This window comes from Pseudoalteromonas rhizosphaerae (assembly GCF_902498845.1).
In the GTDB taxonomy this organism is placed as follows: Bacteria; Pseudomonadota; Gammaproteobacteria; order Enterobacterales; family Alteromonadaceae; genus Pseudoalteromonas; species Pseudoalteromonas rhizosphaerae.
Genome location: NZ_CABVLM010000001.1, coordinates 173,014 through 230,684 on the forward strand (window position 1 = coordinate 173,014; position 57,671 = coordinate 230,684).

A 57,671-nucleotide genomic window follows, 5' to 3' on the forward strand; every position below is an offset into this window, starting at 1 on the left:
ATAAAAGCCAAATATTAATTTGGCTTTTATTTGGATAGCTGCAGACTAGCGAACTTGGTTAGCCCACTTTTCACCGGCTGGTGTGCGGCGCCATTTAAAATACTGATCAAGTGTTTCTAGCGCTTGTTTGTCGGGCACTGGGCCGACTTTTGGTTGCTGTTGAAAATACATAGTGCTGGGTTTGTCATTATTAAAAGCAGGCCAATTTGGTAATGCATCGTCATTTGGATTGCCATTTTTGGCAAAGTTAGTCCAGTAGGTTGCCATTATATCTGACATTTTTAAATCATTTTTAGTTACATTCGGATCTGCTTTATTAAGGTTTTTAAACATATAGGCTATTTCATGACCGTGGCCAGAGCCATAATCTTCATCTTTGCCGCCAAGTTTACGCTCAGGATGGTGATCAAAGTAATATAAATAAACAGGGGCTCTTCCATGTTCAGTTTGTAACTTAGCCCAGCTCCAAGTATGCCAACCAAAGGCAGCATCACGCACCAGATTACGGGCGCTGCGAGGGATGCTGTTTTTTGCAACAGGGTAAGCTTCAAGTAAGCTTGGCGCAAATTGACCGAAGCGAGTCTTTACTCCATCAACAAAATTATTAACATCAGGGTCCCACACAAAGCTGACGCCTTCATCCGAGTTATAACCAATTAAAGCAGGTACATCATTAAACTTGCCTTGCTGATAGAGCTTATATTGGTCGTCTTTTATCACATAGCCGTCAACAATGGGCCAACCACCGGGAAGTGACCAGCCTTTTGGTATAAAAGTTTTTGCGCTCATTTTACGCAGCTCTGTTATCGAAGTTGTGCCAAACTGTTTTACATAGTCGACACCCTCAGTTTGCGCCTGTTGCAAGGTAGACATATTCTCACCTGGGTAGTTTTTTACCCGTGTTGGGCCAAATGAGCCACCGCTTTGCGAAATAACTTTGTTAAATAACCCTTTAGCTAAAGGTGAGGCGGCAAGCATGCTAACCGAAATGCCCCCAGCAGACTCACCCGCAATGGTAATGTTATTGGCGTCACCACCAAACTCACTAATGTTTTGTTTTAGCCACTTTAAGGCGGCTAGTTGGTCGAGCAACCCATAATTACCCGATACACCAGCAGGACTTTCTTTATTAAGTTCAGGGTGCGCTAAAAAACCGAGTTGTCCAACGCGATAAGCAATAGACACCACAATCACGCCTTTATTGGCAAGCTCAGTACCATCAAAAATAGGATCGGATGAGCTACCAAAACTAAAGCCACCGCCGTAAATCCAAACTAATACAGGGAGTTTATCTACGCTCGATTCTGCCGACGTCCAAATATTTAAATATAAGCTATCTTCACTGATCCCAGATACAGGGTTGCCTGCTTGTATTGGGGCAGGGGCATACTCTTGTGCTTTACGTACACCTTGCCATTTTTCAGCCGGTTGCGGGGCTTTCCAACGTAATTCTCCCACGGGTGGTTTAGCAAACGGCACACCTTTAAATACCGCTAAGTTATGCTCTGCCGTGCCTTGAAGTTTACCTTGTGCCACAGTGACTTGGATGAGTGGCTCGGCGTTGACAGCGGTCACTGTTGCCGTTGTTGCAGTAAAAAATGTAGCCCATAAAAGCCGCTTAAGTGTTGATGTGTTCATAATCATTCCTTTTAAAATTGTTTTGCTTTTATATCCCAATTAACAAAGTCAGCTGTTTTACCCTGCAAAAATAGCGTTGCATTGGTTTGCTTATCTTTTAATTGCCAATCCAGCCACTTAATAGCTAGCTTTGAGAACGAACCACCAAACGGCTGTTCAAATGTTCCTGAATGCCCCGCGGTTTTATGATTAGCAAAGATCACGGGCACATGACTTATGCGTTGATAATCAAGCTTGGCATTGTCAGTGGCAATATCAGTGGGTCCACCAACAAGGTAGATTACAGGAGCATGCAAGTTTTGCAGTGACTTAACATCAGCGCTTGCCATGGTCATATCACCAATACCTGAATTAAACATTAAATAACTGCTGACTCTTTTATCTGCCCCAGTGGCAAGTAGTTGCGCGCCGCCACATGACTGGCCTGCAATGGCGATTTTCTCAAGATTTGCGCTTTGGTAAAATTCACTTAATGGATTTGCAGATTGCGCTGTGATCCAATCAATCGCGTGAGGGATCATGCTATTACTGGCCTTATTTAAGGGCCTGTCATCAAGGCTGTTTTGCATTTTGCCCAGAGCAATGACTAAGTAACCGTGCGAAGCAATGTCAGAGAGCATATGCTCAAATGGATAGGAGGTATCCATACAGCCGCCGTTAGCAAATACCATAACGGGTAGTTTTGGCGACGGGTTTTGCCCAGCGCTTAACTGCTTCGGGCGGTATATAACATAGTCACTTAACGAGGTTTCAGTGGCTGCAATGGCGCTAAATGGGCCACTGCCACCTTCGTCTATCACTTTATAGTTAGCAGTTTTCGCAAAGCATAGTGAGGGTATCAAGCATATTAAGGTGATGAAAAGACGTTGCATAGCCCCCTCCTTAGTTAATATTGTATTATAAATATCACTGTATATGATGTTGTGTATGTTGAAAATGAAAAGTTAAAAAAAAGCCAGACTCTTGTCTGGCTTTTTATGACAACAAACTATTGGGTAAGGCAGCTCACCCTAAATAGCTTACTCTTGTGCAGTAGCTGCATCGTAGAGTGCTTTGATTGCGTCAGCATCGATTGCTCCGTTAAATATTTTTAACTCATCAACCGCGCCGTTGAAAGGTGTATCCCAGTAGTTTACACCTAACGCAAATTCATTAGTTTCGCCTGCAACAGTAAATACGCGAGGGAAGCCGCCTGTTTCAATTTTAAGCTCACCGTTTACATACATCTTCAAGGTGTCACCGTTGGTTCCGTCAACAGTGAAGGCAACATGAGTCCACTGTTTGGCTGGCAGTCGCATACCTAAATCACCATCATCAAAGTTTGCACCGCCAGCATCGGCCCATAAGCGGGTAGTATTTGAATTAACCATTGAGGGTACTAAACTGATCCAAGCTGATGAACTCGCTCCTGCAAAAAATGCAGTGGTGAAGTCTGTGAATGTTTCTGGTTTTAACCACATAGACACAGAATAATCGTTGGTGGTGATCAAGTTATTTGGTAAACGAACCCCTGAACCTTGTAGGAATACCGCTTGGCCTTTAATACCTTCAACAAAAGTGACGTTACCACCGGTGTTATCAATACGGTCGCCAGTAGGCTTGGCGTTTGCATAAGCTGCTTTAAGTTCAGCTAAGTCGCCTTCAAAACCATATTCTGCCGGGGCTAATGATTTAACGGTTACTTCAAAGGTTTTGGTATCGGTAAAGTCTTTATAGTTAATTGTTGCTGTTAAAGTAACAACTTGGTCACCCGCATTGGCGTTTGGCTGATTAACAACGGCAGTGCCATTAACTGGTTTTAAGAACTCCTCATTATTTGATGTCCAGCTAATACCTGACACAAATGGCCCAACACGGGGTAAGGTAAAGCTTTCTCGGATAGCCGTTGTATCACCTAAATCAAGTGCATCTTTCACAAACCCAGCAAATCGATCTTGGTCTGTTAAGTTATTGATTGCTGCTGCGTTGATATCTAAGCTATTAAGAGCGTAGTCATAGACGATAAATTCATCAATTTGACCTTGGAATGGAGTATCCCAGCCAAAATTTACACCGAGTGCAAATTTAGCTGTATCAGTACTAAACATATCTGGGCGTGGCATTGAGCCGATAAGCGTCCCATTAGAGTAGTACTTCATTGTGCCGTTAGCATAAGTGATAGTTACGTGACTCCATTGTCCAGCGTTTGCACCTTGAGTCATCTCAATTTGATTCCATTGCTCAACCTCTGGTTCAACTAGATAGCGACTCCATAAAATTGTATTTGTGGTGAAATGAGGTGCGCCCCCAGGGATATAACTTACCCAACGATCAGCATTCTCAGCTGCAAAAAAGGCAGGGCTATAGCCAGTTACAACGTCAGGCTTAGACCAAAATGAAACTGTGAAACTATCAGAGTTGATTATGTCATCAGGTAAACGAACCCCGGTTGCACCATCAAAGTTGAATGCTTGACCTGTTTGACCGGCAGTATAGGCTGGCGTACCAACACCGGTGTTGTCCAAGTTGTTATCAGTGGTCATGGCATCAGCAAGGTTGCTTAAATTATCTGTTAAGTCGTTTTCAAAGCTATAGTGCGCAATCGCATTTTTAAATACGGGACGCGCTTTTAGATTAACATTGAAGGTTTTGGTGATAGTTTCACCATTGAGTGACATATTAGCGGTTAATGTAACAGCCTGGTCGCCACGATCAGGGGTGGGAATAAATACCGAGCCATTTGCATCAATGTAGTATTCATTACTTGATTCCCAGCGAATAGTTGTACCCGCTTTCCCTTTGGTTGGTAATGAATAACCTTCATCATCAATTGTCAGCTCAGTTTTTATATCCAGTGCATCACTTACGCTTGCTAATACAGTTGACGTTTCATCAATTTCCGCTACTTTACTACCCCAAATCGTGGCATTTTCTAATGATACTGCAGAAAAGGTTACTACCAAGTCTTGCTTACCATCATCCCATTGCCATTTGGCCACACCGTAATAAGTGCCAGATTCAAGTTCGATTGTAACGTTTGAATTATCAGTCATGAACCAAATGCCGCTATCATCACCCGTCACAGAGTGATCTGCATTTAAAGCAATATACGTTGAGCGAACCGCACTAGTATTAACATCAGTTCCATGATTTATAAACTTGTAATATCCGTGTAATTGCTCAGCCACCACTTGATTATCACCATCAAGTGGAACATAGCGTTGTGGTGAGGTTACTGGCCAGCCTAACGAATTGATAAACATCTCATGCACGCGAACTTGATGTGCTTCGGAAGCGTTCGCAAAAGGGGTTGAAGTTTGTGGGAAGCGGGTATGGGTGACTAATAAATGACGTCCAGTGGCTTCATCATAATAAGCCGAGTTATGGCCTGGCGACTGATAACCCCATGCTGGTGAGGTTTCACCCAGCTCTTGAGTGTATTCAAAGCCACCTAATAGTTTCTCACCAATCTCTAAACCACCAACAGCAGCAATATCGTTGCCTGCAGTATCTAAGTATGGGCCATCTGGTGTTTTTGAACGTGCTACACGAATGTTATAGCCACCATTTACATCAAAGCCAGCTACTGAGTAAAATAAGTAGTAGTAATCATTTTCAGGGCTGTACATAACAAATGCGCCTTCAATGGCTCTAAATTCTCCCCCCACTAAATGTTTACCATAGCCTTGCTCAGCATCTGGCATACCCGTTCCTTCATCCATTGCCAGTACAAAAATACCGCCAGAATATGAACCGTAAACCATCCATAATTGCCCCTCTTTATCATAAAAAGCGGCGGGGTCAATGGCATTCGGGTCAACCGCGCCATTCCATGTTGTTTGCCCATTATCTAGAGGATACTGTGCAAACTCTTCATCGTTGCGATAACCACTGCGTAAAAATACGTCTTTATTTTTATATGGGCCTTCAATATTATCAGCTTCTGCGAGGCCTAAGTATGAGCGATTCCAGCATACTTCATCGACTACGTTTGGTGTATCTGGGTTGTCTTGTCCGCAGTGGTTATAATAAAACCAAAATTTACCATTGGGTGCTTTAACAACATCAGCAGCCCAGTTACCGGTAAAGCCGTCTGTCCACTGAATACCCTCTGCAATTTCGCTCGTGTAATTAAAGTCAAATAGTGGACTTTCATTTACAGCGCTGTTTGCTGATAAACTTGAAATCATTTCCCAGTTTAATAAGTCTGTTGATTTTGCTGCCGCTAAATGCGAACCAAAAATGTAATAAGTACCGTCAGTTTCAATGACTGATGGATCGTGCACGCCAACATAAGTAACCTCCACATTACCTTGTTCATTGTATTTAACACTATCACTGACAGTTGGTTTGGCACTTTGTGGTTGAGCTACTGCTGGCGATGAGTCAGGCATAGTGCTGTCATCTGAGCAAGCTATTGTTGCTAAAGCGCAGGTGATCACCATCGCTAATTTTGTTAGTTTCATTTTGTGTGTCCTCTTATTACTGGGATTTTTGTTATTTAATGTTGTCAATAAAATTGCTGTGCACTGAACGTAAAATAGCAACTATATAGTATTGTAATTTTATAGTACTATTAAAAATGTGCAAATGCTTTTGCAAAAGTAATTAACATGTAAATAAAAAGTGCTTTATTTACAATGCTTGCAGCGCTGTTTTAATTATTTTTAAGTAATAATTTGCGCTGATTTTTTACTTTTTTGCAACGAACAACTTAAGTATTGTGTGTAAGTGTCAGTATTTCAGACTTGAGCTGATTAATGGAAGTTACCAATATATTGATTTGAAAATGTAAATAACCAGAGATTTGTATAACAGGCTTATCGATATAGTTAATTCAACCCCAAACTAACTTTTGGAATGTTGCGATAGTTATTGTAGCAAGACGATTAATTTTCCAAATAGTAGGCTTTTTAAATCATAGTATTGTGGGCTCTAAAGTGAGAGCCCAATTGCTGACTAAGTTATTTACTTTTACTTAATCCTTCAGTGGTCATGATAATACGCTGTAAGGTACCATCATCATTGTAGATAAGTGGTTCAATCGCAACTGAGCGACGAAAACGTCCGCCACTTGGCTTGCCATCTTTTGGTGGTACTGCACCTGTATGGTAAATAAAGTAACTTTTATCTTTAAACTCGATAATTGACTGATGATTAGTCTCGCTGTTACCGGCAATCTCATTGAGAATGCCTTTGTACTGCCAAGGGCCATGGATACTTTTACTCATTGCGTAGCAGATTTTTTCTGGAAATTCACATGCATAAGAAACATAGTAATATTCATCTTTCTTATGAACCCATAAAGCTTCAGTGAAATTAGGTAAGTCGATAGTTTTGATTTCACCGTCTAGGCTTAATAAATCATCACTTAGTTTTACATATTTAGGCATTAAGTTGCCAAAAAATAGGTAGGTATCACCGTTTTCTTCTACGTAGATGGCCGGATCTATATCATCCCAATCATTCGGTGTTTGGGTAGTCATATCATTAGTAACCAATGCATGACCTATAGCGTCTTTAAATGGTCCGGTAGGAGATTTCGACGTTGCAACACCAATTGCAAAACCAGGTTTAGTTTCATCATGGCGAACAGTGGTGAAGAAATAAAAGGTGCCATCACGTTCAATCATATGCGCTGCCCATGCATCGCCCTTAGCCCATTTAAAGTCAGTGGCTTTCATTATTGGGCCATGCTTTTTCCAATTCACCATATCGGTTGATGAAAAAGCAAGCCAGTCATGCATCTCAAAGAAAATATCATTATTAGGGGCAACATCATGACCGGTATAAAGATAAACTGTGTCCTTATGAACTAATGCCGCTGGATCTGCGGTGAACACGTCGGTAAATAATGGGTTTTGTGCTGCAACCATACCGCTCGATAAGAGTAATGGTAACGCAAGGGCTGTTAATTTATTTTTCATATGTATCCTTATAGATGGTGTAAGCCAAAGTATCTGCGCTTGTGTGTAGTTTTAGTTAATTCATGGCAGCTGTGAGTACTAAAAATTAGTAAAAGTACAATAAAAAACACCATTAATTGTATTATTGTATTTTTATTGTGGTGACATCAGCATAACCGAGGTAAATATATAGTTGCAATGCATTTATATTTTTACACAGTATTAATGTGATTGTTATTCGCATTGTCGACTTTAAGCTTTTGAATTTCATAGCCTTACTTTTTTAATTGTTAGGTGGTTAGATGAAACAAGCTAATAAATCAACTATTTCAATGGAGTGGGTGTTAACTACTCTTTACAGATTATTTGAATTTGTTGTTTTTTGAGTTGACCCTTAAATAGTCATACAATATGATTAAAGTCCGAGTGTTAATCTATATACATAGTCAATGTAGATATCTCGTATACTGTTTTGACAACACACAATGGGCAATGCAGTGGTCACTCTTCGGTAACTTAATTGGATAGTTCAGAGTTCCGATATAACTATAATTTGGAGAACACCGCTAATGTTTAAAAAAACACACATAGCCAGTGCAATAGTTTTGGCATTTACATGCCAGCTGTCTTACGCACAGGATGAAGTAACAAATATACCGCCAGATAGCACTGATGATATCGAAGTTATCCAAGTATCAGGTATTCGCGGTAGCTTAAACAAAGCGCTAGATGAAAAACGCGCTAGCGTACAAATTGTTGATGCGATTGTTGCCGAAGACATAGGCAAATTTCCTGATAATAACGTTGTAGAAGCGCTGCAGCGTGTCTCTGGTGTACAAACCACTGGCCGTGGGGGCGGTGAAGTCAGTAATGTATCTATTCGTGGTTTAAGTGATGTACATACTACGATCAACGGCAGAAATATATTTACAGGCTCTGGGCGTGATGTATCTTTGCAAGATATTCCTGCTAGTTTACTCTCTGGTGTTACCGTTTATAAAACGCGTTCTGCCAAGCAAGTTGAACGTGGCATTGCCGGTTCGATTGATATTAAAACACAGCGCCCATTTAACTTTGATGGTGAAAAAGTCGTACTAGCAGCACGCGGTATTTATTCAGACCAACCTGACAAAGTTGATCCTAATTTAAGTATGCTATTAAGCAATCGTTGGGATTTAGATGGCGCGGGTGAGTTTGGTGCGCTGGTCAATGTTTCCTATTCTAAAATGCGCTACCGTGATGACACAATCACAGCGGGCGCGGTAATTCCTTATTTTACTAACCAGCCAGCAACAGGCTTTACTCCTTATTCTCGTATTCCAGATCAAGACGGACAAGGTCGACCTATTTGGCAAAGAGGTTTAGAAAATGGCCTACCTTCAGCAGCAGGCTCAACGCTTGATGTAAATGGCCAACCTACAGAGTACCTACTTGGTCGCGATGCCGTTTTTGGTAACTCTTTTAATGGTGAACGTAAACGACCAGCACTAACAGCCTCATTTCAATGGGCACCCAATGATACATTAGAATTGACTGCGGAAGGTTTTTACACTGGCTATCGTGATGAATCTCAAAACTCTTTATGGTTTACGAATACGTTTAATGATGGTGCCGTTGGGATTGATACGCCAATAACATTTGATGGCACAAATGTTATGAAACAAAAGCAAACTATTGGCGCAGATGGTTTCACTAGTGGTGATGCGACGACTCAAAAAACGGATAGCTACCTATATGCGCTAGGAGCGCAGTGGCAAGCATCAGATTATTTAACCATCAATAGTGAAGTGGTTTATCAAAAAAGTGATTATGAAAGCGACTTTTTAGCAATGCGCTTTAACCGCACTGTTCGTCCTAATGTGACTTCAACGTATAATGACAAAGATGGCGTTCCTGCTGTTGTGTTTGCAGATGATCCAAATACAACGGGCAACGAAGCAGACATGACGGATATTGCAAACTGGAGTGCTGCTGATCTATACGATAACGGTAATGGTAGCAGTGGAGACTCAATTGCATTTACGTTTGATGCAGACTATTTAATCGGTGGCACTTACATTGATAAAATCTCTTTTGGTGGACGCTACGAACAGCGCACCGCAGAAGATTTTACTCGTACACAAAATAAATATCAGCCAACATCATTAACTAATTTTATGAGCCAGTTAGGTGACGCGGGTGTAAGCGATGACGGAGCAGGGCTTATCTATCAGGTTGATGATTACTTTGATGGCCGAGCTAACGTTTTCAATAACTTTATCGCAGCAGATGGTGGTTATTTATTAGATAATGCTGATGCTGTTCGTTCAGTTTATGGTTTAGAATCTCGCGATAAATATAAAACATTTGATATTGAAGAAGATTCCTTCGCTTTATATAGCACTATGAACTTTTATCTAAGTGAAGATGTAAGTGGTGAAGTTGGTTTGCGTTATGTGAAGTATGAACAAGATATGGCGTTTTCAGCTTTGGTCGGTGGCACAACGGATCAGTTTGATAATGGTTTTGCAGAGGCTAGCGTTAATAAACTACTGCCGAGCTTATCGCTTAATTGGAATATTACCGATGACGTAGTTGGCCGCGTTGCTTACACTGAAACACTAAGAATGCCTAACTTTGCTGATTTAAACTCACTGGCATATTATGAAGATCCAATTACCGAGGGAAGTCAATTTGGTACTGGTAATTCTGGCAATCCAAACTTGCAGCCTACAGAATCAAAAAATTATGATGTTTCTTTAGAATGGTATTTTGCAGATACAAGTTCATTGTATGCGTCTTACTTTAGACGTGACATTGAGGGATTAGTTATTCCAGGGCGTAAAACAGTGGTACGTGAAGGCGATGACGGTGAAACTCGCCCTTATGTTGTGAGCATTCCTGCAAATGCCTCAGATGGTGAACTATCTGGTCTTGAATTAGGTCTGGTTTACTTCCCTGAAAATCTGCCAGCCGTTCTTGATGGTTTAGGTGTGCAAGCAAGCTACACTAATCTGGATTCATCACAGAATACGCCAGATTTTGATGCTCAAGGCAACGTAACAAATTATACCAAAACGAGTATGACTGGTGTTTCTGACGAGTCTTATAGCATCGTTGGTATTTATGAGCGCGAATCTTACGATATGCGTTTGTCATATGTATGGCGCTCAGCGTTTTACAGTGGTAATTCTGATGCAACCTTTGCAAACCCATTGCAAATTTGGAATCGCCCAGAGCAAAGTTTAGATTTCCAAGTTAGTTATAACATTACAGAAGATGTTACTGTCACATTTGATGCTACTAACTTGTTAGATGATAAGTATCAAACTTATTATGGAGAAGGTAACGAAAATCTATTTAATGCGGGAAGTAGTATTTTTTCTCGTACATTTGCTTTAGGTGCACGGTATTCATTCTAATGTAAATTAGAGTATAAAAAGCCCCGATAACCTCGGGGTTTTTTATGCTTATTCATATTATACAGAAAATTATTCCCATTGCTTGTAAAGCTAATTGTTTCGTCTTTTTTGTTTCCCCGTACTTGGAATTACCGATCTTAATATATGTTATAGCTATGGAGCATTGGCATACCCTTTCAAGTGAGCTGTTAATTTGTAGTATAATAATTATTTGATTTAGGATGAGTTATATTTCACTTTTTGATACTTCTATCTTTCCCGTAAGATTATATTTCATCAACCAATTGTTTTTTATGGCCTTGTTGCCAAGATTTGTTTTTTTGATTTTTATTTAACATTTATTTATCTTTATCAGTTGACTGTTAATTAATCATACAATATTATCAATGTCAGGCAGCAAATAATTAACATAATAAAAGGCAACCTTAATACAGGCTCTGACAACAAGTTTGTAAATAAGGGGAAGCAGAGGGTAATAGCCTTCTGGGGAAAACAAATGGAGAACACCACTCATGTTCAAAAAAACACACATAGCTAGTGCAATTTTAATGGCAGTTTCATGTCAGTTTGCATATGCACAGCAAGAAGATAATACATCAGCAAATGCTGAGAAAGACGACATTGAAGTTATTCAGGTTTCTGGTATTCGTGGTAGCTTAAATAAAGGCCTGAACATTAAACGACAGTCATTCCAAGTTGTTGATGCGATTGTTGCCGAAGATATCGGTAAGTTTCCAGATAATAACGTTGTAGAAGCGCTGCAACGGGTAACCGGTATACAGGTTACTGACCGTGGTGCTGGTGAAGTAAACACGGTATCTATCCGTGGTTTAACGGACGTGACAACAACAGTCAATGGTCGACAAGTATTTACAGCTTCTGGTCGTAATGTAGCGCTTGCTGATATTCCGGCAGCTTTATTGGAAAGTGTTGATGTATTCAAAACGCGTTCCGCTTCACAAGTAGGTAGTGGTATTGCCGGTCAAATTGACATCAAAACCCAGCGCCCATTTAACTTTGATGGTTCAAGAGTGGTTGTTTCTGCCCGCGGTGTTTACCAAGACCAAGCAGAAGAGGTTGATCCAATTTTATCTGCACTAGCGAGTAATCGCTGGGAGTCTGGTATGGGGGAGTTTGGTGCCTTGATCAACCTTTCATACGCAGAGACTAATTACCGAGACCAAAATATGGCTGCTGGTGCTATGGTGCCATTTATGACTCTTAACCCGGCAGCAGGTTTTGCACCATTTGAGCGAATTCAGGTTAAAGACGGGCGTGTAACTGAAAATCCTATTTGGCAACCAGGACTTGAAAATGGCTTACCATTCCAATCAGGTGCGACGCTAGATGTTAATGGTGTGCCAACTGAATATTACTTGTCACGCGATGCCGTTTTTTCTAATGACTTAACTGGTAAGCGTGAACGCCCAGCTGCCAATCTTTCATTGCAATGGCGCCCTAACAGCGATTCACAATATACCTTTGAAGCCTTTTACAATGGCTACCGTAATGAGTCATTCAATTCGCTAAGCTTTACCTTCGTAGATTGGTGGGGCAATGTTGATACGCAAAATCCACCGACGACCTTTGACGGTACTAACATTATTAAAGAACGTTATGTTGATGCACCATATGGCTTTAATAGCGGTGATTTGAATGTAAGTAAAACCGACAGCTACGTGTTTGCATTAGGTGGTGAATGGACTATCAATGATAACTTTAATTTGTCGTCTGAAATTTATTATCAAGATAGTCAGTTTGAAACTGAGTTTTTAGCAATGCGCAGTGAGCGCGTTGCTTATGGTTTAAATGTAGATTTCAACGATAAAGATGGGATGCCGAGTTTAGAGTATGTTGATAATCCAGATACCACAGCGAATGAAGTTGATTTAACCGATACCTCGCAATGGAATGTTGCTCAACTGTATGACAATGGTGGCAATCGCAAAGGTGATTCACTTACCTTCACGCTAGATGGTGAACTGTTTGTAGACCGTTTTGGCTTTGATGAAATAGGTTTTGGTATTAAATACGATAGTAAAGGCGCTTCAGAAGCATCACGTGAATCCAGATTTGATGTAGACATATTTGGACAGTCTTTCTCATCACTTGACGAAGGTTTAGCTTCTGTAAATGAAGGTTTTTTTGATGGCAAAGCTAATTGGCCATCATCGTGGGTTGCCCCAAGTGGGCATTACATTCAGGCGAATCGAGGCTATTTCCGCGAACTATATGGTATAAAGCCAGAAAGTTTGGAGTTAGAAAAAACATTCGATGTTGATGAAAAAGCGTATGCAGCTTACATTCAAGGTAACTTTTCAGGAACATTGTTTGGACGCGATATAGATGGTCAAGTTGGCCTTCGTTACGAAGATGCTAAGATTGATATGACCTTTTTCGACATTGATCAAAATCCTACCGCTGTTAGTTCGGCAGAAAATAGTTCATCGGCTTGGTTACCTAGCTTTGTTGTACGTTATCATTTGAGCGAAGATTTACTTGCTCGTGCCGCTTATACTCAGACTATTCGTCGTCCTGAGTTTTCACAGCTAAACTCGTTTATTTATTATACTGAAGATGTCACAGATATTGGTTATGGTACTGCAAATGGTGGGAATCCAAGCATAAAACCCGTTGAATCGAAGAATTATGATTTAACTTTAGAGTGGTATTTTGCTGAAGCAAGCTCGCTGTATGGCACATTGTTTAAGCGCGATATAGAAGGATTTGTCTATGGCTCTAACCGTATCATTCAATATCAAGGCCCAGATGCGACTGAGCCTGAGGATTACATTCTTACTCAACCAAATAATTCGTCAAATGGTACATTAGATGGCTTAGAACTTGGTCTTGTATATTTCCCTGACAATTTGCCTGATTGGTTAATGGGGGCAGGTATTCAAGCCAGTGCTACTTTACTTGATTCAAAACAAGATTTACCGAAGTATAACGATGTAGGTGAGTTAGTTGGTACAGATTCGCGTGATATGTTTGGTGTGTCTAAGTCATCGTACTCAACTGTTTTAATCTATGAACGAGAAGACTTTGATATGCGTTTGGCCTATTTATGGCGTGATGATTTCTTAAATAGCTATGAGGCCGCACAATTTGCTAACCCACTGGGTATCTACCGTAGCCCAGAACAGAGTTTAGATTTTCAGGTAAGCTACGATGTTACAGAAGATCTGATGGTGACATTTGATGGTACTAACTTAACGCAAGAAACGTATCAAAGTTATTATGAGTATCCAACGACACATAATTCAAATAGTGCACTATATAGTCGCACATTTGCATTAGGTGTACGTTACTCTTTCTAATCACAGTTATATCAAATAAAAGCCTCGGATCGTCCGAGGCTTTTCTATTTTCTATTATATGACCTTTGTCTAACCGAAAATGGTTGCGTTACAAATAGTATGATAATACTATTAATCAGGTTATCATTAAATTTACAATAATAAGCAATACAATGGTCACCAGTGTGATAAAACAAAGAATAGGTGACCTTTATTCTTTTAAATATGGCGTATTAAGTTACTACATATTTTAAAAATCAGGTAGTTGTATGGAAAATCAAAAGTTATCAGTGGTAGAAAAAGTCGGCTTTGGTGCCGGTGATATGGCAGTAAACGTTATGGTTGCTGCATTATTTTATTTTATGTCGTTTTTCTACACCGACATTTATGGCCTCGACCCTGTTGATATGGGTATTTTATTTTTAGTTGCACGTTTTGTTGATGCGTTTACTGACCCATTAATGGGCGTGATTACCGATAAAGTAAAAACTCGCTGGGGGCAGTTCCGCCATTGGTTCTTATTTTTATCTGTGCCATATGGTATTTCAATCGTCCTGCTATTTACCACGCCAGATTTTGATTACAATATGAAGTTGGTGTGGGCTTATCTTACTTATTTATTTGCCACCTTAATGTTTACCGGTGTAGCAATTCCTTATATTTCGTACATTGGTGTATTAACCGCAGATCCTAAAGAACGTTTATCAGCGAATGGTTATCGGATGTTTTTTGCCAAAATAGCCAATGTTATTATTGTATTTTCTGTACCTTTACTGGCGTCAATGTGGGGCGGTGGCGATATCGCTCATGGTTATAAACTGGCAATGATTTTAGTGTCTACCTGTGGTGTAGCATTGTTTCTGTTTTGCTTTTTTACTACTCGTGAACGTATTACTCATGAACCACAAACCGAAAGCATACTGACCCAATTTAAAGTGCTGATTAAAAACGATCAATGGTTGCTGCTATGCGCCGCATGTGTGCTAGGTACTTTAGGTTATGCAATTCGTGGCAGTGTGGCTATGTACTACGCTAAGTACTATTTAGGTGCTCCTGATCTGGCGGGTACTTTTACCAGTGCCGGTATCGCAGCATCAATAGTATCTATGGTGGCAAGTACGTGGATCACCCAACGTTATTGTAAGTTAAAACTATTTAGATGGTCACAAATCGCAGTGTTGTTTATTTCGCTGATAATGTTTTTTGCAGTGCAACCTGGTGACATCTGGTTGGCCTTTGTGTTGTATATCATTTTATCTTTCGTGGTTGATTTACATGCACCGGTGTTTTGGTCCGCGATTGCAGAAGCGGTTGACTATGGCGAAATTAAAGATGGTGTTAGGGCATCAGGCTTGTCATTTGGCGGGATTTCATTTTGCCAAAAAGCCGGTGGTGGTTTAGCGGGTCTTGCCGGTGGTTTACTGTTAGCTTTTTTTGATTACCAGCCAAATATTGAACAAAGTCAATTTACCATGACTGGATTAGCATTAATGCTGACCATAATTCCTGGTGTGTTTCATGCCATTTTGGGCTTTGTGCTATTTAAATACAAAATTACCGATAACTATTATACCGATATGGTTAAAAACCAGCGGTTACCAGAATAATTTTAGGAGCATTTATGTCAACTTTACCTAAACCTTTGATCCCACAACGTGCTGATCCATATATTCATAAGCACACAGATGGTTATTATTATTTTACCGCGTCAGTGCCTGCCTATGATGGCATTGAACTGCGCCGTGCAAAAACCCTAGAAGGGCTTGCAACTGCAACGCCAAAAATGGTCTGGATGAAGCCACAAACAGGTCCATATTCTGAGCTTATTTGGGCTCCTGAGATCCATTTTAATGATGGCGCTTGGTATGTTTATTTTGCCGCAGCACCGAGTCGTGAAATTAAGCACGATTTATTTCAGCATCGTATGTATGCAATTAGCTGTAAAGATGCGGATCCGATTGAAGGCGAGTGGCAGTTTTGCGGTCAAATTGAAACCCCATGGGATACTTTTTGTTTAGATGCCACGACTTTTTATCATAATGATGAGCTTTATTATTGTTGGGCACAAAAAGAACCGGGTGTAAAAGGTAACTCAAATCTGTATTTGGCAAAGATGTCATCACCAACAGAGATCACTGGCGAAATCACCCGTTTAACCATCCCTGAACTTGATTGGGAAATAATTGGTTTTTGGGTGAATGAAGGCCCTAACGTACTTAAACGTAATGGCAAAATATTCTTAACGTATTCAGCCAGTGCTACTGATGAAAACTATGCTATGGGCTTGCTATATGCGGACCTAGATAGTGATTTATTAGATATAAATAGCTGGACTAAAGTACAAGAGCCGGTATTTCGTAGTAACGAGCCTAAGTCGATGTTTGGCCCCGGGCATAACAGTTTTACGCAAGATGAAAATGGTAACGACGTGCTGGTTTATCACTGTCGTCAATATACTGAAATTGAAGGTGATCCACTGTGGAACCCAGATCGTCATACCTTCACAAAATCACTAAATTGGGATGATAACGGTATGCCTGTTTTTGGTAAGCCTGGCGAACAATAAAAATAACAAAAGGACTCTGTGTATGTTTGTTTTAGCAGTAAAAAAATTACCACACGTTATTAGTTTTTCACTTGCGGTAATGTTGTTATCGGCTTGCAGCGAACACCCTAATGCAGATGATAAAACTGTTAATACGCATCATACACAGCGCACACCACAACAACTTTTTGCACTTGAGCAAGTTAGCTTAAGTGCAAGCCCATTTTTACATGCCCAGCAAACTAACGTTCGTTATTTATTGGCATTGCACCCAGATCAATTATTAGCCCCTTACTTACGTGAAGCTGGTATCGAGCCCAAAGCGTCATCTTATGGTAATTGGGAAGACTCGGGGCTTGATGGTCACATTGGCGGTCATTATTTATCGGCGTTAAGTCTTGCGTGGGCTGCAACTGGCGATGAAGAACTAAAGCGCCGTTTAGATTACATGTTAAATGAGCTACAACGCGCACAACAGGTTAATGACGGTTATTTAGGAGGCATACCAAATGGTCAAGCGATGTGGCAACAAATCCATGATGGCAATATTAAAGCCGATTTATTTAGTTTAAATGATCGTTGGGTGCCGCTTTATAACATAGACAAAATTTTCCATGGCTTGCGTGATGCTTACTTGATTGCAGGCAGTGAACAAGCAAAAACCATGCTGTTTGATTTAGGCGAATGGTTTTTAAACTTAACCTCTAAGTTAAGCGAGCAGCAGATTCAACAGATGCTGTATTCAGAATATGGCGGTTTAAATGCGGTATTTGCCGATATGGCGACGATCAGTGGCGATAAGCGTTATCTCAAATTAGCGCAACAGTTTACTCAAAATAGCATTGTCGATCCGCTGTTAAAAAAACAAGATAAGCTAACTGGCTTACATGCTAATACCCAAATTCCAAAAATTATTGGTATGTTGAAGGTCGCTGAGGCCACTGATGATAAAGCGTGGCAACAAGGCGCAGATTATTTTTGGCAAACAGTGACTAAAGAGCGCTCAGTGGCCATTGGTGGTAACAGTGTGCGTGAGCATTTTCACGACAAAAAAGATTTTACCGCGATGGTTGAAGACGTTGAAGGCCCTGAAACCTGTAACACGTACAACATGATGAAACTCAGCAAGCTGCTGTTTCTGAAAACCGCGGACACTCGCTATTTAGAATACTACGAGCGCGCAACCTATAACCATATTTTATCGTCGCAACATCCTGAGCACGGTGGGCTTGTGTACTTTACGCCAATGCGTCCTGGGCACTATCGTATGTATTCATCGGTACAAGATTCAATGTGGTGTTGTGTCGGTTCGGGTATCGAAAATCATAGTAAATACGGTGAGCTTATCTACAGCAAAAAAGACAATAACTTATGGGTAAATCTATTTATTCCAAGTACCCTTGATTGGCAGCAACAGGGCTTAAAAGTAACTCAACAAAGCCATTTTCCTGATGCTAATAATATAACCTTAGTGATTAACACATTAGATAAAAAACATAACTCATCAGCGCAGCTGCATATCCGTAAACCAAGTTGGGTTACTGATGAATTGCAGTTTAAGCTTAATGGCAAAGCAATAAATGCCACTGCAGAGCAGGGGTATTACGCAATAAAACATGACTGGCATGATGGCGATAAATTAACTTTTTCTTTAGCGCCAAAACTGTACACAGAGCAGTTGCCTGATGACCAAGATTACTATGCGGTATTGTATGGTCCTGTGGTAATGGCAACCAAAGTACAAGCGTTTAAAAATGAGCATTTAAACTTTGTTGCTGATGACAGTCGCATGGGTCATATTGCAGCAGGGCCTACCTGTCCACCCGAAGCACTGCCTATCATGCTCAGTGAACCCGAGCAGTTTATTGCTGATTTAAAGCGAGCCCCTAGCGCAGAACTTGCATTTACCACAGATAAAAATGTCGCCATTGCTCAGCAGGGGATAGGGAGCACACAAACAACTCAGTTAATTCCGTTTTTTAGGCTTCATGATAGTCGCTATCAAGTTTACTGGCCGCAGCAAAGTGAAGCCGAATTTACTCAATTTGTTAAAGATTCAAAAGCGGCTGAACAAGCAAAAGAGCAATTACGATTATTGACCGTTGACCAAATTACACCGGGCGAGCAACAGCCTGAAGTTGAGCATGACTTTAAAGGTGAAAATACCCGTGCAGGTGTTAATAACGGCCATCATTGGCGTGATGCAACAGGTTGGTTTGAATATAAGCTAACTAACTCAGAGCAGCAGGCAGTTGCACTGCGTATCCGTTACTTTACTGCAGATGTTGGACGTAAGTTTACTATCACAATTAATGGTGAGGTGCTGGCAAAAGTTAGCTTACCTGCTAAGCAAACCGGTGCAGAATTTTACAGTATTGATTATCCATTAACTGATGAAATGAAAAAAGCTAGCTCATTAACACTGCGCTTTAGTGCAATAAAAGGATCGGTTGCTGGTGGTATTTACGGTATTCGTTTAATCAATAATAACTAGTAGGACGAGTATGAGTTTACAGCATTATGACGATGTGCATTCTAAAGTGAGTGTTCGGCGCTACCCGCTCGCAGAGCAATACATAACACAGCCTGGTGTGCATGTAACCGGCTCGGGTTTAATGTATCGAATTATTGAACTGGGAAGTGGCGAACCACCTTCATGGGATGCTACTGTTAAGGTGCAGCAACGCGTGATGACTGCAACAGGGCATGTGCTTTATGATACGCGGCAAATCGAGCAAGTGGCTGAGTATGAGATAGCAGAAGCAATTGAAGGTTTGCAAGAAGCATTAATGCTAATGCCTAAGGGAAGTCGTTATGAGTTATTAATTTTACCTCATCTAGCCTACGATATTTACAGTGTGGCACTGAATGAATCTTTAGCGACAAGCAGTGAGCAGCTTATTTTTATGGATATTAAACTCATTGATTTTAAAGAGTAATATTGGTGCTAGAGCAGTAATTCTTGTGTTAATAATGCGATATATCAAAACAAAAAACCTGCAAAAAATGCAGGTTTTTTAGTGGCTGTTCTTAAGTGTTACTTCTCAATCAGCTTAGTGGTGCGCTTGTTTAGATCTTTGCTATCAACTACTGGCCAGTTATCGTCCCAAGTCATCGGTAGAATACGTAATTTTTGTAAACCGTTATCAGCCGTTTCGTAAGCATGAAGTACTAAGTAATCTTTACCGTCAAAGGTATAAGCGGCATTATGACCAAGCGCTACCCAGTCTTTATTACCTTCGATCACCAGCGAACCACCGCCATTATTTAAGTCACGGCCTTCTTTATCAAGGTATGGGCCTTCTACGTTTTTACTGCGCCCTACACGGACATTGTAAGTGCTGTCTAAACCTTGGCAGCATTTATCAAACGACACAAATAGGTAGTAATAGCCATTCTTTTTAAAGATATATGGTGCTTCTACAGGTCCGTGTTCAGTGTTAGGGCGTGCTGAAATGCTATGCCATTCTTGTGGTTGTGCCAAACGTACCATATCATCGTCAAGTTTCACTAATTTAAGACCGCCCCAAAACGAACCAAAGCTCATCCATGGTGTACCATTGTCATCTTCAACAATCGCTGGATCTATGGCATTCCAGTTATCACGCTCAGGCACAGACTGTATAACTATACCGTGATCTATCCATTTATAATCTGGTGATTTAGGATCTAGAGTTTCGTTAACCGTTACACCGATCGCCGAGGTGTTTTTACCAAACGCAGACACAGAATAATAAAGGTAAAACTTGCCATCTTTTTGGTATACATCCGGCGCCCAAAGGTGGCCACCAAAGTCACTGGCAACTCGTTTTGCCCAGCTCGGCTCGTCTTTAAATACGCGCCCGGTAAGCTGCCAATTTTTCATGTCTTTGGATTCGTAATACGTGATCCCCATACCCGTGCTAAAAACATAATACGTATCGCCTTCTTTGGTCATTACAGGGTCGTGTACTTCAACTTGTTTAGCCATGGTATTACTTGCTAAACAAAGTAATGTGCTTGCACCGAGCAGTTTACATGTATGAGCGAACTTTTTTGCGTGTTTCATAGTTGCCTACCTTTTTATTTTAATCATTAAACTTATCAGCTACTATAATATATGTAATACAATATTAACAATGGAAATTAAACTATAAAAATAGGAAATACCATGGCCAAGAATCTGATTGCCACTGCAATTATAAGCGTACTTAGTATGTCATGCTTTTACAGTGTTGCAGAGGCAAATAATAGCCCAACATTAATGCCAATTGATAACCCGATTGTTTTGCAACGCGCTGATCCTTGGTTGGTCCGCGATGAAAAAACCGGTTGTTATACCTTTATTGGTACATCCCCTAAGTTTGACGAAATTGAATTACGTCAAGCTTGTAGACTTAATGACTTGAAACTAGCAGAGCCAAAAGTGATTTGGCATAAAAATGAAAAAGGCCCAATGAGTACCAATATTTGGGCACCAGAGCTACATAAAGTTGATGGCAGTTGGTATATTCATTTTGCAGCGGGTGATGTAGAAAAGCCGTTTAGTATTCGTATGTTTGTGCTTAAAAATGACAGTGAAAACCCGATGAACGGGCAGTGGCAAGAAATGGGTCAGTTAAAAACCCACCTTGATAGTTTTTCGTTGGACGCTACAACATTTAGCCATAAAGGTAAGCGTTATTTAGTGTGGGCACAGCAAAACCAACCCGCAACGTATAACTCCGCATTGTGGATTGCACAAATGGATTCACCAACATCGATAAAAGAGCCAATAGTGAATATTTCAGAGCCAACACTTGATTGGGAAATACAAGGCTATAAGGTGAATGAAGGAGCTGCAGTGATGATCCGTGAGGGGAAAGTGCTACTTACGTATTCTGCCAGTGCGACTGATCATCGATATGCAATGGGCTTGTTATGGGCCGATGCAGATGCTGATTTACTCGACCCCGCAAGCTGGCATAAAAAGCCACAGCCAATTTTTGCAAGTAACGAAAAAGTAGGGCGCTTTGGTCCAGGTCACAATAGTTTTGTAAAAGCAGAGGACGGTGTTACAGACTTACTAATTTACCATAGCCGTGATTATAAAGAGTTACAGGGTACACCCTTAACAGATCCAAATCGCCATGCGCGTGCACGCGTAATAAAGTGGGATGACCAAGGATTTCCTATTTTGTCTAAAGAAAAAGGAGACTAATTATTAGTCTCCCATAGTTAATAATGAGTTTACTACAGTCAGATATATGCCGATGATAGTGATTTAAACTATTAAAATATTCTATAGGTCAATTACGAAGGGATGTGCCTGTATCCTTTGTGTTTGCTCGAGTGTTAGCCCTTTAGCGGTTGCTGCTAAAGGAACGCGGTGCATCAGATTGTTGACGGTGGTGCTGGTTAAATCATCTTCAGTTCCATTGGCTTCTACGGGGTGAGCGAGTCCAAGGAAGTGGCCAATTTCATGCGCTGTTAATCGTGCTATCTCGTTTATAGTGCCAGGAGCACTTTGTGGGAAAGCGCAATTGGTGGGTGATACAAAAATACCATCAGCCACACCTGCGCCACCAGGGATACGAGGCGTAAACCCTGCTAAATTTTGTAGGCCAAAGCCAGTTTGTTGTTTAACGCATTTGCCAATAACAACACTAATCGTATCCTCATCTTTGCTTTTAAGTTGTGACAAGATATTTGCTAAAGGGGTTAAATCGTGAGTACTTTTCATTATGATGGCTGCATCATCTATAAATTCAACCTCAGTTACATTAACGTTCAGGTCTAATTCAAGGCCAATTAAAATAGAAAGTGATTCAACATCTATTTCAGAAGCAATAGCAGAACTTAAAGCAAACCTTACGTTAATGCTTGGATTAGCTGGCATAGCAGAGACGAGCAATTCTATATTGATATTTTTGGCTAGAGTATCTTTGGAAAAAGAGTCACACGGCACTGGTTTAAATATCATTTGAGTGACCTCCGCTGCAACACCTTCTAATACAAACAAACCCTGATCAGAAAGTTTATTTGTTCTCCAAAGGTGTTTATTTGCGCTCGACTTATCGGTTATTAGCGTATCGCCATTAACATTTAAAGCTGATGAGGCAATCAAACATCCCTTGGGCAACGTTGTTACACGAAGCGCACGTCGGGCATCACTAAGGGGGATCTTAACGGCAAAACTGTTATTTTCGGTCGTATTTTGAAAATTAACGTTAAGCGGTGTCCAATCATTTTGCTTAGTCTCTTGTTCAGTCGTTTGCTTAGTAGGTTGTTCAGTAGCCTGTTCGCTATTACAGCCTGTTAAAGTAACAGCTGCAAAAGCGTATAACATTGGCATAAACTTTCTCATCTCAAATCCTTCGCGCTAAGATACCTACCAATACGTCTTTTAATGTATACATCTGATTCACGTTTATATTGAGTTACTAATAGATTTTTCGCTTCTTGTGTTTGTTGGGCGCCAAGTAAATCAATACTTGCGGCACGTAGTTGTGGATCGAGTGAATTTACACGCTTGGCAAGTGCATCAACCACGTCGGATGATGCTGCGCCACTATCTTTAAGTGCTTTGACTAATGCTGCGCTTACTGAAGAGTTATTTTCTGAGCTTAGGGCTTTTAATAAAGCGGGTTGGGCTTGCTCAGAGTTTAGCCTTGCTAGCGCATCAGCAGCCCGACGGCGTGTGGCCTCTGATTGCGATATTAGTTGTTCACTCAATAACTCAGTAAATGCAGGATCAGCCGTGTTCCCCATACTATCAATAAGCGTAAGTTGCTCACTTTGTGAAGCGGTGTCTGCAAAATTTTGTTGTAGTGAATCTATAATATACTCACGTAAAAGCGGGTCATCAGAGCGGTCGACCATTGAGCCCATACCCAATAAACTGGTATTACCGGCAATATCTTTCATCGTAGAGCGAGATAGCAAAAGATCGGCAACCTCTCGAGAAGGCTCGCCTATATCTGCCAATGCCGAGGCTGCTCTTGATTGATCGCCTTGACTTAGATTTGCATCAAAAACCATCTCTGACAATGCGTCGGTTGCGTTATTTAACCCAGATAATTGCAGTGCTAAAAAGGCTGTTGGACGAGCTTCATCGTCAAGTGCACCATAAATTTCGGATACTAATAAATTAACGTCTTCAGGATGTTTTTTAAGCCATGCTGCCATTTCTAGCGCTGCTTCATAATAACGCGGTGATGGATCGTTTATCGCATTAATAAAACTATCAAATGTTTCCTCATAGCTTTGGCGGCTTTGAACGGTTTCATCAAATTGAGCTGGTAGGTCATAGGGAGTAGATTTTTCTGCCATGCTCCAATCTATTTGCTCAATTGCTGTAAATAACTGATCGTCACGTTGTAATGAAAACGTTTGTAACATTCGTATTTCAGGTTCATTTTGAACTTTTACACTGATTTCCTCTTCACCCGTAATCGACTGCCACCAAAGGGGCATGCCTCTGTTGAATGTAGCCGTTGCAATGGATTTATTAACAGACAGTATTAAACCAAAGTCATCGACTGCACCTCTCGTTAAGTGATTATTTTTAGCACGCTGAATCTGAACAGGCGACTCATTAACTAAATTAAAATGTGCAGTATAATCACCCAGACCATCTAATGCTGAAAGCTGCCAATGAGATGCGTTTTTCTTTGGTAATGAAAAAGTTAAATTATCAAGCAAAGCTGCAACTAGCAACTGCGTTTTTGGCTCCCATGATTGTGTAAACGCTGTACTGGTTATGATGCAACTTTTGTTCACTTCTAAAAAAAATATTTGTCCTTGTGGAGAATCTGCACGCTCCTCTGGTAACGTCATAGCTTGCTTTAGTTCAACATCACTAAAGCTTGCGCGTATTTTTGCTATATCTCCATTAAATTCATCAACATGCCAACTCATTATCGCTTTAAAAGTATCACTTTGATTCTCCGCTGTGACAGATGATTCTACTTTAAATGCGCTCTTTTGACCTTCACTAAAATCACAACTTGCCGGCTGCAAAAGGCCAACAACTTCGAGTTGATTAGGTTTACTAACCAGAGCGAACTTTATGAAAACAGTTCCAGCAATAATGACAACAGCACTTGCAAGCAGCACTGTTTTCATTGTTATTTTATTCATTGTTATATCTCTCATTTATAGTGCTGGTTCTAGCTTTAAAGTAACTCAAGCGTACCTGATGTACTGCGTCTAAGTAGCTGTTGTGTAACAGGTCTTGATGAGAAGCTGGCAAGGGTTACTGACTTACTACGACGGAACCGGAATACTTTAATTGAGCCTACTAATTTAATTTTGCCACTGATTGTGTTTAGAGAATGGTCTAAATCAACATTACCTCGAACCAACACTCGTTCATTATCCGTAAGGCCAAAACCCAGCGTTCCGGTCAATGGAAATTTATGCTCTAAAAGACGTAATCTAGCTTTAACACCCGCTTTAACAAAACGTAAATTTAAGCCACCAAATACAATGCCTGTGAAGCTAAAGTTAGGTGTTACGGTACGGCGAATATAACCACAGGTTGCTATTTGCTCTTGCGATACAAGTAACGTTTGACACTGTGCTAAATCGTCAAGTAGATCCATATCATCATCGACATCAAGCCCAATTCGGCCACCGACACTAACTTTAAAACCTAGACGAACAGGGCCAAAACCATAACCTAAGCTAGCCACTTGCTGGGTTTTATCTTTCTCGAAATTGTGTTTTATTTTCAGGTGTTTTTTACCCTCTTTACTATTTTCATTTTTACCTGCAACGACTTTATTAAACACTTTGATTTGGTGAAAATAAGATGATTCTTTCTTTGTGACGATTGCTTCAGCTAAAGCCTCAGCTATTTTTACATCAAAACGTCTGCCTATATTCCCTTTTAATACTATTTCACCAGTGGCACGGCTTAAAATACCATTGCGCTGTAGTGTGTTATCAATATCCATTTCAGACTCAACACTGATGCGAGAGCTACCAGGTCGGCGCTTTTGGTTTTTCTTAAATGCAACTTGGCTTGCTGCTGAGATGTTATTACTTTCTCGTTCTAGGTTTATATCAACGTCTTTGCAATCATTGGTTAAATCATTTTCATTACCGTCTTGTACAAAGCTAGTTTCGATACAGCCACGCAAAATGAAAAAGGCCTCGTTAGCAAGGTCGCCTTCAAGTAGTGCATCTAAGTCCGTTTGCTTTAAATACAAGTCATGATTAACTTGATCTGCAGTACCTGGTTGAATTTCACTAAATTCATATGAGTTATTAACTTGCCCATTTTCTTGGCCAATCATTAAATCAAGTTGTATCCCAGGGTTGTTTTGGGCAATCAATTTATAGGTTAAATTTGCAGACGACGGTAACTGATTAAGTTGCTTTAGTTGCTCTTCACTCATACCAAATGTTAGCTCTTGTTTGATAGTAAGGCCTGAACTTGGATCAACAACGTCTAAATCTTCTGGGATTTCATCATCATTAATTTTAGAATAATATGGATCAGCACCATTAAAAACAAAACCAGACTGAACGGAGAGAACAGGAGTCGGCGATTCATCTTCATGGGGTAAAGCCAATAGCCCTATGGATGACTCCGTTTTAAGTTGATACTCTACATCTACACCCGCTTCACGTAATGAGAGCACTGGCAACTTAGTATTAACATAGCCATTGATTTCTTCGCCATCACGATAAAAACCGACTTTTAACTCAACTTGTTTTCCTTGTTCGGCAAGGTTTTGGCATTCACTTATCGGCCAAATAAATTCATTTTCTACCACGGTAGGCTCACCGTTAGCAAGTAGCTGTACATTAATTGCATTAGAGTTACAAACAATAGGGGAGGAGGGATCAATTGGATTTTTCTCTACAAAACTGAAGGTAACAGGAACTTGCGTCTCTTCAGTTGCATCTTTACTGGTATTTCTAATAGTAAATGACACCGGTATTCGATGGTTAAGGGCAAATGTTTTAGAGGTATCAAAGTCCATTGTAAAATTGGACATTTCGACATCAAAGTCAACTGGAGCAGGTTCTTCGACTGATGGGGAGTTATCACCACATGCACTTAATGCCGCCAGTATCACCAATATATTAATAGCGCGAAGTGGTTTGTTAATTATCATTGTTACATTTCTCAAATTAAATTAATCATCGAACAATAATAGCGACCCTGCGTGGTAATCCCCGTCGTAGTTAACGTGGTAATTTCCGTGGTATTTGTTATATGCTCAACAAGGTTGTATTTGAATTGTGTTTGGTTTTTATACTTCGCTATTTATATTTAGCTAGCTAAACGTTAAACATTTCTTTAATTTTAAGAGAAACATGCTGTTGTAAAAAAGTAACTGTTAAATAATAATCGGCGTGAGTAATCAGTCAGTGATACAATTATCCTCATTCAAACATGTTTTTTATCCTTCCTAAATGAGAGATTAGATCTCTGACCAGTAAAAGTACGCTTTACATAACATATAAAGTGGTAAATATTGTGCGCAAATAAGTGCTGTTATAAAACACAGTAGTCAAAATCGAATTCTATAGGAATGTGTTTTATGGTCTTAACAATAAATATGTTAGGGGAATTAAAAATACTGCGTGATGGTGAACCTTTAACATTACCAACGTCTAAAAGAACACGTGCGCTGCTTGCTTACCTTGCATTTACATCAAGGCCGCACCGTAGAGATCGCTTATGTGAAGTTTTTTGGGAAATACCAGATGACATTAAAGGCGCTTTGCGATGGTCGTTAAGTAAAATTAGACCTTACGTGAATGACAAGGAATGTGAGCGATTAGTAGCGGATAGAGAACGCGTTAACTTACTGAGTGTAGGTATTGAAATTGATGTACATACGATTACGGAAAAAGTAAAACAAGCTAATTTATCAGCCAAGGAGCTAGAGACTATTTTAGCCCAATTACAAAGTCAATTTTTAGAGGGGATTGACTTACCAAACCAAGCGCTATTTCAGCAATGGTTGACAGGTGAGCGTCAGCAACTGAAGAATCTGCGTGCCAAAGTGTTACAAAGACTCAGTTGCCATGCAGATGTGGAGTTTTCTAAAAGGTTACAATACGCTAGAGATTGGCAAACTATTGATCCTTTTAATCCCTATGCAGCTACTCAGCTCATTACTCAATTAGAGTTATCAGGTAAATTTAATGAAGTTAAAAAGCTTTCATATGAGTTCGAAAAGCGCTTTAACCGAGCAGGGATCAATTGGTCGAAAGAAAGTAGTTTAAATGCTAACCCTGATGAAATTCCCAAAGCTATTAATCAAACAGAAGTGCGAGAGTTATTGGCACGACAGAAGGTACAGTTTTGTAAAGCGAAGGACGGCGTAAGTATTGCTTATGCATCTGTTGGTAAAGGTTTGCCAATAATAAAAGCTGCAAATTGGCTAAGTCATCTCGAACACGATTGGAACTCTCCAATTTGGAGCCCTTTGTTTCGTGATTTAGCGCAGAGCCATCATTTTTTTCGCTATGACGAGCGAGGTAACGGGTTATCTGATTGGAATGTTAAAGATATCTCTTTTGAATCTTTTGTGACTGATCTCGAATCAGTTGTTGAGGCAAGTGGTCATCAGCAGTTTTCTTTATTAGGTATCTCGCAAGGGGCTGCCGTATCGATAGAGTATGCGATAAGACATCCTGAGCGAGTTAAGCATTTAATTTTGTTTGGAGGGTATGCCGCTGGTTGGCGTATCGATGCAGATGAAAATACAATCCAAGAAAGAGAAGCGGTGATCACTCTAACCAAAATTGGCTGGGGGCAAAATAATCCATCTTATCGACAAATATTCTCTTCAACATTCATGCCCAGTGCAGATCAAAGTGAGCTTGCATGGTTTAATGAGTTTCAACGTCTCACAACATCTCCGGAGAATGCGGTGCGATTTCTTTCTGTTTTTGCTGATATTGACGTGCGTGAGCAGCTTGCCAAGTTGAAAGTGCCTACATTGGTACTGCATTCTTTAGGCGATGAACGTATACCTATTAGTGTAGGGCGTGACCTTGCTGCTGCTATTCCTAATGCTGAGTTTGTTGGTTTAGAAAGCGATGGTCATTTGTTACTGGGTAGAGAGCCAGCATCAAAAGTATTTGTTGATACTATTCGTGATTTTATTGCGCGACATTAAAGAAACCATAATAGGGCATAACAATAAAAAGACTGCTAGTTCAGAGTCATATCTGGTCTAGTGGGCATTAAAAAGTGAATATCGGCTTCCTTTTTATTTAGTTATATATTAAAAGGAAGCATTGATTAAAAAGGGGAGTGATAACACCCCCTATAAACGTGGGAACAACTAATTAAGTTTTACCAGAAGCGGTAGTAAATAAACGCAGTGATACCGATGATCCCCGCAGTATGAATGTAATCCCACTTATCTAATCCGGCAGCCACTTCTTTTAAAGTATCTTTGCCGATACTTGAGAAGGTTAAGCCTTTAAGCTGCTCTTCACTGGCGGGTTTAGTGAAAAAACTCACTACAATCATTATCACTACCACCACTACAAACAGTAAAATACAGTAGTAAAGCCAATTCATGTCGGTGATCCACGCAAGCGGTGTACCGCTGATAGCATCTTTGAAAGGCAATAGTACTAATCTGATCATACCTAACACAAACCCAGACACTAAACCGATAAAACCAGCATCAGGAGTAAAACGTTTACTGCATATACCTAGCAAGAACACGGCGGCAATACCTGGAGCTATTAACGATTGAACGCTTTGTAAATACTCATAAAGTACATCAGCAATTAAGCTCATAATAGGGATCCACAGTAAGCCTAAAATAACAATTGCAACGGTTGCTAAGCGGCCAACTTTTAGCAGATGCTTTTCGCTCGATTCGGGTTTGAATTTTTTATAGAAATCGATAGTAAATAACGTCGCTGATGAGTTAAATAACGACGCTAACGAGCTCATTAATGCTGCAACGAGGCCACCAATTACGATGCCTTTGACGCCGGATGGGAGTAACTCGGCAACCAATGTAGGAAACGCTTGGTCCGCACTGTCATAACTAATAATGCCTTTAACTTTTAGTGCATAGGCAATCATGCCCGGTACTAAAAAGATAAAAATAGGCAATAGCTTTAAGTAACCTGCAAACATAGTACCGCGACGAGCTTCTTTAATGCCTTTCGCCGACAGTACCCGTTGTACAATATATTGGTCTGTACACCAGTACCAAAAACCAATGATAAATGAACCAAATACGATCCCCGGCCACGGAAACTCGGTATCTGAGGCACTGCGAATTAAATGCATGTTCATATCGTTTATGCGTTCAACTTCAGACCACCCGCCGACTTTATCCAAACCGACAACTAAGATCACCACAGAGCCAATAATAAGTACTGGCGTTTGTAAAACAGAGGTCCACATGATGGCTTTCATACCCCCGAGTACAGTATAGATACCGGTGATCACCACTAAAGCAATGGCTGAGATCCAGAAGAAATCAATGCCCCAAATGCTTTCAATTCCTAAAATAGTCTTAAAAGCGATGCCGCCAGCATAAACAGTCACTGCTACTTTAGTCAGTACATAACTGATCAAGGAAATAACCGATAAAAAAGTGCGTGATTTTGAATTATAGCGACGCTCTAAAAACTCCGGCATGGTATATACTTTACTGCTCCAGTAAAAAGGCACAAACACCCAACCAAGTAATAAAATAATCCAAGATTGCATTTCCCAGTGGGCTAATGCCATGCCTGATTGTGCACCTGCACCAGATAAACCAACGAGGTGTTCTGAGCCAATATTCGAGGCAAAAATTGACGCACCAATAACTAACCAACTGGCATTACGCCCAGCTAAAAAATAATCTGTAGTATCTTCTTCTTTTTGTCTCATCGAGACGACGACAACGGCTAATAACAAAACAAAAAATCCCGCTAACACTAGCCAGTCGAGTGTACTTAATTCGATCATCTTTAATTCCATCTAAGCCCGGAGATCAATCCGGATTATTTGTGTGTATAAAAATATTATAATACAAATGAGGTGAATGAAAGAGATTTGTTAAAAATTAGTAATACTTTAAATTTTTATGTTTTCAGCAATTACACAGTTCAAACAGCGGAAAAAAGTATTTACAGTAGCATTGTCAAAGATTTGCCTGATGACGCGGTAAGGTTATAGTAGTATCATAGAATAAGTATTTTTAAAGGAACTGTTTATGGCACGCATTGAAAATTTAAATTTGTCGCAACAGGTAACCAATGAGTTAGGTAAAGCCATTATTAATGGTCATTACACTGCTGAAACGGGTTTACCTACTGAAGCAAAATTATGTGAAGAGTATGGCATTAGTCGTACTGCTATTCGTGAAGCAGTGAAAATGCTTGCTGCAAAAGGGCTTATTTCATCGCGCCCGCGCCAAGGCATTCGGGTTGAACCAGCAAACACATGGAATTTATACGACACCAGCGTATTAAAATGGTTGCTTGATAGTAGCCCGACCTTGTATGTGTTAAAAGAATTTTTACAAGTACGCTTAGCTATTGAACCACAAGCAGCGGCACTTGCAGCAAGACGTGCTGATAAAGGCGCAATTGCAGAGATTGCGATTGCAGTTGAAAAAATGCAAGCGGCGGCTGATGCCTCCGATGGCGAAATCCATGAAAGTGATTTAGCTTTTCATACCGCAATTTTGTTTGCCAGCGGTAATCGTTTTTTCTTTCAATTGCGTGATTTTATTTGTACTGCTCTTAACGTTAGTATTCAGCATACAACACCCGCGAAAGGTAATAAAAAAGCCATTGCGGATGAACACTTTAAAGTGTATCAAGCAATTTTAAATGGTGAGCCTGAGCGCGCTAAAAACATGATGACGTATATGATTGACGAAGCTATGTCATTTATTGAAAAAGAAATAGCTGAAAAAGAGTCACAAAACGAATCGAAATAACCATGTTTTGTTAATGAATTATCTTAATACTTAAGGAAATCATGCCAGTCTCAACATCACACACAACAAGTTATCCAAGTCTCGCTGGTAAAAGTGTTTTTATTACCGGCGGTGCAACAGGGATCGGTGAAGTCATGGTAAAGCGCTTTTGTCAGCAGCATGCAAAAGTAACTTTTATTGATATTGCCAAACAGCAAGGTGAGCAATTGTGTAGCCAGTTAGCTGGCCAGTATCGCTTTGATCCGCAGTATATTTACTGTGATCTTCGTGACATTGAACAATTAAAAGCCGCTATTGAAACAACGGGCAAAACACAAGGTGAGATCAGCGTATTGATCAATAATGCGGCTGACGATACTCGCCACGTTGCCGATACCATGAGTGTTGAATACTGGGATGATAAGTTAGCCGTTAATTTACGGCCATGCTTTTTTTCGGCGCAAGCCGTAGCCCCGCAAATGCAGCGAATTGGTGGTGGTAGCATTATCAATATGGGCTCAGTGAGCTGGCGTATTAAGCAAACGGGCATGCCAGCTTACACCACGGCAAAAGCTGGGATCGAAGGACTAACCCGTTCATTAGCTGCGACTTATGGTAAAGATAATATTCGTATTAACACCTTAGTACCTGGCTGGGTGATGACCGAGCGCCAAATAACGCATTGGTTAACTCCAGATATGATTGAAGATGTTAGACATAATCAATGTATAAATGAAACATTACAGGCCGATGATATTGTCAATGCCGCATTATTTTTAGCCGCAGACGACAGTAAAATGATGACCGCACAATCACTTGTTGTTGATGCAGGTTGGACTTAAAATTCAATAAAAAAATTTACCTAACGCCAATGATATTATAATATTAGGATATTCTTGTCTGTAAATTAGTCAAACCTAGTTAAATAAGGTAGAAACGCGTTGCCCGATATCGTATTAGTTTATTTTATATTAATAATAGGCGCATGCTTGCAATGCGTGATTGGGTTTGGTCTTGGCTTATTGTGCGCACCTATTTTATACTGGCTTATGCCAGAGTTAGTGCCAGGGCCAATGATTTTAAATGCTTTATTACTCACCTCAATTCTTGCCATAAAGCACCGTGGCGCAATAGATCTAAAGCAAACCGGCTATTCAATTTTTGGTGGCGCCGTCGGAGTGTTAATTGCTGCAGCGGTAATGTTGCATGTTGATCCCCATCAGTATCGTATTTTACTCGGTTGTTGTTTACTAATTGCAGTTGCGTTATCACTTACAGGTTGGTCGCCTAAGCTTACCTTTATCTCTAATGTACTGGCATCACTAGCATCTGGTTTTATTGGTACCACCACATCCGCAGGCGGCGCACCGATGGGGCTACTCTATCAAGCGCAAAATAAAGATAAAATTAAAGCTAACTTAAGTATTTTCTTCGTGTTTATTAATTTATTTGGGATCACTGCGCTGCTGCTTACGGGCACCGCTGACTCTAATGACTTACTGCTATTTATTGAATGCTTACCCGCTATTTTAATTGGTTGGGGGCTTTCATACTTGTTAAATAATACAATTAATGAACAAGCCACGCGTATTTTAATTATTGTTGTGGCGACTTTTTCAGGGCTGGCACTGATTTTCTTGCAACGTTAAAATAGCGCAATAAACTCACATGCTGTTTTAAGGTAAATAATGGCGATTAACTCGATTAAAATGATCATTCCTTGCCAATGTTTACTTGGCGAAGGGCCATATTACAGCGCATCGCTAAAGTGTTTATTTTGGGTCGATATTTTAGACAAACTACTTTACCGTTTTGATTGCCAGCAACAAACAGTGTGCCGTTACCCGATGGAGCAGGCTATTTGTTGGATCATGGAAACCACCGAACAGCGTTTAATCGCAGGTTTTGAGCGCGGCATTTATTACCTAGATAACAGCACATACCAACCAATCGAGCTGTATCCACTGACTACTCTTGCAGTAAATAATCGTTTAAATGATGCCAAAACCGACCGCAACGGGCATGTGTTTTTTGGTACGATGGATAAACATGAACAACACAATACTGGGGCGTTGTATCGCTTTGGTCAGCAACAAACGCCAACCATTGTTGATAGCAATTATGTGATCAGTAATGGCCCTGCAATAAGTAAAAACGGCCGTATTTTATATTCAACAGAATCATCCACCCGCACTATTTATCAATTTGATTTAAATGAGCAAGGTGAGCTTAGCAATAAGCGAGTATTTGTAAAATTTGACGAGACAATGGGCTTTCCCGATGGCATGACAGTCGATAACGACAATCACTTGTGGGTCGCGTCTTGGAATGGCCACGGCCTTTATCGTTTTTGTGAAAATGGCACTATCGTGCATTTTTATCGACTTCCCGCACCTAGGATCACCAGCCTCACTTTTTTTGGCGATGACCTAACAACCATCGCCGTTACCTCCGCCCGTACTGGCCTAGAACCTGAGATACTAAAACAATACCCCTACAGCGGCGCCGTATTTATTTTAACTGCAAGCGTCAAAGGGATCGCAGAAAGCCCAGCCCAATTGTAATTAAGTAGATCGCAAATAAACGATGTATGCCCTTGTTATTAGAGGCCGCACTCAAAAGCATGTTTAATTTTTGATCTACAACAAACCGTTCAGGGGAGTATAATTACAACGATTTAGCTTTGAATGAACCGGACACGATACCTTGCTTAAGCCTTTATTTTGATCTTTAAAAATATGCAATACAAACAGTGGGTTACAATATGTCATGTTTTATAAGATAAGTTACCTTATTTAATCTAACTGTCCGTTTAAATTTTTTTACTGATATTCTATTGTTCACTGCCGCACTGGCAGCTTAGGTGACGATGAACCGACAAAAATATCGGGAATATTTTTGAACTGCGAAGCAGACCTTTATGGCGAAGGGCAGGACGCCTAAAGTAAACGACATATTTAATAAAGAGTGCAGCCTGAGAAAGTGAGGTCATGGTAGATTTTTGTTTCCGACAAAATCTAAGTACCTAAATCCATTTAGGTAATGACCGATGTAACCAAGCTCCATGGACGGATTGTTAACACCGTGGTTTGTTTGAAGTACTGTCGCGCAAGCAAACTTAGCGCCTACGGTGGATAATATTGAAAATGGTGTTGTATATTTGTGCGCCAGCAAACTTAGCGCCTACGGTGGATAATATTGAAAATGGTGTTGTATATTTGTGCGCCAGCAAACTTAGCGCCTACGGTGGATAATATTGAAAATGGTGTTGTATATTTGTGCGCCAGCAAGCTTAGCGCCTACGGTGGATAATATTGAAAATGGTGTTGTATATTTGTGCGCCAGCAAGCTTAGCGCCTACGGTTGATAATATTGCAAATGGTGTTGTATATTTGTGCGCAAGCAAGCTTAGCGCCTACGGTGGATAATATTTAAAATGGTGTTGTATATTTGTGCGCAAGCAAGCTTAGCGCCTACAACACAGGCAGCTTCGGTGACGATGGACCGACAAAAATATCGGGAATATTTTTAAACTGCGAAGCAGACCTTTATGGCGAAGGGCAGGACGCTTAAAGTAAACGACATATCTAGTAAAGAGTGCAGCCTGAGGACGTGAGTTCATGGCAGATTTTTGTTCCCGACAAAATCTAAGTACCTAAATCCATTTAGGCAATAACTTATGTAACCAAGCTCCATGGATGGATTGTTAACAGCGCGGTTTATTTGAAATTAAGTTTACTTTGATTTGTCGCGAGGTAAACTCGCTGCTACAAATACATGGCTCTAATGCTCTTCATCAAAGACTTGAATTTGATTGCGGCCTGATTTTTTTGCCACGTAGAGTGCGCTGTCGGCGGCGAGGATCATCATATCGGCGGTGGTGTATTTATCTGGTTTACAGCTGTAACATCCGATGCTGAGGGTGAGGTGGTCGGCTACGTTTGAATTTGGGTGCAGGATATTTAGTTGGCTTATTTGCTGTTGCAGTAATCTGGCAAATTTTAAGCAGTGGGGTTTATCAATGCAGGGTAACACAATTGCAAATTCTTCTCCGCCGTAGCGAGCTGCTAAATCACCTTGTCGCTTACATAAGCGATGCAAGGTTTGGGCAACTTGTTTGAGTGCCTCATCGCCTTGCTGGTGGCCATTATTGTCGTTATACAGTTTAAAATAATCGATATCACAAATGATTAAACTCAATGGTTGATGTGAGCGTGTTGCGCGTTGAATTTCACTGAGTAAGGTTTGATCAAAACAGCGGCGATTGGCGATATTTGTCAGGCTGTCGAGATTTGCTTGTGATTGCAGTTCTTGGTTGGCTAAAAGTAATTGCTGTTGAGCTTGCTCTAAGCGTTGTTTATACAGAACGTTTTTCAGTGCATTGGCAATAATTTCACCTACCAGTTTGATCCGCATAAGATCGGTGTCGGTCCAGTGGCGTATATGTGTTACACAATCACAGCCAATAAAACCAAATAAGGCGTTTTCAGAGCGCAGCCCAATACATAAAACAGACTTGATCCCCTCTGATTCAAATTCAGCTTTTTCAGCAGCAGCGGCTGGGGGTAACAAGTTTATATCAGATACCTTAAAAACGTGCTTTTCGTTCATGGTACTAAAAAAATAAGGTAATAAATCTTGTTGAATATCTTGCAGCTTTTCTTTAAAAGGTTTGACCTGCGTATTAACCCATTCATGAGTATTGCTCATGGCTTTGCCGTTTTCACTAAATTGGAATAAATAGCTACGATCAGCATCACAAAATGTACCTATGGTTTTTAAAGCGCTTTCGATCTGCTGATCGAGGTTGTCTATTTGTATATCAATAAGTTGTGTTGATATTTTTGCTATTACTTCGTCAAAATCAGCGTGTACAGTAAACGATGAGTGCGGTTCAAGCGCCAGCATTATTAACTGTGGGCCAATTAAACTATAGGTGACTGTAACACGCAGGAGTGTGTGTTTTGTGGCAATGTTATAGATGTGTTCGGTGTTATTTTGGGGAGTTAAAAAGGTCTGATAATCAACAATTGTGTGGTTTTCTGTGTGTTTAATTGATAAGTGCTGAAACGCTTTTGTCACTGGACTTATTGTTGGCATTAATTTAAGTAATTGCTGACTTGATGGGTTGGCGTGCAGCGTGTCTGTTTGTTGATCAAACAGTATCATTGCAAGTGGTAATGCTTGTAAAGATTGCCAAATTTCGTCTACAGAATACTGTCTCACTGGATTTCCAACTTCCTATTAACAAATTAAGCTTACATTCAATTTTAAGAAAATGGTACTTTAATTGGTCGTTTTTATAGATAAATTAACTCGATATTAAGTTTTTAGTGCGTTTGGCTTATGGAAGTACTACAATTGATACTGTATATCATTACTCTTTTAAACGTTTCTTAGAATGATGACTCTTAGCACACTTAAGCACAGGTAAAACCGCTTTTCATGACCGACATTACAACTCACCAAGCATCACGACGTAGATTATTAATTGCATTAGCAATCACTAGCTCATTTATGGTTATTCAAGTTATTGGTGCCTATTATGCAAACTCTCTTGCCGTATTAGCCGATGCTGGGCATTTATTTGTTCATAATAGTTCTTTATTTATTGCTTTGATCGCATCGAGCTTAGCGATTCATTTAGCTAAAAACTACAACGATGGTTATCAAAAAGCAGAGTTGACCGGTGGTTTGATCAACGGTTGTTTATATTTGGCGATCAGCCTGGTGATTTTATACGAAGGCGGCGAGCGCTTTGTACATCACCATGAAGGGCAAGGCCCCGTCGTCAATAGCTATTTAATGTCGGTTATTGCCGCCACTGGATTTTTATTTCACGGTGCTGCAGCATGGGTATTATATAAAGGTAGAAAGGCTAGCTTTAATGTTTATGCGGTATTTTTACATTCATTTTTTGATTTGATTTCAACTGTCTCTACGTTTATCGCCGGTATACTTATTTATCTAACGGGTTGGAGCATTATTGATATTTTATCGAGCATGCTGATTGCGTTATTTGTTTTGTTTACAGGTGTAAAAGTGATTGTTGGATGCGTTAAAGGTCTGCGTTTAAATAAAGCAAAACTACCCGATGTGGCCGATATTGAAAGTGCCATAGGACAAGTTGAGCATGTAGAAAATGTGCACAATGTTACGGTTATGCGCCGTGACAAGGAGTTAGTTGTAGGGGCGCATGTGGTACTTAAACAACATTGCACTAAAGAAAAACATGATGAAGCATGTCGACTTAAAGTTGAGCAATTGCTAGCAAGGCAATTTAATGTTGGCAACAGCGTATTACAAATCGAAAGTCATGGTTGTCAGCATTAAATACAACTAGTTAACTTGGCAAAATGCGTTTTTTATTTTACTTTTAGATATAGCCTATTTTATACGGAACAATCCATTGCCGTTTTTTCAGCATCGATATTTTGCATTCAGCTGTTCTATACTTTTAGGCGTGTTGGCCGGTTTTGTTAATTTACTGCCATTTTGGTTTCTCGACAGCTCTGAATTTTTATTTGGTCAGCTGTTTGTTTTAATTTGTTTGTTGCTATTTGGCTTACGCTACGCGTTAGTTGCTTGTACTATCAGTGCGGCTTTTATTTTTTATCGTTGGGGGCATTGTTGGCCATCAATTGTGTTTGTTGGCGAAGTGCTTTGGCTGTATCACTTTAGCTTTAAAACTGCACGGCTGCTGTTTATTCGCGGTATAATTTATTGGTTGTTAATTGGTATTCCGCTGCTGGGACTCATTGGCTATTTTATCATTGAGTTGCCATTACTGGCGGTCATTACCGCCTTGGTTAAGTATTTTTTAAATGCTGCCATTGTTTTATGCGTTATTGATTTACTCAGTTTCTTCTTTATTCAGCAAGTGTGGCAAAAACGACCAAATTCGCTGTATAAAATTCTTAATTACATTGTAAGCATCCTCATTATTTTAGTGGTGTTATTAACCACCATTGTACTTACCAACAATCATTATGCGCGTATCGAATATGAAGTGAAGGCGCAGCTTGCTGAAAAATCCGAAGACATTGCTGAAAAAATTGACCTGTATTTAAATGACTATCGCCGTGGCATCGTATTAACTGCAAAAGCCATCGAGCAGGGGGTCGATAAACAGTTAGCATTGAGTCAGTTAATGGCACTATACCCTAACTTTCTTACATCAATGGTTACGGATGAAAACGCAATAGCACAGGTATTTAATCCACTTAGTTTGCAAGAAAGCTTAAAAGGCAGCAATTTATCGGTTGCCGATCGCGATTACTTTACGATCGGTAAAGACTCGCCAACAGGGTATATTTCTAATGTTTTTAGGGGCCGAGGATTTGGTAATGAACCCATTGTGGGTGTTTCTGCACCAGTGCATATTAACGGGCGTTTTCAGGGAGTGGTTGAAGGTTCGTTAGTGTTGGGCTCCTTTTTGCAATTTAGGCCAACCATATTTGATAATGATGGTGAACTGATAATTCTTGATGCCAAAAAACACGTGGTGTTTAGCACCTTACCTAATCATTATTCGGTATTGACTCAGCTCACTGAAGATAAATTTACCCAGTTACAAGGTGATCAACAAGCCATTATGACCACCGACATTGATGGCGAACAATATTACGTAAAAATATATTTATCACAGCAACAAGGTTGGTATGTAGCAAGCTTATTAAAACGGAAATACGCTAATCTTGTGGCGGCAAGTGCGTGGGGGCAATCACTATTACTAACTCTTGTGGTGATTATTTTGATCAGTATCTTTATCACCCAGTTGAGTCGATGGTTAGTGAGGCCAATAGATGAGCTTACTGAACAAATCGATGCCTTTGATCCTAAAGCTGAAATCAGTGATTTACAGACTCAAAATAATGCGTGGCTGGAGGTGCTGAGCTTACAGCAGCAATTTGCTACTTTAGCATTTAAATTGACCAGCAACTTTAAAGATCTAGAACAAGTAAACACTGAAAATGCAGCACTTAATCTGCATTTAAAACAGTTTAATGTAGAGCTAGAGTATCAAGTAAATGAAAAAACAGATGAATTAGTTAAAGCAGTGGCAACTGCAAATCAGGCCAGCAAAGCTAAATCACAATTTTTAGCGAATATGAGTCATGAAATTCGCACCCCGCTTAACGGTATTATGGGGCTGACTGATATTTTACTTAATGCTGATGACGTGAAGTTGGAATACCGCGAACAGTTGCAAATGATCCAGCAAAGCGCTAAAAATCTATTATTGATTTTAAACGATATTTTAGACTTTTCGAAAATTGAGGAGGGGGCGGTCAAACTAGACATTCATATAGTTAATGTACGAAAACTGCTTACTCAATTAGCACAGGTGTTTACAAATACTGGCGTACAGCCAGGGGTTGAATTTATATTAAATATTGCCCCGTCAGTACCCGATGTGGTGCAGTTAGATTCACTAAGGTTAAGCCAAATTGTCAATAACTTGTTGAGTAATGCAGGGAAATTTACGAAAACTGGTAGTATAACGATGAACATTGATTATGCTGATAATCATTTATCTGTGGCTGTAACTGACACTGGCATTGGTATTTCTGGGCAACAGCAATCATCGTTGTTTCGTGAGTTTACTCAAGCTGATATTTCAACCACGCGGCAATATGGTGGCACAGGATTAGGCTTAACTATTTGTAAGCGAATAGTTCAGTTAATGGGAGGCAAGCTTAAATTACACAGCGAGATTGGTAAAGGCAGTTGCTTTACTATCACCATTCCTATTGAAGTAGCGCAACTTACTCATGAAGTAGACATACAGCAAAGCATTCCTGACTTAACTGGGTTGAAAGTATTACTGGTAGAAGATAATCAAATCAATCAAATCGTTATTGCAAAAATGCTCAGTGACACCCATTGCACCTTAGAAGTTGCTAACGATGGTGAAAAAGCACTGGCGTGTTTACAACACAATATGGCCGATATTATTTTAATGGATTGCCAAATGCCTATTATGGATGGTTATCAGTGCACAGCTGAAATCCGTAACAACAGTGCTCAATTTGGTCCTGTGATTATTATTGCCATTACCGCAAATGCTTTTGAAGACGACCAAAAACGTTGTTTAGAAGTGGGTATGGACGATTTTATAGCCAAACCCGTGGATCGCGGCCAACTTTTTCAATGCCTTAAAAAGTGGGCTGATACATTGAGCTAGGTAGTTTGCAATTTCTCTAGCAGTGCTTGGATATACGCATCGCTAATGAGAATCTCTGCAGTTGTTGGTTTTGCAAAGTAATAACCTTGAAGGTCATCACAGCCGATACTGTTTAAAAAGCGTATTTGCTCAATTGTTTCTACGCCTTCTGCAATACAATATAGATCTAGGTTTTCAGCTAAGGTGTGGATTGTTTTGATGATTGATTCATTATTACTATCTTGGCCGATATTACGCACAAAGCTTTGATCAATTTTAATCACATCAATTGGAAATTGACTTAAATACGTTAAAGACGAATACCCGGTACCAAAATCATCCAGTAATAATTTAAAACCTGCGTTTCTGAGCGCTTGCAGCTGCTTAGCTGCTTTGTTTTTGTCATCAAGCAAGGTGTTTTCGGTGATCTCTAAACGTAACTGAACAGGTTTTATATGATGCTGATTTAAAATAAGTAATAAGCGTTCGGTTAAATTAGATTTTAAAATATGCACAGGTGATAGATTTAACGATAAGTAAAACCGTGGGTTAGCTTTAAATAATGGTGCGAGATCTTCAAGTGCACGGGTCAGCGCCTGCTCGGTGAGTACATCGATTAAACCAGTTTCTTCTGCAATAGGAATAAACACTGCCGGGGATATCAATTCTGCTTGGTGTTGCCAGCGCATTAAGAGCTCTACACCTTTGATTTTTTTGCTTTTATTATTAACAATTGGCTGGTAATTATTAAAAAATAAATCGTCTTTGTAGGCATCTTTTAAGGCATTTTCGAGCAGTAGTTTTTGGGTGATTTGGTTATTCATTTGTTCAGTGAAAAACTTAAAGCCGTTGCGGCCCGATTGTTTAGCATGCATCATTGCGATGTCGGCATTTCGAATAAGCTCATCGGTGGTGTCGGCATCAAATGGGTAGAGTGCCACACCGACGCTGGCCGAGATATTAATTGCAAAATCGTTGATCACCACCCGTTTTGCAAGTTCTTCAGTGAGGCTACGCACTAAGTTACTCAAACTTTGTGGCGAGTCTAAGTTTTTAATTAATAATAAAAACTCATCACCACTTTGACGCCCAACAATGGCATTTTTATCAAGCATACTATTCATTCGATAGGTAATATCACATAACAGCTGATCGCCAACCGCATGACCAAACGAGTCATTCACTGGTTTGAATTTATCTAAATCTATAAACAGTAAAGCAACTAGACTCGCATGTGTATCAGCATCTTTTATCGCATGCGATATCTTTTGATACATTAGTGACCGATTCGGTAGCTTAGTTAATGGATCATAGTTGGCCAGATAGCGCAGTTTATTTTCAGCGCGTTTTTGCTCGGTTAGATCAGAAATAACCACCACATAATAACTCACTACATTACTGTCTTTTGCCACAGCGGTAATACTGATATGAATAGGGTGCGACGGGTTTATCTTAGTTTTTATATATGCGTCACCACGCCAGTTCTGCTTTGGCTGCAATGATTTTAGAATATTGATGAAGTCGACATATTGTTTTTTCCCCAGTGCTGCTAAAAACCTTTTTAGCTCAAGCTTTGCTGGTTTTTTTTGCATTGAGAAGGCTTCAGCAAAGCTATTATTAACAGAAAATGGAATAAGTTGACTGTCTAAAATAAGTAGCCAATCGTTTATTTGGCTAAAGGCTTCGCCTAATACCGCAGCTTGATGTGCTGTAGCACGCTGCTCTGTAATATTAGTATAGATTCCAGCTAATCTTGTAGGATAGCCTTGCTCGTTCGTTTCAATCACTTTACCGATATCGTGATACCAAAGCCAGTTTCCATTAGCATGTTGAAGCCGATACGTGACCTGCCATTGTTGAGCATTTTTTTGAGTGATGAATAAATGCCAATCATGCAGTATTTTGCGTTTATCATCAGGGTGTATTAATGCGCAAAAATCGTCAAAATTGAACTTTTGTGGCAAAGTTTTATAGCCTAGCTCATGTTTTAAGCGCTGCTGCTTTATCCAATGTGCGGCAATATCAACTTCCCATACACCGCTTTTACTACTGTTTAAAGCAAGCTCTGTTTGTTGTTGTGATTGCAGTATTTCATCATGAGTATGCTTAATAATGCGCTGACGAGAGCGGTATTGCCAAAAAATAACAAATAGCACTAAAAACGTAAGTAATAAATAAAGGCTTATTGCAAGTGGCGAGCGCCACGGCGCATAAGCAACAGTAAAGTTAAGCGTTTTTTCATCACCGAGGCCTGAGTCATTTAAGTTATATGCTGCGATTGTTAGTTGATAATCACCAGCAGGAAGCTTAGTAAAAAAGACTTTATTATTGTTTAGCTTGTCATAGCTTAACTTATTGGGGCCGGTTAATGACACTTTATAGCGTGTTCTATCTACATTTTGAAAATCAAAGTTAGAAAAACTAACTTCTAAGCCCACGTCTTCATCAGTCAGTTGTAAACGTTGCTTGGCGTATTGCAATGGGTGATAATTAAGTGCGCGGGAGAGTAACGATATATCGGTGATTTCAGTCACAGTGCTGTCACGATCATTAGGGACAGATAAAAAGTCTTGCGGGGCAAGTGTTAGTACGCCGCGAGTACTGCCAAAAGCTAAGCGGCCATCTTTTAACTGAGTGTGTGAGTCAATATTAAATTCATTCACAGTTAAGCCATCTTTAACTGTGTATGCATTTAATTGCATTGAGCTTAAATCGAGCCGATAAAGGCCATTTTTACTGCTGATCCATAAAAAGCCAAATTGGTCGATTTGCAAGGCGACAATTGTTTTAGTTTTAATGCCATTACTGAGGTTTATACGGTGTTTTACTTCGTAACTGTTGGCGTCAAGACCAATTAGCCCTTCTTGGGAGGAGGCAAGCCAAAGGGTATTGTTATAATCGATCACCCAATCATCGATAGTGACATAATTTATTGGGTTATAATTTTCGACTTCGTAGATCAAGGTGAGTTTTTGGCTGGACTCATTATAACGATATAGCGCGCCAGATACGCTGATCAAGTAGTCATCGGGTTTATTGGGCAACGGTTTTAAAAAAGCGTGCACATTGACGGGATCTAACTGCTCTTTGAGACCTTTAATTACGTTAGTCTGACCACTGTTTCCATCATACAGGAAATAATCATTTTCGCTAAAAAATGCAAAGGTATCAGTCGTGATTTGGTGATAGCCATAGCCTGGGCCGCTGTCGAGAATGGCTTGAGTATTGCCTTGCATTGGTAGAGCTATTTTTTGTTCGGTTTTTTTGTCAAATAAAGCAAGACCATCATAGAGCAGTAACCACAAATAACGGTCTGGCTCATTTAAGTGTGCCGAGGCAATACCATACACAGCAAATTGGCCATAAAACGCTTTGCTGTCATTGCTGGCTAAGTAAGTTTTTTCGGTAGTCCCATCTAGGCGTATTTTGGCTAGGCCATTATCGGTGCCCAGCCACACGGCGTTATCGTCTTGGTAAACAGCAAGGATCACATTGCTGTGCAATTTATCATTACTGGTGATTTGAATATTGCCAAAACGCCTTGCTAAAGTGGACCAAGTAAAAACGCCTTGCGAGCGCGAGGCAAGCCACATAAGGCCTGTTTTATCAACCATCACATCTAAAATAGTGTTGTCGGTCATGTGAAATTTACTTTGATCAAAACGTAAAAGAAACTCATTGTGATCATTATGGCGATGGTATTGATAAAGGCCATCCTCAGTGACTATAAATTCACCATAAGGGGTATTAACATAATCCCAAATATTATGTGCCGCGAGTAACGTTTTTACGTTGTTGAAGTCTAATAACTCATTGTTATTAAAAGCAATAGAATAAAACCCTTCGACTGTGCCAACCAGTAAACCAAGCTGCGAGTCGATGGATAAAAATTTGATATTGTTATTATCTGGATTGAGCTTGTCTTTGGCAACTAAAGGTATTTTAGTAATATGTTCATCAATTAATGATTTTGAGTACAAACCATCAGTGGTAGCAATATACAAAAAGTCATTATGAACAGTAATTGCGCGGACAAAATTTTCATCTTTACTGATTGAAAACTCGTGAGTAAAGGTATTTTTTTGTGGGTCAAAAGCATATACATGTTCGTTAATAGCATAATAAAACAACTGCTGATGTTCGGCGATGGCAAAAATAGGAGAAAAATGCTTCTCTTCGGCGTTTAATTTACCTGAATAAATTTTACTAACTTTGAGTGTCACAGGATCAATAAGAAATGCACCAGAATACTCAGTTGATACAAAAATATCGCCGTTGTGTGTTTCGAACAATACAATAATTGAGAGTTGATCCAGTGAGTATTCACCAGAGAATATTTTTACCTCATAGCCATCAAACCGGTTTAAACCCTGTAATGTACCGATCCAAATAAACCCCAGTTTATCTTGCAGTGTGCTAGTAACGTGGCCTTGTGATAACCCTTCATCCGTGGATAAGCGTTGCAATTGCTGAGCATAGCTTTGAGCATTGGAATTAACACTAAACCAAGTGCATAAAATACTAAATAAGATGAAAAAAAAGTTACTCAATCGCACTTAAGGTACTGCTCCCCTGAGATAAAGTGGTTGTTAGCCGTTAGTAAATATAGCATAACAATTTACAGTTGAATTAAAGAATTAGCTATATAAGATATACATTTGTATAACAAATCACTTATGCTGTTAGTTATGTTTAGATCACGGATGTTCACATTGCCTCATTCATTTAATGCTCACACCATGCAAAGTCTGCTGTTAGTTGTCGATATTCAAGACAAATTAAGTCCTGCGATGCCTCGGTATGAACAAGTAAAACAGGTCACAGTGCAATTAGTAAAAGCCGCACAATTGTTGCATATTCCTATTTTAGTCACCGAACAATATAAACAAGGGCTTGGCGAAACTGATCAGCAATTAAAAGCTCAGATTGGGCAGGCTGAATACTTTGATAAAACCAACTTTAGCGCGTGTAAAGAGGCTGGTTTTTTAGAGCTTATTGCTAGCTATAAACGCCCGCAAATTATTGTAGTTGGTATGGAAGCGCATGTATGCGTATTACAAACTTGTTTAGATTTACTGGCGCAAGGTTATCAGGTGTTTTTAGTCATGGATGCGGTTAGTTCGCGTAATGATCTGCACCGCGATTTAGCTATAGCTCAGTTAAGACAAGCAGGTGCTGTGATCAGCTGCGCTGAAAGTGTGATTTTTCAATGGACCGAAGTGGCAGCGACACCTGTATTTAAAGAGATTTTAAAGATTGTTAAATAAGCTTGGCAACAAGAAGAGAATAATTTCACTTCGGCATTGTAAATGATAGTGGTTTTTATTATCATGCCGTAAATTATTTTGATTGCTGTATAAATATCAATGAAACCTTCTTTAATAGCATTAGCCCTAAGTTCTATTACCATGACGCCTGTTGTCGTTGCTGCGCAAACAACAGCAGCAGGATCTGCAACTGATGAGTCTACTGTTGTAAAAAACGACATAGAAACCATTTCAGTCGTTGGACGAGCGTTTTCACTGTATCGCCCAACAGAATCAACGTTTGGTACTCGTACCGATACGCCGCTAGAGAAAATTCCACAGTCAATTCAGGTTATTCCGCAAGCGTTAATCAGCGATCAGGCTGCACGTCAAGTAACTGATCTATACAGCAATATTGCGGGTGTTAATGGCTTTAGTTACTCAGGTGTTACGTTTCGTGGTTTTCGCCAAGATGAAATTTTATACGATGGTGTAAAAGGTGACCCATTTAGTGGTTTTGCGGTACCACAGTTGTTTAATATTGAGCAAGTGGCTGTTTTAAAAGGCCCTAGTGGCGCTGTGTACGGCAGTGGTAACCCTGGCGGGATCATTAATTATATGACCAAAAAGCCCAGCTATGATAGTAAAACAACCGTTGCAGTTGAACTGGGTAATGATGATTTTTTTAGTGCCGCAGTCGAATCAACTGGCAGTGCCAATGACGCACAGACCCAAGCCTACCGTGTTGGTATTTATAAAGATTCAGATAAACCATTTCGTGAAAATACCAGCGAAGATAATACTATTATTGATTTAGGCTATCGTTTTGATTTTAATAACGACACTAATCTGGTATTGCAATATACCCATGTTGATCAAGATCTAGGCGGCGCTAGATTACGTGGCGTGCCAGTGGATAAAAACGGTAACTTCATTGCTGACATTAGTTGGAATCATAATGAAGCAACGGATTATCAAACTGTTATTGCTGACGTGTTTCAAGCAAGTTTTCAGCACCAATTTAATGAGGTATTTCGCAGTGATATCACTGCGCGTTATTTTAGTAACGATGCCAATCAAAACTATCATGAGCCGCGTGGACTAAGTGACACAGATGGCGATGGAGTACTGGATTGGAGCGAGCGCGAATTTCGTGATCAACAACGCGAAAATACCGGGCTTAGTTTTACTGCCAATTTAATTGCTGACACTGAGCTTGCCGCTATGCAACATGTGATGCTGGTGGGGGTAGATTGGTATAAACATGAGTTTGAATCAGCATATAGAACAGCTGTACAAGCCAGCAAAGGCGGCCCAGTGCCAGGGATCTCAATATTAAATCCTGTGTATGGACTGACTTCAAAAGATGATTATGATTTAGCAAACGTAACGCCGCGTTTATCAAGTACTGAGTCAACACGTATTGGCCTGTATGCACAAGACCAAGTTGATGTTACCGATAAATGGAATGTTACGGTTGGCTTACGATACGATCGTTTTGAAGACACCGATGTGCTTAATAACACCGAGTTTTCAGACAGCGATGTGACGTATCGTATTGGCACAAGTTATAACTTAAACGATACCTTTTTCCCTTATGCGCTGTATGGCACAGGCTTTATGCCACAATCAGCCAGTAACCAAAATCAAGATGTAGGCGGGCCATTTAAACCTGAGCACAGCAATATTCGTGAACTTGGTTTACGTACTAAGTTACTTGATGACTCGTTGGCTGTGAACATGGCAACCTATCGCATTATCCGTAACAATATTTTACAAGCAAGCACTGAGATATCAGACACCGGCGTTGATCAAATGGAAGCGTTAGGCGAAGTTGACAGCCGAGGCTTTGAACTTGAGATTGTTGGTGATATCACTGAGCGATTAGTGATCACAGCAAGTTACGCATACAACGACACGCGTATTGTTGAGCAAAGTGAAAAATTTTCCGCGCAAGCAAAAGGCAGCGATAAATTTGCCAATGCGCCACAAAATACCGCAGGATTGTGGACGCGTTATGAGTTACCGCAGTTGCACTCATCAATCGCGGCAGGTCTTGATTATGTTGATGAACAAGTCAGTTTAGACGGTGATAAAGTACAGCCGTATACCGTTTATAACATGGCTTGGAAGACTGAATATCAACAATGGGTTTGGCAGCTCTCAGTTAAAAACGTGTTTGATAAAGAGTATGCATCAAGTGGCTTTATAACTCGTGCTGGGCATTTCCCGGGGGAACCACGCCGCGTCTATTTGTCGGCTAAGTACACATTCTAAACTGACAATTTCGTACTATGAAAGCAAAGCAGTGGTTTAACTTACATGCTTGGGCAGGGCTCTTGGTTGGCAGCTTGTTATTGATAACGTGTTTATCTGGCACGTTGGCAACCTTGAGCCACGAAATTGAATATCTTAGTGATAGTAAATTTCGTGCCCTCTCGCATTCCCCTAATACTGACTTTGCTGCAATTGAGAATACACTTGCCCAGCGTTATCCTGGCAGCCAAATCATTAGCATATTGCGCCATCAGCAACCTTACTTAGCAACCGAAGTGTCGCTTAAGTGGCAGCAACAGTTTTTGTTTGTGTATGTTGATGGTGCGACGGGGCAATGGCTTGGCGAAGGTCAGTGGGGGCGAGTATCGCGTTTTTTACGTAACTGGCACATGAATCTATCGATGGGTTGGACCGGTAAGTTGATCGTCACGAGTTTAGCTATTCTCTTGGTTATTTTAGTGCTTACCAGTCCGATTGTTTATCGCCAGTGGTGGCGACATTTTTTAAAAAAGCCACGGCAATTACAAACAACCAATCGTAGCAGCTGGGCTGATTGGCATAAATTACTGGGGCTTTGGAGTTACTGGTTTATTGTGGTCATGGCCATTACTGGCGTGTGGTACTTAGTTGAACACACCCTACAAACAGCCAAAATTGACCATTATATAAAAACCCACAATGAGGTTACGGATCTACAAACTGACGCAGCGCATCCGCCAGCGATAAGTGCCATGGTAAACGCGGCGCAATCAGCGTTTCCAAGTTTACATATTCGCGCTATACAATACCCAAATAAAGCAAATAAGCCGGTTGTGGTACTGGGCGATAATGATGACATTTTAGTACGTTTACGAGCTAATAAAGTGTATTTAGATCCAGCTTCAGCAGATGTACTGGCAATTCAAAAAGCCGCAGATTTACCTATTGTCGCGCGCATTAAAGATACCGCCGATCCTTTGCATTTTGGCAACTTTGCAGGGCTAGGTACGAAGTTAATTTGGGCTGTATTTGGTTTTTTTATGACCTGTATATGTATGGCTGGATTGTATATGAATTGGCTGAGAGTAAAGCGTAAGCAGCCTTCATTATTGCAATGGTTTGGTATCATGGGTGCAGTTAGTGTTTTATTAGTATGTTGTTCGCTACTTCTCACAACGCAAACATTTAGTGTACGCCAAGCACCAGCAAAACTATATTCGCCGGTGCTGTAACGTGCAGATAAAGTTAGCTAGTAACTAGGCCGTAACAACCCAAAGCAACAAACACTATTGCAGCAAGCATTCTTACTTTTGCCATTGGAATACGTTTTAGCAAGGCATTGCCAGCATAAATAACCGGCACATTGGCAAGCAACATACCTACAGTAGTCCCTATGGTTACCCACAACACTGATTGATACTGAGCGCCAAGCAATACTGTTGCTATTTGGGTTTTATCGCCAATTTCGGCAATGAAAAACAGCACCAAGGCTACTAAAAAAGCCCCGTATTGATCGTACTTATTGCTTACTTCTTCATCTTTATCTGGGATCAGTAGCCATAAGCCAACGACAATAAAACAGCCGTTCACAATCCAAGGCAGGTACGAAGAGGTAAAGCTTTGCGATAAATAATCGCCCAACCACGCAGATAAACCATGATTGATAATAGTAGCGACTAAAATACCTAAAATAAGTGCAGGTTTATTGGCAAAGCGAGCAGCTAACAGCAGGGATAAAAGTTGCGTTTTATCGCCTATTTCAGCTAAAGCAACGGTGACGGTTGATGTGATAAATGTATCCATTTTACTTCTATAAGGCGGGAACATTAAACCAAGGTAAACGCCTATCTCCCGCCATGAGGATAGTGTTTACCCAGGTCTTGCCGATAATGCTTGCTACATTACAAACTTACCATGCACATGAGGTGCAATTATGTTGATAAGTTTACTTGCTGCGCTTTAAGTTAAAAGGCATCAAGCAGGCTACTCCCCCGAGAAGTGCGCACTTTGCCACATTTCTTTTTTAGAGTAAAGGTACAACAACAGGTTTTGTGGTGCGGCTGAGGGGGAACTCCGTAATTGAATATAAACGTATGCTTAAAACCATGCTTTTACTTTTTGCATATTATTCCTACTTACCAACACTTTATCACCATTGCTCATGAGTAGTGTTGCTTGGCGACCTTTACTTTTTACACTGCGAATATACGCCCGATTGACCCAATAACTACGGTGAGTTTGACTCATTGTATGTTGTTCATCAGCTTCGGCCAAAGCCGATATGGCATCTTTTAAATTAAATAAGATCAGTTTTTCGAAATCATGTGCAACGACTTTTAAATAATGTAGCTCGGCTTTTAAATAGACTATTTCATCTACGCTATTTACAGTAGCGAGCTGTAAAAATGCGGTAAGCTTTTTTGTTTCTGGTTCTATTACATCTGCAGCTTTGAGTGGCGCTAAGGGGGGGGATATCAGTATTGTGCGAGCAATTGCTAAAGTTGGCGTGTCGGGCGGCGTTTCTGGTAAAGGTATTCTTCTTTGCAAAGAAAGCCCAGTTAACCAAGGTAAATTTACAACTAACCAAGAAAACATTGCCGTGGGGATCATATCACTGCATTCTTGGACTAAAGCTGCGAGGGTATAATCAGTATCATGTAGCCAATAAACATCAAATAGTAGTGAGACGGGGGCATAAAATAGAGAGGCAATAAATGCGCTCACTAGCAACTTTAAAGCACTGTTAAGTCCTGATAATTGGCTAGTTAAAAATAGGTGAGTGGCGATAAAAAATAATGATCCGCTATGAACTTGAAGCTGCCACTGTAAAAAAACTTCAGCAACATGACGTGTTTCATCATCGTTAACGAGGGTAAATAGGCTTGCTAAAATAAACCCCAAGATAAAAAAATATCGCCAAGGATTTATCTCACCTAACGGAAAATGCCCATTCATACAAAAAGCTGCCCATTCGTTCAAAATCAACAAACTTAATTAAAGCAAATTCAATCCATGGCGTAAATTGTTGTCATCACAATTTATACAAGGAATGGATACTATGAATAAAATGACACGATTATTACCTTTAACAATCTGTGCTTTGGCAGTCATTAACGCTCAGGCTAGTGATGAAAAAGAGATCGAAGAAATAACGGTGATCGCAGTTAAACCAGATGGTTTAAAGATCAGTTCAGACAAGCTCTTATCATTACCAGGCACCGGGAATGATCCATTAAAGGGCTTAGAAGCACTGCCGGGGGTTGTACTTGCCACTCCCGCCACCGGAGGCCCGGTTGCGCAGCCTGCAATACGTGGTAGCTCGAGCAATGACAACTTATATCTTACCGATGGCTTGGAGATGGGATATGTTTTTCATAATGACGGGTTAAGTGTTTATAACCCACTTATCGTTGAGAGTTTTGAGTTAAAAACGGGGGCTTGGAGCAGTCAATACGCAAATGCGAATGGCGGAGTGATATTAACCAATTTAAGAGATCCCAATGGTGTAGAGCCAGCACGAGTGATCGACTTAAGCTTTTTTAGAAGTGGGTTTTTATATGAACAGGCCTTATCAAGCAACGCAGCGTTCTACATTTCTTTTCGAGAAAGCTTAGTTCATACTTATGTTGATAATTTTATAGAAGACGAAGACTTTTCTTTCGCGGTACCACCGAAAAATCGAGACTATCAGGCAAAATTTATTTGGGATTTTGACGCAAACAATATTATTCGATTCTCCGCCAGTGGCGCAAAAGATTATATCGAAATAGCGTTTGATCAAGACGGTAGAGATATTGCTAAAAACCCTGATCTAGCCAGCGGCGAAAGATATCAAACTTACTACCACAGTCAAGCGGTGAGTTTGCAACATTTTGGCGATGTAATAGAGACTAATTTTAGTGTTAATTTATTGACTCAAAATCAGCAAGAGCGTGAAGGGGAGGCTTTTAGATGGGATGCAGATATCACAAAATTGATTTTCAAAACTGAAAACCAATACGTAGCAGAATCCTTTACGTTAAATTTTGGTGCCACCTATAGAGACACGTCGGTAGACTATCTAGCAAGTGGCCGGTTGATGCCGTGTAATACCGAATTTGAAATGTGCCCACCTAGCTACTTTAGTCCTAAATTTAATGAGCAAGGGACTTTAACTATTTCAGATTATCATGCTTACACCCATCTTACGGGGCAAATCACTGCTAAACTTGATTATCAAATCGGCATTGCTGTTGTTGGCACAGACAATAACAGCCAAAGTTATGTTGAACCAAGATTAGGGATTGGCTTCGACCTCGATGACAATCACACGCTCAGACTAAACTACGGGATCCATCATACCTTTATAGATGACTATCAATTTTTAACCGCTCAATATGGAGAGCCAAGCCTTGAGGCGAGTAATTCATCGCAATGGGTTTTAGGCCTTGATTCACAATTAGCTGATGGAATAGCTCTACGAACAGAGCTTTTTTACAAAGAATTGAAAAACCTCGTTGTTGCAAACCCGCAAGCACAAGCTCGCAGCGAAAACGATGTAGCACTCAGTGATCTGCTTTTTGATGATGTTGCCAGTGGCGAAGCGTATGGGATTGAAATACTTGTAAATAAGCAACTGTCGAACGACTGGTTTGGCTGGGCAAGTATTGCTTATAGTAAAACAGAGCGAAAGAACCCATTAACAGCAGAGGCGTTTAATTCTGAATTTGACCTGCCTTGGGTTGCAAACTTGGTTTTAGATTATAAATGGAATGATCACTGGCAAGTCGGTGCAAAATGGCGATTTCAAAGTGGCAGGCGCTATACACAAGTATTATCTGCACAGCCTTATAAAGAAACTGGCAGTCAAAATGCGCTCTTTTATATTCCAAAATACAGTGAATTTAACAGTTCACAATGGAGCAATTACCACCGTTTAGACATTCGTGCAGATTATAAAACACAGCTCTATGGCTTTGATGCTAATTTATATTTTGAAGTGTTAAATGTTTATGCTTCACGCGCAGTCCAGGAGCTAGAATACAATCAAGACTACAGCGAGTTTGAAAAAGACTACCAGTTCCCTGATATGCCTTTACCATCTATTGGCATCACAATTAACTTTTAAAGATGATAACCCTCTTACTTTAAGTGTGAGAGGGTTAAGCATCTGAAATATAAATTTAGCGTTTTATGTGAAAGTCAGTTGTCGATTGAATCAAAATAGGAACTAGGCTATGGTTGAAGCATCAATGAAAATAAAAACGAGTAATTCTACTGGCTCGTTATGTTGGAGATCTTCGGGAGCCATAATATGAATTTGCCAAGTAAAAATGATTTTCCTGTAGGCTCCAGATTCTATATCAAAGAATTTGATGTACCACTAGTTCAGATACCAGACGCTAGTCTTTCTAAGTGGTTTAATTGGTTTGGCGGCAAGCCGAAAGAATACGCCCCAGAAGGTTTAAAGCCTGGCAACAATTGGGAAGCAGAGTCATTTAGTGAGTGGCAGAAAATTGTGAAAGAATCACTTTAAACTATGAATTATATTCCGCCTAAAGCTATTGAGTGTTGGAGAGTCGATAATCCAAGGGGAGAATTATATGAAACCTCAATCATGGATAATTATACGGTGATATCGGCATATGGAAGGTATGCTCATTGCTCGGGATGTAAGATAGTTTCATGGCAAGAGTTTCTAAGTGGTGAATTGAATGAGCTCGTTACCAAAACAATGGGGAGTGAAATATTAAATGAAATTCATCATAAATTACGCTCAATCACATAACAAAAAGCTGCAACATGACTCCGTAAGTTGGCGTTATGTGTCATGGTAGATATGGAAACACTTCAAGAAAAAAATAATAAATACGCTAAATACCACAGAAATGATTCTTGGGGTGTCTTTGTAGCATTTACAATCATGTCACCTTTATTATTCAGTTATGGATATGAATTTTTCTATTGGTTTCAGGGTGAAATAATTGAAGTTCCTCATCCCGCTTTTGTGTTAGTTGGAGCATTGTTTTATGGTGGTATAATGGTCGCAATGGGCGATATCATTATATTTCCCAAACTACTCAAAGTATTCTCGCTTATTGCGGTTATGTGCTGGTTTAGCTATTTTTGGGTTGTGCTTAATCTATCTTGGCTTGCTTTTGCACCCTTAGTTCCTGTTTTTATACTTTTACAAATTCAAATGCCAAAAATTAAAGCTAACTCAAACAAATGTGGCGATGACACATAACAAAGCAATAATGAAAAGGACGCAAAAAGCTTAGACCGCGTCACTTCGTTCCTAATTTTAGCCAAGCTTTTCTGCGCCACATATTGCGACTAGGAGCGACAAGCCGAAAGTATTGAGCTAGAAGTTCGCTCAATTTTGATGTGCATGCTGTTTAGAGTATCTTGTAGGAGGTAAATTGATAATACCCAATAAGTTAAAAATGAATGATGAAGTTAGGATAATTGCGCCTTCAAGAAGTTTATCAATTATTGACCAAGAGACGCGAGAAATAGCAAACACAAGGTTTGAAGAGCTTGGCCTCAAATTGTCATTTTCAAAAAACTGTGAGTCGATAGATGATTTTTCGTCTTCATCTATAAAAGAAAGAATTGAAGATTTACATGAAGCATTCCAAGATAAAAAGGTAAAAGCTATCTTTACTGTTATCGGGGGCGATAATGTAAATCAATTACTAAAGTATATTGACTATAATATTGTTAAAAAAAATCCAAAAATTATATGTGGGTATTCTGATACTACAGCTTTATCAAATGCCTTATTTCATAAAACCGGACTAATAACTTACTCAGGGCCTGCATATTCAACTTTTGGGATGCTTAAAGGTATTGATTTTTCAATGAATTATATTAAAAAGTGTTTATTCTCAAGTGATCCTTATGAAGTTAAAAACCCCGAACAATGGAGTGATGATTCATGGTTTTTAGATCAGGAAAAAAGAAGCTTTTATAAAGACAATGGCATAAAAGTTTTAAATCATGGTAAAGCTGAAGGAAAAATACTTGGAGGCAACCTTTGTACTTTAAATCTGCTTCAAGGAACTGAATTTATGCCTGACTTAACAAATTCTGTACTATTTCTTGAAGATGACGAGTTAACATCCCCTTCAAATTTTGACAGAGATCTGCAATCATTAATTCACCAAAAACATTTCGACAGAGTTAAAGGAATAGTCATTGGGAAATTTCAATTAAAGTCAGAAGTATCTGAAGACTTACTTAAAAAGATTATACAATCTAAACAAGAGTTAGAGTCAATTCCGGTGCTTTATAACTTAAACTTTGGACATACAACACCCCATATATGCTTTCCTATTGGTGGACTTGTGAAGATAGATACGAAAAGTCGTAAACAAATAACAATAGAAAAACATTAGGTAAAGAATACTCGAGTAATTAGCTCAATTTCATAATAATTAATGGTTGCGGGTTTAATATCAAGAGTAATGGGATTGCATCGCCCTTGCTTGACTGACTGCTCATTGCAATTTTGAGTAGTTCGGCTTTGATCGAGAAGTAAACATTCGAGGGTTTTCGCATCGATTGTAGGTTTGTTGAGATAACGGACGCTTCAAAACGCTAATAATTAATCATCAATTATACCAAAGGGTTAAATTTCATTCGCTCAAACCCCGTAGCTCAAGTTATGTAAAAACGATTGATTAATAGACGAAAAATAGGCGGCTTCACTCCATCATGAATATAAAAGAGAGGTTAAAATGGAAAATATGAGGCATTATATATTTTGATTTTATGAAAAATGACGTTTTATTTTACCTACACTCAACACATTACTAATGGCTTAACTACTATGAACTCAGCGTTAAAGAATACAATGCGAACATTTATACATTCGGTCTCAGTTATGTGTGCTGCGCTGTTACTGACAAGTTGTGTGAGTTGGATTGCACCAACTGTTAAATCTGAGTTGATAGCGCTTCAAGCGGGCGAATATCAGCTAGACAGTGAACATGCTGCATTAATATTTAAAATCCAACATTTAGGGTTATCAACTTATGTAGGGCGTTTTAATAAATTTGATGCACAACTCAACTTTGATCCTAATAACATGACTGCCGCGTCATTAAACGCAGTGGTGGATATTAGCTCTATTGATATTAATAATGTTGACTTAGCAGAAACCTTACAAAATGACACTTGGTTTAACAGTGAGCGCTTTGCGCAGGCATCATTTACTAGCAACACTGTTACAGTTATATATGATAACAGTTTTAATTTCTCAGGTGATTTAACTCTTAGAGGTGTTACCAAACCTGTGACGTTTAAAGCCACATTTCACGGTGGAGCAGACAACTGGATTACAGGAAAATACACCATTGGTTTTAGCGCGGTCGGTCAAATCAAACGTTCTGACTTTGGCATGGACAGTTATATACCGATTGTTGGGGATCAAATTGACTTAGAAGTTTATGCGGAATTTATTAATGTTGGTAAGCAATAAGAAGTAAGTGATAGCTACTAAATCGTCAATCAGTGAAATTTGCAGATAGAATATAATCCCTGAATGACCGCTAGGGCATATATCAGCTTCTTAAATCTTAACCGGATTGCGGTGAGCATCTAAAATTATATGAAATTAAGCAAATAAAAATAATTCTCAATTTTATGCGATTATTAATTGCGAACCGTTTACGTTTAGATTAATATACAAGCTCGAATGTAATTGAGAGTGGTTTGTATTCATGTATATCTGTTTATGTCACGGTGTGACAGATAAAAAAATTGAACAAACAATCGACGAAGGTGCGACTACAATGCGCGAGCTTTCTAAAGAGCTTAAAGTCGGTAGCCAGTGCGGCAAATGCTGCGGCTGTACTAAAAAGATCCTCAATCGTAAACTTATCCAAATCGCTGATATTACTGAGCAAGTGGCGTAGCTATTGCTGGTGATTGTTTAATCTAAGTGACATTTATCTGTATTATAAAAACTAAAAAAGCAGCCTAAGCTGCTTTTTTTGATATTAACCAAACGTTACATTTGCGACTGCAGGTAGTTTTCAATACCGGTGCTTTTAATTAACTGTTGTTGCGTTTCTAGCCAGTCAATTTGCTCTTCTTGCTCAGATAAAATGTTATCGAGCGCTTCGCGGCTAATATAATCTTTTTTACTTTCAGCAAGTTTGATCGCATCTTTTAGATCAACCAATGAATCTAGTTCAAAACTCATGTTGCAGGCAATCATTTCTTCGCTGTTTTCGCCAATGCGTAAACGGCCAAGATCTTGAAGATTAGGTAAGCCTTCTAAAAATAAAATACGCTCAATTAAACGGTCAGCGTTTTTCATTTTTTGAATCGAGGTTTTGTAATCGGCTTTGTCTAATGCGCTAAAACCAAAATCT

General features: G+C 39.8%; 37 protein-coding genes (1 of these 37 running past the window's edge). 23 read left to right on the forward strand and 14 right to left on the reverse strand.

Features of this window, described 5'->3' with window-relative positions; translation table 11 throughout:
* Positions 1–45 precede the first annotated feature (45 nt).
* The 4 genes from PSR9079_RS00710 to PSR9079_RS00725 form a co-directional block, all read right to left on the reverse strand.
* Positions 46–1,638: a carboxylesterase/lipase family protein gene (locus tag PSR9079_RS00710; protein ID WP_149980048.1), complete on the reverse strand. Its 1,593-nt coding sequence runs from the start codon at positions 1,636–1,638 to the stop codon at positions 46–48.
* An 11-nt stretch (positions 1,639–1,649) separates the two neighbouring features.
* Positions 1,650–2,510, reverse strand: coding sequence for an alpha/beta hydrolase (locus tag PSR9079_RS00715; RefSeq protein WP_149980049.1), 861 nt, complete (start codon positions 2,508–2,510; stop codon positions 1,650–1,652).
* 147 nt (positions 2,511–2,657) lie between these two features.
* Positions 2,658–6,083, reverse strand: a complete 3,426-nt coding sequence (locus PSR9079_RS00720) for a LamG-like jellyroll fold domain-containing protein (RefSeq protein WP_149980050.1) — start codon at positions 6,081–6,083, stop codon at positions 2,658–2,660.
* Between the two features lie 498 nt (positions 6,084–6,581).
* Positions 6,582–7,544, reverse strand: coding sequence for a glycoside hydrolase family 43 protein (locus PSR9079_RS00725; protein ID WP_149980051.1), 963 nt, complete (start codon positions 7,542–7,544; stop codon positions 6,582–6,584).
* A 548-nt stretch (positions 7,545–8,092) separates the two neighbouring features.
* On the opposite strand from PSR9079_RS00725, the gene PSR9079_RS00730 reads away from it, so the two are divergent.
* The 6 genes from PSR9079_RS00730 to PSR9079_RS00755 all read left to right on the forward strand — a co-directional run bounded on the left by PSR9079_RS00730 (position 8,093) and on the right by PSR9079_RS00755 (position 19,707).
* Positions 8,093–10,924: a TonB-dependent receptor gene (locus tag PSR9079_RS00730; protein ID WP_149980052.1), complete on the forward strand. Its 2,832-nt coding sequence runs from the start codon at positions 8,093–8,095 to the stop codon at positions 10,922–10,924.
* Between the two features lie 512 nt (positions 10,925–11,436).
* On the forward strand, positions 11,437–14,244 hold the full coding sequence (locus tag PSR9079_RS00735; protein ID WP_149980053.1) for a TonB-dependent receptor: 2,808 nt from the start codon (positions 11,437–11,439) through the stop codon (positions 14,242–14,244).
* Positions 14,245–14,492: 248 nt separating this feature from the next.
* Positions 14,493–15,830: an MFS transporter gene (locus PSR9079_RS00740; RefSeq protein WP_149980054.1), complete on the forward strand. Its 1,338-nt coding sequence runs from the start codon at positions 14,493–14,495 to the stop codon at positions 15,828–15,830.
* Positions 15,831–15,844: 14 nt separating this feature from the next.
* Positions 15,845–16,789: a glycoside hydrolase family 43 protein gene (locus tag PSR9079_RS00745; protein ID WP_033103079.1), complete on the forward strand. Its 945-nt coding sequence runs from the start codon at positions 15,845–15,847 to the stop codon at positions 16,787–16,789.
* A gap of 22 nt (positions 16,790–16,811) precedes the next feature.
* Complete coding sequence (locus PSR9079_RS00750; RefSeq protein WP_149980055.1) at positions 16,812–19,262, forward strand: glycoside hydrolase family 127 protein; 2,451 nt, start codon at positions 16,812–16,814, stop codon at positions 19,260–19,262.
* Between the two features lie 10 nt (positions 19,263–19,272).
* Positions 19,273–19,707 (forward strand): FKBP-type peptidyl-prolyl cis-trans isomerase, encoded by a 435-nt coding sequence (locus PSR9079_RS00755; RefSeq protein ID WP_145234141.1) that lies wholly within the window; start codon positions 19,273–19,275, stop codon positions 19,705–19,707.
* Positions 19,708–19,805: 98 nt separating this feature from the next.
* Here PSR9079_RS00755 and PSR9079_RS00760 read toward each other — a convergent pair whose 3' ends face one another.
* Entirely contained in the window at positions 19,806–20,816 is a 1,011-nt protein-coding gene (locus PSR9079_RS00760; RefSeq protein ID WP_149980056.1) for an arabinan endo-1,5-alpha-L-arabinosidase, read from the reverse strand.
* A 102-nt stretch (positions 20,817–20,918) separates the two neighbouring features.
* On the opposite strand from PSR9079_RS00760, the gene PSR9079_RS00765 reads away from it, so the two are divergent.
* Complete coding sequence (locus PSR9079_RS00765) at positions 20,919–21,947, forward strand: glycoside hydrolase family 43 protein (RefSeq protein WP_149980057.1); 1,029 nt, start codon at positions 20,919–20,921, stop codon at positions 21,945–21,947.
* 81 nt (positions 21,948–22,028) lie between these two features.
* On the opposite strand, the gene PSR9079_RS00770 is transcribed toward PSR9079_RS00765, so the two are convergent.
* The 3 genes from PSR9079_RS00770 to PSR9079_RS00780 are packed head-to-tail and all read right to left on the reverse strand — an operon-like array spanning position 22,029 to position 26,856.
* Positions 22,029–23,093 carry a zinc metalloprotease gene (locus PSR9079_RS00770; protein WP_149980058.1) on the reverse strand — a complete coding sequence of 355 codons (1,065 nt, stop codon included), beginning with the start codon at positions 23,091–23,093 and terminating at the stop codon, positions 22,029–22,031.
* Complete coding sequence (locus tag PSR9079_RS00775; protein WP_179959131.1) at positions 23,090–24,868, reverse strand: HEAT repeat domain-containing protein; 1,779 nt, start codon at positions 24,866–24,868, stop codon at positions 23,090–23,092. The genes PSR9079_RS00770 and PSR9079_RS00775 overlap by 4 nt, the downstream gene beginning before the upstream one ends.
* Positions 24,869–24,903: 35 nt before the next feature.
* Positions 24,904–26,856, reverse strand: coding sequence for a hypothetical protein (locus PSR9079_RS00780; protein ID WP_149980060.1), 1,953 nt, complete (start codon positions 26,854–26,856; stop codon positions 24,904–24,906).
* Between the two features lie 429 nt (positions 26,857–27,285).
* Here PSR9079_RS00780 and PSR9079_RS00785 point away from each other — a divergent pair, with 429 nt between their 5' ends.
* Positions 27,286–28,875, forward strand: coding sequence for a bifunctional AfsR/SARP family transcriptional regulator/alpha/beta hydrolase (locus PSR9079_RS00785; protein WP_218939769.1), 1,590 nt, complete (start codon positions 27,286–27,288; stop codon positions 28,873–28,875).
* Between the two features lie 179 nt (positions 28,876–29,054).
* On the opposite strand, the gene PSR9079_RS00790 is transcribed toward PSR9079_RS00785, so the two are convergent.
* On the reverse strand, positions 29,055–30,683 hold the full coding sequence (locus tag PSR9079_RS00790; RefSeq protein ID WP_145234135.1) for a sodium:solute symporter: 1,629 nt from the start codon (positions 30,681–30,683) through the stop codon (positions 29,055–29,057).
* Positions 30,684–30,930: 247 nt separating this feature from the next.
* On the opposite strand from PSR9079_RS00790, the gene PSR9079_RS00795 reads away from it, so the two are divergent.
* The 4 genes from PSR9079_RS00795 to PSR9079_RS00810 all read left to right on the forward strand — a co-directional run bounded on the left by PSR9079_RS00795 (position 30,931) and on the right by PSR9079_RS00810 (position 34,205).
* Positions 30,931–31,662 carry a FadR/GntR family transcriptional regulator gene (locus PSR9079_RS00795; protein ID WP_145234132.1) on the forward strand — a complete coding sequence of 244 codons (732 nt, stop codon included), beginning with the start codon at positions 30,931–30,933 and terminating at the stop codon, positions 31,660–31,662.
* A gap of 41 nt (positions 31,663–31,703) precedes the next feature.
* Complete coding sequence (locus PSR9079_RS00800) at positions 31,704–32,483, forward strand: SDR family NAD(P)-dependent oxidoreductase (RefSeq protein ID WP_149980061.1); 780 nt, start codon at positions 31,704–31,706, stop codon at positions 32,481–32,483.
* A gap of 99 nt (positions 32,484–32,582) precedes the next feature.
* Entirely contained in the window at positions 32,583–33,290 is a 708-nt protein-coding gene (locus PSR9079_RS00805) for a sulfite exporter TauE/SafE family protein (protein ID WP_149980062.1), read from the forward strand.
* Between the two features lie 39 nt (positions 33,291–33,329).
* A complete protein-coding gene (locus PSR9079_RS00810) occupies positions 33,330–34,205 on the forward strand; it encodes an SMP-30/gluconolactonase/LRE family protein (RefSeq protein ID WP_149980063.1) in 876 nt (291 codons plus the stop codon).
* Between the two features lie 1,219 nt (positions 34,206–35,424).
* Here PSR9079_RS00810 and PSR9079_RS00815 read toward each other — a convergent pair.
* The gene (locus PSR9079_RS00815; protein WP_149980064.1) at positions 35,425–36,867 is read right to left on the reverse strand and encodes a sensor domain-containing diguanylate cyclase; all 1,443 of its coding nucleotides are present in this window, start codon (positions 36,865–36,867) and stop codon (positions 35,425–35,427) included.
* Positions 36,868–37,086: 219 nt separating this feature from the next.
* Here PSR9079_RS00815 and PSR9079_RS00820 point away from each other — a divergent pair, with 219 nt between their 5' ends.
* Both PSR9079_RS00820 and PSR9079_RS00825 read left to right on the forward strand, forming a co-directional pair.
* Positions 37,087–37,974 (forward strand): cation diffusion facilitator family transporter, encoded by an 888-nt coding sequence (locus tag PSR9079_RS00820; protein WP_149980065.1) that lies wholly within the window; start codon positions 37,087–37,089, stop codon positions 37,972–37,974.
* 130 nt (positions 37,975–38,104) lie between these two features.
* Positions 38,105–40,828, forward strand: coding sequence for an ATP-binding protein (locus PSR9079_RS00825; RefSeq protein WP_246175480.1), 2,724 nt, complete (start codon positions 38,105–38,107; stop codon positions 40,826–40,828).
* On the opposite strand, the gene PSR9079_RS00830 is transcribed toward PSR9079_RS00825, so the two are convergent.
* Positions 40,825–45,363 carry an EAL domain-containing protein gene (locus PSR9079_RS00830; protein WP_425468830.1) on the reverse strand — a complete coding sequence of 1,513 codons (4,539 nt, stop codon included), beginning with the start codon at positions 45,361–45,363 and terminating at the stop codon, positions 40,825–40,827. The genes PSR9079_RS00825 and PSR9079_RS00830 overlap by 4 nt on opposite strands.
* Positions 45,364–45,510: 147 nt before the next feature.
* Here PSR9079_RS00830 and PSR9079_RS00835 point away from each other — a divergent pair, with 147 nt between their 5' ends.
* The 3 genes from PSR9079_RS00835 to PSR9079_RS00845 all read left to right on the forward strand — a co-directional run bounded on the left by PSR9079_RS00835 (position 45,511) and on the right by PSR9079_RS00845 (position 49,541).
* Complete coding sequence (locus PSR9079_RS00835; protein ID WP_149980067.1) at positions 45,511–46,074, forward strand: hydrolase; 564 nt, start codon at positions 45,511–45,513, stop codon at positions 46,072–46,074.
* 99 nt (positions 46,075–46,173) lie between these two features.
* The gene (locus PSR9079_RS00840) at positions 46,174–48,330 is read left to right on the forward strand and encodes a TonB-dependent siderophore receptor (protein ID WP_149980068.1); all 2,157 of its coding nucleotides are present in this window, start codon (positions 46,174–46,176) and stop codon (positions 48,328–48,330) included.
* Between the two features lie 17 nt (positions 48,331–48,347).
* Complete coding sequence (locus PSR9079_RS00845) at positions 48,348–49,541, forward strand: PepSY-associated TM helix domain-containing protein (RefSeq protein WP_149980069.1); 1,194 nt, start codon at positions 48,348–48,350, stop codon at positions 49,539–49,541.
* A gap of 13 nt (positions 49,542–49,554) precedes the next feature.
* Here the strand turns inward: PSR9079_RS00845 and PSR9079_RS00850 are convergent, their stop codons facing one another.
* Entirely contained in the window at positions 49,555–50,112 is a 558-nt protein-coding gene (locus PSR9079_RS00850; RefSeq protein ID WP_145236272.1) for a TMEM165/GDT1 family protein, read from the reverse strand.
* Between the two features lie 294 nt (positions 50,113–50,406).
* Positions 50,407–51,264, reverse strand: a complete 858-nt coding sequence (locus PSR9079_RS00855; protein WP_149980070.1) for a LytTR family DNA-binding domain-containing protein — start codon at positions 51,262–51,264, stop codon at positions 50,407–50,409.
* Between the two features lie 103 nt (positions 51,265–51,367).
* Here PSR9079_RS00855 and PSR9079_RS00860 point away from each other — a divergent pair, with 103 nt between their 5' ends.
* From PSR9079_RS00860 to PSR9079_RS00890, 6 genes are all read left to right on the forward strand, one after another.
* A complete protein-coding gene (locus tag PSR9079_RS00860) occupies positions 51,368–53,416 on the forward strand; it encodes a TonB-dependent receptor plug domain-containing protein (RefSeq protein WP_179959132.1) in 2,049 nt (682 codons plus the stop codon).
* A gap of 186 nt (positions 53,417–53,602) precedes the next feature.
* Positions 53,603–53,824 (forward strand): hypothetical protein, encoded by a 222-nt coding sequence (locus tag PSR9079_RS00865; protein ID WP_149980072.1) that lies wholly within the window; start codon positions 53,603–53,605, stop codon positions 53,822–53,824.
* Positions 53,825–54,127: 303 nt separating this feature from the next.
* Positions 54,128–54,535 (forward strand): hypothetical protein, encoded by a 408-nt coding sequence (locus PSR9079_RS00875; protein WP_149980074.1) that lies wholly within the window; start codon positions 54,128–54,130, stop codon positions 54,533–54,535.
* A 199-nt stretch (positions 54,536–54,734) separates the two neighbouring features.
* Positions 54,735–55,688 (forward strand): S66 family peptidase, encoded by a 954-nt coding sequence (locus PSR9079_RS00880; protein ID WP_149980075.1) that lies wholly within the window; start codon positions 54,735–54,737, stop codon positions 55,686–55,688.
* 458 nt (positions 55,689–56,146) lie between these two features.
* Positions 56,147–56,773, forward strand: coding sequence for a YceI family protein (locus tag PSR9079_RS00885; RefSeq protein ID WP_246175463.1), 627 nt, complete (start codon positions 56,147–56,149; stop codon positions 56,771–56,773).
* Between the two features lie 241 nt (positions 56,774–57,014).
* A complete protein-coding gene (locus tag PSR9079_RS00890) occupies positions 57,015–57,209 on the forward strand; it encodes a (2Fe-2S)-binding protein (protein ID WP_145236256.1) in 195 nt (64 codons plus the stop codon).
* A gap of 95 nt (positions 57,210–57,304) precedes the next feature.
* Here PSR9079_RS00890 and bfr read toward each other — a convergent pair whose 3' ends face one another.
* On the reverse strand, positions 57,305–57,671 hold the 3' portion of the coding sequence (gene bfr, locus PSR9079_RS00895; RefSeq protein WP_145236253.1) for a bacterioferritin. The gene runs 98 nt beyond the window's last position; 367 of the gene's 465 nt are visible here — the last part of the coding sequence; the start codon falls outside the window, past its right edge — the gene reads right to left on this strand; it ends in the stop codon at positions 57,305–57,307.

What these genes read in the sequence shown, in the direction of transcription:
- PSR9079_RS00710 (WP_149980048.1), bottom strand. Translation starts at nt 1,638, where the DNA reads ATGAACACATCAACACTTAAGCGGCTTTTATGGGCTACATTTTTTACT.
- PSR9079_RS00715 (WP_149980049.1), bottom strand. Translation starts at nt 2,510, where the DNA reads ATGCAACGTCTTTTCATCACCTTAATATGCTTGATACCCTCACTATGC.
- PSR9079_RS00720 (WP_149980050.1), bottom strand. Translation starts at nt 6,083, where the DNA reads ATGAAACTAACAAAATTAGCGATGGTGATCACCTGCGCTTTAGCAACA.
- PSR9079_RS00725 (WP_149980051.1), bottom strand. Translation starts at nt 7,544, where the DNA reads ATGAAAAATAAATTAACAGCCCTTGCGTTACCATTACTCTTATCGAGC.
- PSR9079_RS00730 (WP_149980052.1), top strand. Translation starts at nt 8,093, where the DNA reads ATGTTTAAAAAAACACACATAGCCAGTGCAATAGTTTTGGCATTTACA.
- PSR9079_RS00735 (WP_149980053.1), top strand. Translation starts at nt 11,437, where the DNA reads ATGTTCAAAAAAACACACATAGCTAGTGCAATTTTAATGGCAGTTTCA.
- PSR9079_RS00740 (WP_149980054.1), top strand. Translation starts at nt 14,493, where the DNA reads ATGGAAAATCAAAAGTTATCAGTGGTAGAAAAAGTCGGCTTTGGTGCC.
- PSR9079_RS00745 (WP_033103079.1), top strand. Translation starts at nt 15,845, where the DNA reads ATGTCAACTTTACCTAAACCTTTGATCCCACAACGTGCTGATCCATAT.
- PSR9079_RS00750 (WP_149980055.1), top strand. Translation starts at nt 16,812, where the DNA reads ATGTTTGTTTTAGCAGTAAAAAAATTACCACACGTTATTAGTTTTTCA.
- PSR9079_RS00755 (WP_145234141.1), top strand. Translation starts at nt 19,273, where the DNA reads ATGAGTTTACAGCATTATGACGATGTGCATTCTAAAGTGAGTGTTCGG.
- PSR9079_RS00760 (WP_149980056.1), bottom strand. Translation starts at nt 20,816, where the DNA reads ATGAAACACGCAAAAAAGTTCGCTCATACATGTAAACTGCTCGGTGCA.
- PSR9079_RS00765 (WP_149980057.1), top strand. Translation starts at nt 20,919, where the DNA reads ATGGCCAAGAATCTGATTGCCACTGCAATTATAAGCGTACTTAGTATG.
- PSR9079_RS00770 (WP_149980058.1), bottom strand. Translation starts at nt 23,093, where the DNA reads ATGAGAAAGTTTATGCCAATGTTATACGCTTTTGCAGCTGTTACTTTA.
- PSR9079_RS00775 (WP_179959131.1), bottom strand. Translation starts at nt 24,868, where the DNA reads ATGAATAAAATAACAATGAAAACAGTGCTGCTTGCAAGTGCTGTTGTC.
- PSR9079_RS00780 (WP_149980060.1), bottom strand. Translation starts at nt 26,856, where the DNA reads ATGATAATTAACAAACCACTTCGCGCTATTAATATATTGGTGATACTG.
- PSR9079_RS00785 (WP_218939769.1), top strand. Translation starts at nt 27,286, where the DNA reads ATGGTCTTAACAATAAATATGTTAGGGGAATTAAAAATACTGCGTGAT.
- PSR9079_RS00790 (WP_145234135.1), bottom strand. Translation starts at nt 30,683, where the DNA reads ATGATCGAATTAAGTACACTCGACTGGCTAGTGTTAGCGGGATTTTTT.
- PSR9079_RS00795 (WP_145234132.1), top strand. Translation starts at nt 30,931, where the DNA reads ATGGCACGCATTGAAAATTTAAATTTGTCGCAACAGGTAACCAATGAG.
- PSR9079_RS00800 (WP_149980061.1), top strand. Translation starts at nt 31,704, where the DNA reads ATGCCAGTCTCAACATCACACACAACAAGTTATCCAAGTCTCGCTGGT.
- PSR9079_RS00810 (WP_149980063.1), top strand. Translation starts at nt 33,330, where the DNA reads ATGGCGATTAACTCGATTAAAATGATCATTCCTTGCCAATGTTTACTT.
- PSR9079_RS00820 (WP_149980065.1), top strand. Translation starts at nt 37,087, where the DNA reads ATGACCGACATTACAACTCACCAAGCATCACGACGTAGATTATTAATT.
- PSR9079_RS00835 (WP_149980067.1), top strand. Translation starts at nt 45,511, where the DNA reads ATGTTCACATTGCCTCATTCATTTAATGCTCACACCATGCAAAGTCTG.
- PSR9079_RS00840 (WP_149980068.1), top strand. Translation starts at nt 46,174, where the DNA reads ATGAAACCTTCTTTAATAGCATTAGCCCTAAGTTCTATTACCATGACG.
- PSR9079_RS00845 (WP_149980069.1), top strand. Translation starts at nt 48,348, where the DNA reads ATGAAAGCAAAGCAGTGGTTTAACTTACATGCTTGGGCAGGGCTCTTG.
- PSR9079_RS00850 (WP_145236272.1), bottom strand. Translation starts at nt 50,112, where the DNA reads ATGGATACATTTATCACATCAACCGTCACCGTTGCTTTAGCTGAAATA.
- PSR9079_RS00855 (WP_149980070.1), bottom strand. Translation starts at nt 51,264, where the DNA reads ATGAATGGGCATTTTCCGTTAGGTGAGATAAATCCTTGGCGATATTTT.
- PSR9079_RS00860 (WP_179959132.1), top strand. Translation starts at nt 51,368, where the DNA reads ATGAATAAAATGACACGATTATTACCTTTAACAATCTGTGCTTTGGCA.
- PSR9079_RS00865 (WP_149980072.1), top strand. Translation starts at nt 53,603, where the DNA reads ATGAATTTGCCAAGTAAAAATGATTTTCCTGTAGGCTCCAGATTCTAT.
- PSR9079_RS00875 (WP_149980074.1), top strand. Translation starts at nt 54,128, where the DNA reads ATGGAAACACTTCAAGAAAAAAATAATAAATACGCTAAATACCACAGA.
- PSR9079_RS00880 (WP_149980075.1), top strand. Translation starts at nt 54,735, where the DNA reads ATGAATGATGAAGTTAGGATAATTGCGCCTTCAAGAAGTTTATCAATT.
- PSR9079_RS00885 (WP_246175463.1), top strand. Translation starts at nt 56,147, where the DNA reads ATGCGAACATTTATACATTCGGTCTCAGTTATGTGTGCTGCGCTGTTA.
- PSR9079_RS00890 (WP_145236256.1), top strand. Translation starts at nt 57,015, where the DNA reads ATGTATATCTGTTTATGTCACGGTGTGACAGATAAAAAAATTGAACAA.